This is a genomic window from Anaeromassilibacillus sp. D41t1_190614_C2, assembly GCF_015558525.1.
Lineage (GTDB): Bacteria > Bacillota > Clostridia > Oscillospirales > Acutalibacteraceae > Anaeromassilibacillus > Anaeromassilibacillus stercoravium.
In genome coordinates this window covers 57,672-115,342 of the sequence record NZ_JADMOD010000006.1, presented here as the reverse complement: position 1 = coordinate 115,342, position 57,671 = coordinate 57,672, and the positions used below count along the sequence as shown (strand labels likewise).

At 52.2% G+C, this 57,671-nt stretch carries 53 protein-coding genes and 2 pseudogenes (1 of these 55 only partly in view); 32 read left to right on the top strand and 23 right to left on the bottom strand.

Annotated elements, in window-relative coordinates:
* The 21 genes and pseudogenes from I2G69_RS06825 to I2G69_RS06730 all read left to right on the top strand — a co-directional run.
* On the top strand, positions 1–256 hold the 3' portion of the coding sequence (locus I2G69_RS06825; protein ID WP_195560488.1) for a head-tail connector protein. 56 nt of this gene lie to the left of the window's left edge; the window shows 256 of its 312 coding nt (coding positions 57–312); its start codon lies off the left edge, out of view; the stop codon is at positions 254–256.
* A gap of 3 nt (positions 257–259) precedes the next feature.
* Positions 260–595: a head-tail adaptor protein gene (locus I2G69_RS06820; RefSeq protein WP_195560487.1), complete on the top strand. Its 336-nt coding sequence runs from the start codon at positions 260–262 to the stop codon at positions 593–595.
* Positions 588–1,019 carry an HK97-gp10 family putative phage morphogenesis protein gene (locus I2G69_RS06815; RefSeq protein ID WP_195560486.1) on the top strand — a complete coding sequence of 144 codons (432 nt, stop codon included), beginning with the start codon at positions 588–590 and terminating at the stop codon, positions 1,017–1,019. The genes I2G69_RS06820 and I2G69_RS06815 overlap by 8 nt, the downstream gene beginning before the upstream one ends.
* The gene (locus I2G69_RS06810; RefSeq protein WP_195560485.1) at positions 1,016–1,357 is read left to right on the top strand and encodes a hypothetical protein; all 342 of its coding nucleotides are present in this window, start codon (positions 1,016–1,018) and stop codon (positions 1,355–1,357) included. The genes I2G69_RS06815 and I2G69_RS06810 overlap by 4 nt, the downstream gene beginning before the upstream one ends.
* A gap of 4 nt (positions 1,358–1,361) precedes the next feature.
* Entirely contained in the window at positions 1,362–1,955 is a 594-nt protein-coding gene (locus I2G69_RS06805) for a major tail protein (RefSeq protein ID WP_178354107.1), read from the top strand.
* Entirely contained in the window at positions 1,955–2,341 is a 387-nt protein-coding gene (locus I2G69_RS06800) for a hypothetical protein (protein ID WP_195560496.1), read from the top strand. Before I2G69_RS06805 ends, I2G69_RS06800 begins: the two co-directional genes overlap by 1 nt.
* Before the next feature lie 11 nt (positions 2,342–2,352).
* On the top strand, positions 2,353–2,529 hold the full coding sequence (locus I2G69_RS06795; protein WP_178354106.1) for a hypothetical protein: 177 nt from the start codon (positions 2,353–2,355) through the stop codon (positions 2,527–2,529).
* 33 nt (positions 2,530–2,562) lie between these two features.
* Positions 2,563–5,181, top strand: a complete 2,619-nt coding sequence (locus I2G69_RS06790) for a phage tail protein (protein WP_195560484.1) — start codon at positions 2,563–2,565, stop codon at positions 5,179–5,181.
* 12 nt (positions 5,182–5,193) lie between these two features.
* Positions 5,194–5,961, top strand: coding sequence for a distal tail protein Dit (locus I2G69_RS06785; RefSeq protein WP_195560483.1), 768 nt, complete (start codon positions 5,194–5,196; stop codon positions 5,959–5,961).
* 3 nt (positions 5,962–5,964) lie between these two features.
* Positions 5,965–8,487 (top strand): phage tail spike protein, encoded by a 2,523-nt coding sequence (locus I2G69_RS06780; protein WP_195560482.1) that lies wholly within the window; start codon positions 5,965–5,967, stop codon positions 8,485–8,487.
* 18 nt (positions 8,488–8,505) lie between these two features.
* Positions 8,506–8,700: a hypothetical protein gene (locus I2G69_RS06775; protein WP_087375901.1), complete on the top strand. Its 195-nt coding sequence runs from the start codon at positions 8,506–8,508 to the stop codon at positions 8,698–8,700.
* A 10-nt stretch (positions 8,701–8,710) separates the two neighbouring features.
* Entirely contained in the window at positions 8,711–9,289 is a 579-nt protein-coding gene (locus I2G69_RS06770; protein WP_195560481.1) for a hypothetical protein, read from the top strand.
* 29 nt (positions 9,290–9,318) lie between these two features.
* Positions 9,319–11,757: a glycosyl hydrolase family 18 protein gene (locus I2G69_RS06765; RefSeq protein ID WP_243254892.1), complete on the top strand. Its 2,439-nt coding sequence runs from the start codon at positions 9,319–9,321 to the stop codon at positions 11,755–11,757.
* A 62-nt stretch (positions 11,758–11,819) separates the two neighbouring features.
* Positions 11,820–12,248 carry a phage holin family protein gene (locus I2G69_RS06760; protein ID WP_195560480.1) on the top strand — a complete coding sequence of 143 codons (429 nt, stop codon included), beginning with the start codon at positions 11,820–11,822 and terminating at the stop codon, positions 12,246–12,248.
* Positions 12,245–12,679: pseudogene (locus I2G69_RS14210) on the top strand (SpoIID/LytB domain-containing protein); the annotation flags it as partial. The gene I2G69_RS06760 and the pseudogene I2G69_RS14210, both read left to right, overlap by 4 nt.
* 180 nt (positions 12,680–12,859) lie before the next feature.
* Positions 12,860–13,421: pseudogene (locus I2G69_RS14205) on the top strand (peptidoglycan recognition protein family protein); the annotation flags it as partial.
* 575 nt (positions 13,422–13,996) lie between these two features.
* On the top strand, positions 13,997–14,413 hold the full coding sequence (locus I2G69_RS06750) for a helix-turn-helix transcriptional regulator (RefSeq protein ID WP_195560478.1): 417 nt from the start codon (positions 13,997–13,999) through the stop codon (positions 14,411–14,413).
* Positions 14,394–14,555, top strand: coding sequence for an SHOCT domain-containing protein (locus tag I2G69_RS06745; protein ID WP_178097225.1), 162 nt, complete (start codon positions 14,394–14,396; stop codon positions 14,553–14,555). The genes I2G69_RS06750 and I2G69_RS06745 overlap by 20 nt, the downstream gene beginning before the upstream one ends.
* A gap of 61 nt (positions 14,556–14,616) precedes the next feature.
* Positions 14,617–15,963 (top strand): recombinase family protein, encoded by a 1,347-nt coding sequence (locus I2G69_RS06740; RefSeq protein ID WP_195560477.1) that lies wholly within the window; start codon positions 14,617–14,619, stop codon positions 15,961–15,963.
* A complete protein-coding gene (locus I2G69_RS06735; RefSeq protein ID WP_195560476.1) occupies positions 15,951–17,564 on the top strand; it encodes a recombinase family protein in 1,614 nt (537 codons plus the stop codon). Before I2G69_RS06740 ends, I2G69_RS06735 begins: the two co-directional genes overlap by 13 nt.
* A complete protein-coding gene (locus I2G69_RS06730) occupies positions 17,564–17,956 on the top strand; it encodes a recombinase family protein (RefSeq protein WP_195560475.1) in 393 nt (130 codons plus the stop codon). Before I2G69_RS06735 ends, I2G69_RS06730 begins: the two co-directional genes overlap by 1 nt.
* A gap of 49 nt (positions 17,957–18,005) precedes the next feature.
* On the opposite strand, the gene I2G69_RS06725 is transcribed toward I2G69_RS06730, so the two are convergent.
* Positions 18,006–18,311, bottom strand: a complete 306-nt coding sequence (locus tag I2G69_RS06725; RefSeq protein WP_195560474.1) for a helix-turn-helix domain-containing protein — start codon at positions 18,309–18,311, stop codon at positions 18,006–18,008.
* Between the two features lie 154 nt (positions 18,312–18,465).
* On the opposite strand from I2G69_RS06725, the gene I2G69_RS06720 reads away from it, so the two are divergent.
* Together I2G69_RS06720 and I2G69_RS06715 are read left to right on the top strand one after the other, a co-directional pair.
* Positions 18,466–18,720 (top strand): hypothetical protein, encoded by a 255-nt coding sequence (locus I2G69_RS06720; RefSeq protein ID WP_243254890.1) that lies wholly within the window; start codon positions 18,466–18,468, stop codon positions 18,718–18,720.
* A 561-nt stretch (positions 18,721–19,281) separates the two neighbouring features.
* The gene (locus I2G69_RS06715; RefSeq protein WP_087287490.1) at positions 19,282–20,985 is read left to right on the top strand and encodes a retron Ec67 family RNA-directed DNA polymerase/endonuclease; all 1,704 of its coding nucleotides are present in this window, start codon (positions 19,282–19,284) and stop codon (positions 20,983–20,985) included.
* 40 nt (positions 20,986–21,025) lie between these two features.
* Here I2G69_RS06715 and I2G69_RS06710 read toward each other — a convergent pair whose 3' ends face one another.
* The 14 genes from I2G69_RS06710 to I2G69_RS06645 form a co-directional block, all read right to left on the bottom strand.
* Positions 21,026–22,255, bottom strand: a complete 1,230-nt coding sequence (locus tag I2G69_RS06710) for a tyrosine-type recombinase/integrase (protein ID WP_087287487.1) — start codon at positions 22,253–22,255, stop codon at positions 21,026–21,028.
* A 119-nt stretch (positions 22,256–22,374) separates the two neighbouring features.
* Positions 22,375–22,593, bottom strand: a complete 219-nt coding sequence (locus I2G69_RS06705) for a helix-turn-helix domain-containing protein (RefSeq protein ID WP_087287484.1) — start codon at positions 22,591–22,593, stop codon at positions 22,375–22,377.
* Positions 22,594–22,662: 69 nt separating this feature from the next.
* A complete protein-coding gene (gene mobP3, locus I2G69_RS06700; protein WP_195560473.1) occupies positions 22,663–24,609 on the bottom strand; it encodes a MobP3 family relaxase in 1,947 nt (648 codons plus the stop codon).
* Complete coding sequence (locus I2G69_RS06695; protein WP_087287481.1) at positions 24,597–25,016, bottom strand: hypothetical protein; 420 nt, start codon at positions 25,014–25,016, stop codon at positions 24,597–24,599. Before I2G69_RS06695 ends, mobP3 begins: the two co-directional genes overlap by 13 nt.
* Positions 25,017–25,203: 187 nt before the next feature.
* Positions 25,204–25,749, bottom strand: a complete 546-nt coding sequence (locus I2G69_RS06690; protein WP_087287478.1) for a helix-turn-helix domain-containing protein — start codon at positions 25,747–25,749, stop codon at positions 25,204–25,206.
* Complete coding sequence (locus tag I2G69_RS06685; protein ID WP_087287476.1) at positions 25,746–25,925, bottom strand: DNA-binding protein; 180 nt, start codon at positions 25,923–25,925, stop codon at positions 25,746–25,748. The genes I2G69_RS06690 and I2G69_RS06685 overlap by 4 nt, the downstream gene beginning before the upstream one ends.
* Before the next feature lie 200 nt (positions 25,926–26,125).
* The gene (locus I2G69_RS06680) at positions 26,126–26,833 is read right to left on the bottom strand and encodes a hypothetical protein (RefSeq protein WP_087287473.1); all 708 of its coding nucleotides are present in this window, start codon (positions 26,831–26,833) and stop codon (positions 26,126–26,128) included.
* Positions 26,834–26,886: 53 nt separating this feature from the next.
* Entirely contained in the window at positions 26,887–30,030 is a 3,144-nt protein-coding gene (locus I2G69_RS06675; protein ID WP_087287470.1) for an SIR2 family protein, read from the bottom strand.
* An 89-nt stretch (positions 30,031–30,119) separates the two neighbouring features.
* Complete coding sequence (locus I2G69_RS06670) at positions 30,120–33,224, bottom strand: type I restriction endonuclease subunit R (RefSeq protein WP_195560472.1); 3,105 nt, start codon at positions 33,222–33,224, stop codon at positions 30,120–30,122.
* Between the two features lie 12 nt (positions 33,225–33,236).
* A complete protein-coding gene (locus I2G69_RS06665; protein WP_087287464.1) occupies positions 33,237–33,425 on the bottom strand; it encodes a hypothetical protein in 189 nt (62 codons plus the stop codon).
* The gene (locus I2G69_RS06660; protein ID WP_087287460.1) at positions 33,418–34,476 is read right to left on the bottom strand and encodes a hypothetical protein; all 1,059 of its coding nucleotides are present in this window, start codon (positions 34,474–34,476) and stop codon (positions 33,418–33,420) included. Before I2G69_RS06660 ends, I2G69_RS06665 begins: the two co-directional genes overlap by 8 nt.
* A gap of 121 nt (positions 34,477–34,597) precedes the next feature.
* Entirely contained in the window at positions 34,598–35,902 is a 1,305-nt protein-coding gene (locus I2G69_RS06655; protein ID WP_087287457.1) for a restriction endonuclease subunit S, read from the bottom strand.
* On the bottom strand, positions 35,895–37,673 hold the full coding sequence (locus tag I2G69_RS06650) for a type I restriction-modification system subunit M (protein WP_195560471.1): 1,779 nt from the start codon (positions 37,671–37,673) through the stop codon (positions 35,895–35,897). The genes I2G69_RS06655 and I2G69_RS06650 overlap by 8 nt, the downstream gene beginning before the upstream one ends.
* A gap of 89 nt (positions 37,674–37,762) precedes the next feature.
* The gene (locus I2G69_RS06645; protein WP_087287451.1) at positions 37,763–37,978 is read right to left on the bottom strand and encodes a helix-turn-helix domain-containing protein; all 216 of its coding nucleotides are present in this window, start codon (positions 37,976–37,978) and stop codon (positions 37,763–37,765) included.
* Between the two features lie 239 nt (positions 37,979–38,217).
* Here I2G69_RS06645 and I2G69_RS06640 point away from each other — a divergent pair, with 239 nt between their 5' ends.
* Both I2G69_RS06640 and I2G69_RS06635 read left to right on the top strand, forming a co-directional pair.
* Positions 38,218–38,688 (top strand): RNA polymerase sigma factor, encoded by a 471-nt coding sequence (locus I2G69_RS06640; protein ID WP_087287448.1) that lies wholly within the window; start codon positions 38,218–38,220, stop codon positions 38,686–38,688.
* Positions 38,688–39,347, top strand: a complete 660-nt coding sequence (locus tag I2G69_RS06635; protein ID WP_207740556.1) for an anti-sigma factor family protein — start codon at positions 38,688–38,690, stop codon at positions 39,345–39,347. Before I2G69_RS06640 ends, I2G69_RS06635 begins: the two co-directional genes overlap by 1 nt.
* A 56-nt stretch (positions 39,348–39,403) precedes the next feature.
* Here the strand turns inward: I2G69_RS06635 and I2G69_RS06630 are convergent, their stop codons facing one another.
* The 5 genes from I2G69_RS06630 to I2G69_RS06610 all read right to left on the bottom strand — a co-directional run bounded on the left by I2G69_RS06630 (position 39,404) and on the right by I2G69_RS06610 (position 46,254).
* Complete coding sequence (locus I2G69_RS06630) at positions 39,404–39,718, bottom strand: DUF6809 family protein (RefSeq protein ID WP_242823752.1); 315 nt, start codon at positions 39,716–39,718, stop codon at positions 39,404–39,406.
* A 54-nt stretch (positions 39,719–39,772) separates the two neighbouring features.
* Positions 39,773–40,741: a tyrosine-type recombinase/integrase gene (locus I2G69_RS06625; protein WP_006574959.1), complete on the bottom strand. Its 969-nt coding sequence runs from the start codon at positions 40,739–40,741 to the stop codon at positions 39,773–39,775.
* A complete protein-coding gene (locus tag I2G69_RS06620) occupies positions 40,738–41,448 on the bottom strand; it encodes a tyrosine-type recombinase/integrase (protein ID WP_087287444.1) in 711 nt (236 codons plus the stop codon). Before I2G69_RS06620 ends, I2G69_RS06625 begins: the two co-directional genes overlap by 4 nt.
* Positions 41,449–41,993: 545 nt before the next feature.
* Positions 41,994–44,924, bottom strand: a complete 2,931-nt coding sequence (locus I2G69_RS06615; protein ID WP_195560470.1) for a TOTE conflict system archaeo-eukaryotic primase domain-containing protein — start codon at positions 44,922–44,924, stop codon at positions 41,994–41,996.
* Positions 44,925–44,949: 25 nt separating this feature from the next.
* Positions 44,950–46,254, bottom strand: coding sequence for an RNA-binding domain-containing protein (locus I2G69_RS06610; RefSeq protein WP_195560469.1), 1,305 nt, complete (start codon positions 46,252–46,254; stop codon positions 44,950–44,952).
* A gap of 786 nt (positions 46,255–47,040) precedes the next feature.
* Here I2G69_RS06610 and I2G69_RS06605 point away from each other — a divergent pair.
* The 3 genes from I2G69_RS06605 to I2G69_RS06595 all read left to right on the top strand — a co-directional run bounded on the left by I2G69_RS06605 (position 47,041) and on the right by I2G69_RS06595 (position 50,295).
* Entirely contained in the window at positions 47,041–47,613 is a 573-nt protein-coding gene (locus I2G69_RS06605) for an SGNH/GDSL hydrolase family protein (protein ID WP_195560468.1), read from the top strand.
* Between the two features lies 1 nt (position 47,614).
* Positions 47,615–48,175, top strand: a complete 561-nt coding sequence (locus I2G69_RS06600) for a TetR/AcrR family transcriptional regulator (protein WP_195560467.1) — start codon at positions 47,615–47,617, stop codon at positions 48,173–48,175.
* Positions 48,176–48,324: 149 nt separating this feature from the next.
* Positions 48,325–50,295 (top strand): oleate hydratase, encoded by a 1,971-nt coding sequence (locus I2G69_RS06595; RefSeq protein ID WP_195560466.1) that lies wholly within the window; start codon positions 48,325–48,327, stop codon positions 50,293–50,295.
* A gap of 178 nt (positions 50,296–50,473) precedes the next feature.
* Here the strand turns inward: I2G69_RS06595 and I2G69_RS06590 are convergent, their stop codons facing one another.
* The 3 genes from I2G69_RS06590 to I2G69_RS06580 are packed head-to-tail and all read right to left on the bottom strand — an operon-like array spanning position 50,474 to position 53,564.
* Entirely contained in the window at positions 50,474–52,057 is a 1,584-nt protein-coding gene (locus tag I2G69_RS06590) for a tyrosine-type recombinase/integrase (protein WP_195560465.1), read from the bottom strand.
* Positions 52,050–53,258, bottom strand: coding sequence for a tyrosine-type recombinase/integrase (locus I2G69_RS06585; RefSeq protein WP_195560464.1), 1,209 nt, complete (start codon positions 53,256–53,258; stop codon positions 52,050–52,052). The genes I2G69_RS06590 and I2G69_RS06585 overlap by 8 nt, the downstream gene beginning before the upstream one ends.
* Positions 53,259–53,261: 3 nt before the next feature.
* Positions 53,262–53,564, bottom strand: a complete 303-nt coding sequence (locus I2G69_RS06580; protein WP_087397577.1) for a DUF6809 family protein — start codon at positions 53,562–53,564, stop codon at positions 53,262–53,264.
* 361 nt (positions 53,565–53,925) lie between these two features.
* Here I2G69_RS06580 and I2G69_RS06575 point away from each other — a divergent pair, with 361 nt between their 5' ends.
* The 4 genes from I2G69_RS06575 (at position 53,926) to I2G69_RS06560 (ending at position 57,618) form a co-directional block, all read left to right on the top strand.
* On the top strand, positions 53,926–54,351 hold the full coding sequence (locus I2G69_RS06575) for a hypothetical protein (RefSeq protein WP_195560463.1): 426 nt from the start codon (positions 53,926–53,928) through the stop codon (positions 54,349–54,351).
* Positions 54,352–54,582: 231 nt separating this feature from the next.
* Positions 54,583–55,287: a hypothetical protein gene (locus I2G69_RS06570; RefSeq protein WP_195560462.1), complete on the top strand. Its 705-nt coding sequence runs from the start codon at positions 54,583–54,585 to the stop codon at positions 55,285–55,287.
* On the top strand, positions 55,268–56,455 hold the full coding sequence (locus tag I2G69_RS06565) for an MBL fold metallo-hydrolase (RefSeq protein WP_195560461.1): 1,188 nt from the start codon (positions 55,268–55,270) through the stop codon (positions 56,453–56,455). The genes I2G69_RS06570 and I2G69_RS06565 overlap by 20 nt, the downstream gene beginning before the upstream one ends.
* Positions 56,452–57,618 (top strand): ADP-ribosylglycohydrolase family protein, encoded by a 1,167-nt coding sequence (locus I2G69_RS06560; RefSeq protein WP_195560460.1) that lies wholly within the window; start codon positions 56,452–56,454, stop codon positions 57,616–57,618. The genes I2G69_RS06565 and I2G69_RS06560 overlap by 4 nt, the downstream gene beginning before the upstream one ends.
* The last annotated feature ends 53 nt before the right edge of the window (positions 57,619–57,671 follow it).

The window sequence follows — 57,671 nt, the reverse complement described above, 5'->3', positions numbered from 1 at the left end:
CGACGAGCTGCTCCGGGGATATATCCGGGCAGCCGTTTCCTATGCGGAAAGTTACCAGCATATCCCCTCCGGGCATTATGCGGACAATCCCATGCCGCCCACCACAGAACAGGCTGTTATCATGCTGTCCTCCCATTTCTACGAAAGTCGGGATGGTTCCACAGGCGGCTTCTTCGCAGATAATGTACAGGCCGGGCAGCAGGTTTGGAATACGGTGAACCTACTGCTGCGGCTTGACCGGGATTGGCAGGTGTAGCCTATGTCTTACGGGAAAATGCGCACCCCGGTGCAGCTCCTTTCCACCGAGGCGGTAAAGGACGCAGAAGGTTTTGCCACACAGCAGGATAAAGTGCTGGCGGAGGTTCGCGCCTACCATGAAGCCCGCCATGGCAGCGAGCGGTGGGCCAACCGGGCGGCCTTTTCGGAGGCCACCGACCTGTTCCGCTTCCGGGCCATCCCCGGAGTGGAGGTTTCTACCAAGCTATTCCTGCTCTGCGAAGGCTGCCGGTATGACATTACCAGTGTGGAGGATGTAAAGGGGCGCGGGATGTATGTGGAGATTTTAGCGAAAAAGGTGGTGGCGGCAAATGGCTAAGGTACAGATTAAAATGCCGGAGGATTTCCTCTTAAAGCTCTCCCGGCTGGGGAATAAAACCGACGAGATCCTTCCAAAAGTGCTGGAAGCAGGCGGCGAGGTCGTTCTGGAAAAGGTGCGCTCTAACTTGCAGGCGGTCATTGGCCGCGATACCAAAGAGGAGTCCCGCTCTACCGGCGAGCTGGTGTCCGCCCTCGGCGTTTCCCCGGCCAAGATTGACCGGGAAGGCAATTACAACGTGAAGGTGGGTTTTGCCGAACCGCGCTCGGATGGCCGCAGCAACGCCATGATCGCCAACGTGCTGGAATACGGCAAGAGCGGCCAGCCTGCAAAGCCGTTCTTAAAGCCCGCCCGCACTGCTTCCCGCGCCCCTTGTATTGAGGCGATGAAGCGGACGTTTGAGCAGGAGGTGGAGAAAATTTGAGCCTGTTGGAGGATTTGAACACCTGCCTGCTGCCTTTGGGGATACCCATAGAAACCGGCGTTTTCAGCGATACCCCGCCGGACGAATATCTGGTGATTACACCTCTCGGGGACAGTTTTGGCCTCCATGGGGATAACGCCCCACTCTATGACATACAGGAGGCCCGGCTGTCCTATTTCAACAAGGGGAACTACACCAAACAGAAAAATGCGATGATCCGCGCCCTGCTGGGTGCGGATTTTGTTATCACGGATCGCCGGTATATCGGCCATGAGGACGACACCGGCTTTCACCATTACGCCATAGATGTGGCGAAACATTACGGAATGGAGGATTGAATACATGGCGACGATTGGCCTTGACAAGCTGTTTTACGCCCCGATCACCGAGGATGAAAACGGCGACGAAGAATACGGCACCCCTGTTATGCTGGCCAAGGCAATGACAGCGGAGCTTTCCATCGAGTTGAATGAAGCCACGCTGTATGCCGACGATGGCGCGGCGGAGATTGTAAAGGAATTTAAGAGCGGCACCCTTTCCCTCGGGGTGGATGATATTGGCGTGGCCGCTGCCGAGGCCCTTACCGGGGCCAAGATTGACGCAAACGGCGTTTTGATTTCTGCCAGCGAAAATGATGGCGCACCTGTGGCGGTGGGCTTTCGCGCCCGCAAGGCAAACGGCACTTACCGCTATTTCTGGCTTTACCGGGTGAAGTTTGCGGTGCCTTCCACCAACCTGACGACCAAAGGCGACAGCATCGAATTTTCCACCCCGACCATTGAGGGAACGGTGACGCGCCGCAATAAGCTGGATGGCAAGAACGAGCATCCTTGGAAGGCCGAGGTCAACGAGGATGATACTGCGGTGGAGGCTTCTGTTATCAGCGGCTGGTACACCGAGGTTTACGAGCCTGATTATACGGAGGATGTTGCATGATGGATCAGAATGAACGCTCCGCCGCTATTCAGATCGGTGGGGAAACCTACGAGCTGCTGCTGACTACCAAAGCCACCAAGGAGATCGCCAAGCGATACGGCGGGCTGGAAAACCTCGGCACCAAGCTGATAAAATCGGAAAATTTTGAGATGGCGCTGGATGAAATCATCTGGCTGATTGCCCTCATGGCAAATCAAAGCATTTTGATTTATAACCTGCGCCATAAGGACGAGCCGAAGCCCCTGCTCACTGAGGAGGAGGTCGAGCTTCTGACTTCGCCCTTAGAGCTGGCGACCTACAAGGACGCAATCATGGAGGCCATGTTCCGGGGTACGAAGCGGAACGTCGAGAGTGAGGCTGATCCAAAAAACGTGCCGGTCGGGTAAGCGACGAGGAGTTGTTTACCCGACTGATTTATTATGCAACGGTTCCCCTGCGGCGCACCGAGGAGGAAGCATGGCTGATGCCTTTCGGGTATTTGCTGGATTTGTGGGAGTGCCACAAGCAGTTTACCGGGATCAGCAAGCCCAAGCGAGAACTGTTCATTGACGATATTATCCCGGCTGGAATTTAAGACTGCCCTTGCCGGAGGAAGGAGGTGGTATCCGTGGCGGACAATTTTGGCTTGAAAATCGGTGTCGAAGGCGAAAAGGAATTTAAGAAGGCCCTGGCGGAAATCAACCAGACCTTTAAGGTGCTTGGCTCGGAAATGAACCTCGTGGCCTCTCAGTTTGATAAGCAGGATAAATCCGTGGAGGCCCTTTCCGCCCGGAACCGCGTCCTCAATCAAGAAATTGATACCCAGCGCCAGAAAATCAGCACATTGCAGCAGGCGCTGGAAAACGCCACAAACTCCTTCGGAGAGAATGACCGGCGCACAAAGCAATGGCAAACCCAGCTCAATAATGCGCAGGCTGCTCTCAATGACATGGAGCGGGAGCTTGCACAGAACGAGCGCGCTATCGACGAGTTGGGGGATGAATTGGAGCAATCCGGCAATCAGGCAGACGATTTCGGCAATGAGCTGGAAGGTGCGGCAGATGATGCGGACAATGCTTCTTCAAAATTTGATAAGGTCGGCTCCGTTGTCAAAGGCATGGGTGTGGCTATCGGTGCGGCGGTTGTGGCTGCGGGTGCTGCCCTTGCCGGTCTGACGAAAAGTTTTCTTGACCTTGCAGAGTCTACACGGGAATACCGGGAGGATCAGGCGAAGCTGGACGCGGCTTTTATCACAGCAGGCTTTACCACCGATCAGGCCGGTGAAGCCTACAAGTCCTTTTATTCCATTCTCGGCGAGGAAGATCGCAGCGTCGAAGCGGTCAACCATCTTGCACAGCTTTGCAGTACAGAGGAGGAGCTGACAAGATGGACGGATATTGCCGCTGGTGTATGGGCCACCTTTGGGGACAGCCTTCCCATTGAAGGTTTAACCGAGGCCGCAAATGAAACGGCAAAAACCGGACAGATCACCGGCCAGCTTGCGGATGCTCTGAACTGGGCGGGTCTTTCCGAAGATGCCTTTCAGGCTTCTTTGGATTCCTGTAACAGTGAGCAGGAACGGGCCGCTCTCATTACCGATACCTTAAACGGGCTTTATGCGGAAGCTGCGGAAAATTACAAAGCGCTTAACGGTGATGTAATGGCAGCCCAGCGTGCGCAGGCGGAATTGACAGATGCCTATGCAGAGCTGGGGGCCATTGCGGAACCGATTATGACAACGCTGAAATTCATGGCAACAGACGTACTGCAGGCCATGATCCCTTTTGTGGCCCTCATGGGGGAAGGGTTACAAGGCGTTTTAGAAGGGACAGCTGGATCGGCTGAAACCTTTGCCGAGGGCCTGAGCGGTCTGGTGGAAATGCTTCTGGAAAAAGTATCTGCTATTGTCCCCATGATCGGGCAGGCGGTGCTTGCCAGCCTTCCGGCCCTGCTATCTGCGGGCGTGGATATTGTGGTGGCGCTGGCAGATGGAATTGTTGCGGCTATGCCGCAGATTGCAAGCGCAGCTGTTACCATCATTCTGGAACTGACAAACGGCCTTTTGGCTTTGCTACCGCAGCTCATTGCGGCGGCTGCGCAGATGGTCGCTACACTGGCTCTTGGGATTGGCGAAGCCCTGCCTCAGCTTGTTCCAACCATCGTCCAGATCATTATGACGGTGGTGCAGACCTTGATTGCCAACCTTCCTTTGCTTTTGGAGGGCGCTTTGCAGCTTGTCATGGGTTTGGCCCAGGGCATTTTGAACGCCATCCCGGTTTTGATTGAGGCGCTTCCTGCGCTCATTGTTGCCATCGTGGAGTTTATCGTGGCCTCTATTCCGCAGATTATTGATGCCGGAATCCAGCTTCTGACCTCGCTGGTGGCGGCCCTGCCGGATATTATCACGGCGATTGTTGCGGCCATTCCACAGATTATCGAGGGGCTGGTGACAGCTATTGTCGGAAGTATCCCGCAGATTATCGACGCAGGTGTACGGCTGCTGGTGTCTCTCATTCAGAACCTTCCGACAATTATCACCACCATAGTCGGGGCAATCCCACAGATTATTTCCTCTCTGGTGAACGCCCTGATTAACAGTATTCCACAGATCATACAGGCGGGCGTTCAGCTATTCGTGTCGCTGATCCAGAACCTGCCTACCATTATTGTGGAAATCGTGAAGGCGGTGCCGCAGATTATCGCGGGGATCGTAAACGCCTTTACCTCATCCATAGGCCAAATCGTCAATGTCGGTAAGAACATCGTGCAGGGCCTTTGGTCTGGTATCCAGAGCCTTGCAGGCTGGATTTGGGACAAAGTTTCTGGCTGGATTTCCTCGATTTGGGATGGAATTTGCAGCTTCTTTGGCATCAATTCTCCCTCGAAAGAGATGGCATGGGTTGGTGAAATGCTGGTACAAGGTCTGGCTGGCTCCATCCAAGATAACGGAAAGCAGGCGGTTTCCGCCGCCGAGAAAATGTCCTCGGATATTGACGGGGTAATGAATAAGCTGGCGCAGGATATGCAGACTGCTATCCCCACGGACTACCAGCTTAACGCAAATGCAAATGCAAATGTAACGGGCGGTATGACCGGCGCAGCCTTTACGGCGGCTGGCGGCGGCCCGCTCGTTATGGTACAGCAGATGATTGTCCGCAGCGAGGACGACATCCGCAGGATTTCTCAGGAACTTTATAATCTCATGCAGGTCGGCTCCCGCGCACAGGGCCGGATCATCACAGCGTAAGGAGGTGGGCGCTTGGGCTTTCAATACAACGGAATTACTTCTCAATCCATGAGCGTCAAGGCCCATCTTACCGGCTGGCAGATGGTTCCTACCCTTCGGAGCAATACGGAAACTGTCCCCGGCAAGGCAGGCCTTGCAGACTTTGGGGCAGACAGCGGCGAGCGGTATATTGATGTGGCCTGCAATGTTTACCCGCAGAAAACCTTTGCCGATATGGTGGCGATTTTTGATCAGGTGGCGGCATGGCTCGACCCTACGGCTGGCACCAAACAGCTTGTACTGGATGATGTGCCAGACCGGTATTTTATGGCCCGCCTTTCCGACACGGTGGACTGTGAACGGCTCCTCCGGGCAGCCGGTTCCTTTACCCTCCGTTTTCTTTGCCCTGACCCTTATGGTTACGCACTGGATGATGAAACCTTTACCCTCTCCCAAACGGGGGAGCATGAGGTGGAGCGTGAAATTGGAAACACAGACTCCGAGCCGGTGTATTCTTTGCAAGGAACAATTTCCTCTGGCGCGATTGTACTCACGACCAATGGAGAAACCCTGCGGGTGATTGGCCCACTGGCTGCGGATGAAGTGCTGGTAATCGACACCGGAATGGTAACAGCAAAAGTGACGGACAGCGCGGGCAATACCCTGCGAAACGGCCTGCCCTGTTTGGAGGAGCTGAATTTCCCGATTCTGCGCCGGGGTATGAACGAGGTGGAAATTGCAGTTGAGGGCAGTGCCATTTTTACCGAGCTTCATATACAGGCAAAGAGCCGATGGAGGTAAGCAATGGCAGTAAAGACAACTTTAACTGTGCAGGAGGATTTCACCGGAGAATTTCCAGCCGCATGGGCGGCCTCCGGCCTCTGGCGCTTTAACGAATCCGAGCCGGACAGCAATGACCGGCTGATGGATTCTTCCGGCAATGGCCGGGACTTCAATATTATTAACTGGAACGGCACCACAGCTAATCTGCTGGAAGGCTGGCGTGGGCATTATTTTCGCTTAAATCTCAATAACCCCACTTCGGAGAGAACCTATCTTCATGTTGTGAACAACGGCTCCATCTTCTCCGAGCTGGGACAACGGATCGTTGTGGGTGGCTGGATGAACCCCACCATTTATTCTGTGGGTAATACCTTCTGCCCAATCTTTAACACCCGGCAGGGGCCGGGCCAGCCGATCCTGTACCTTTCGCTTTATTCCGGGCGGCCCCGCCTGATGCTTTATAATTCCTCCGGCTCCCTGATTTTGGACGAGTCGGTAACGCCTCCATTTTCTCTGGTCAACAACGGCTGGTATTTCCTCGCTGCTGTGATCGAACCGGAAGAATACAAAGCCTGCTATGTGGTAGGCGACCGCAGCACCGGTACAGTATGGATTTCAAACGAGCTGACGATTGAGGGTGAACTGAACCGTTCCTGCACCGCTGACCTCGTTATGGGGATGCACGCTGACACCTATTATTACGCAGGCGGCTTTGACGATTGGTTTCTGGATACGGATTCCTCTTTGACTGCCGAGGATCTGGCGGAATATTTTAAGGCCACCCTGTTTGCCAACGGTGGAGATATGTCCGGTGACGTGGATGCGCTCACCGAGCCGGGGAGCGTTACCCTTAGAAGCTCGGACGGAGCCTATCCGTCCAGCGGGCAGCTTATTACAAAAGCGGCGGCCTGCGCCCTTTCCGGTTCGGGCCGGGTATCGGTAAATAGTGAATACACAGCAGGCGTGACCTTCATTGAGCAGGTGGAAACCTCCACGTCGGATGATTTGGAGGAATGGTCGGCATGGCAGGCTATCGGCACCAGCGGTGAGCTGCAATCCCCGAACCGGCAGTATATTCGTTTCCGGGTAACGCTTGCCACAGATGATCCATCGCTTACCCCGAAGGTACTGGAAATCCAGCTCCACGATATACCGAAGGCTCCCTATGAAAAACTGGGCTTTGCCCGTCCTGTGGTGCTGGACGAAAATGGTGCATGGGAGGCGGTTCTGGAAAACGCCTTTGATATTGTTGTCACCAGCGAAGTCAACGGGGCTGATACGATGGAATTTTACCTGCCTTTCCATGATCCAAAGCGGGCCATGCTGGATAATGAAAAACAGGTGCAGATTGTCAATGATATTTACCGCATCCGCACCCTTACCGATACCAAGGACACGGATGGGCGGATCGTGACACAGGTTTATGCCGAAGCTGCTTTTTATGATCTTTCCTTTTCCGAGGAAAAAGAAACGGTGGACTTCAATGCGGATACGGCGGATGCACCAATGCGGCACGCACTGGAAGGCACCGGCTGGTCGGTAGGTACGGTCAACGTCACCACGCTGCGCACATGGCAGTGTACGGAGAAAAATGCCCTTTCCATCCTGCGGGCCACACAGAATATTCACGGAGGCGACCTGATTTTTGACTGCCCGAACCGGCTCGTCCACCTGCTGACCTTTGGAGGGAATGACAGCGGCGCTCTGTTTGCCTACCGGAAAAACCTCAAGAGCATTGAGCGAGTGGTCGATACCCGCAGCTTGGTAACAAGGCTCTATGCCTATGGCAAGGATGGAATGACCTTTGCCTCAATCAATGGAGGAAAGGACTATGTGGAGGATTTCACCTATACCAGCGAAGTGCGTATTTCCACGCTGGACTGCTCGAACTTCACCAATCCCTATCAGATGCTGGAATATACACAGATGCGGCTGGCACAGTACGCGCAGCCCCGCGTTTCCTATGTTCTCTCCGCAATGGACTTGTCGGCCCTGACCGGGTACGAGCATGAGGCATGGGCGCTGGGCGATATTGTAACGGTGGACGATAAAGACCTCAATCTATCGGTAAAAACCCGCGTGGTGCGCCGCCAGTACAATTTGCAGGAGCCGTGGAAAACTGTGCTGGAACTTTCCACTACCCTTCGGGAGCTGGGCGATTCTTCCGCACAATGGGATAAGGCCGCTGATGTGCTGGCCTCCACCGATGTGATTGACCGGCAGGAAGTTAAGGACTTGGTTCCCTTCAACCACCTGCGCAATTCCCGCGCCGACAGCGGCATGAATTACTGGACGAACTCCGGCTTTGAGGTAGATGCGGAAAACGGCGTTTCCGGTACGGCTTCCTTCAAGGCGGAGGGCGTTTTGGGAATGACAAAAAGCCTGACACAGACGGTCTACCCGGCCAGCCGCCGGAGCTATACCTTTTCAGCGCAGATTGCCTCGGAGGATTTGCAGAAAGGCCCCAGCGGGCAGGTCGGCATTGAAGTAACCTTTGAATATGAGGACGGTTCCACGGAAACGCGGTTCATCGACCTCTTTTAATATAGAAGGGAGCGGCCTATGGCTTCTTTTTCGCAAACTGCCACCGACCTGTCCCCTAAGGGGTACGGGCGGCTGCGTTCCATCACCATCCGGCTTTGTATTACGGATTGCACCGGCAAGGTGTACTTCACCGACATTATGGTGCAGGGCGGCTCCATTGCTACCGGCTGGGTGGGCCATCCCAGCGAAATTCAGTGGACGCTGGACGGGTAAGGAGGCTGGCATGGCGGAATTTACTCGATTTTCAGAAACAATTTTGACAAAGCAGGATCAGCGGGTGGTAAGCATTACCGTGAAGCCGATGATTTCTGATTGTACAGGCCGGATTTATTTCACCGACCTGATGGTTCAGGAAGGTGACCGGCTCACAGGCTATGTGATAAATACAGAAACGATTCTGCAAAAATACCGGGAGGATGGCTCCATTGTTCCTCCCCGTTTCTACAACGGCGTGGTACGCTCGGCGGAAACGGTGGTGCTATTCAACCTCGGCTCTGATACGGCGGGACTGGACTGCTATCTCTACCCGGTGCAGGACATGGCGGCGGGCAGCGTTTCTGTGGCCTTGGGCGCGGGCGCACACAAGGCGGCTTTCCCTGCTGCGGTAAGCGCCGGGGATGAACTGGCCCTTCTGGCTTCTTCCCGGAAATGCCTGCTCAATGGAAGCCCCACGGAAAAGCGCGGCTTCTTTCAGTACACGGCTGCCGGGGACAGCAAGCATCCGGTGACATTAGAGGAGCATAAATCCGCTCGGTTGCTGTTTGAATTTCAGGAAATGCAGGAAGGCGGTGATCGGTTTTGAGCCGGGACTATCTAAAAGGAAGGCGGTGCATGGTCTGGTCGTTCATGCAGAACGCCCGGATGTACGAGGCCCTGCGGGACTATGGCGACCGGCTGGATACGGTGGGAATTTTCACCTTCGAGGTAGACGCTACCGGCACCCTTTCGGAAACCGGCACCAGCATTTCTTCCATGATGACTTACATCAACAAGTGGCCGCATATTCACTGGATGCTGACCGTGATGAACCACGGCACTGCCAGTATTTTCACGGCCCTGCGCAATAACACAAATGGGGCTAAAGATAAGTTTTTAACCGAGCTGGTGCGCATTATGGAGAAATACCCGTGGTGCGCCGGGGTGGATATTGATCTGGAGCGCGGCGGCGGGTATGAAAACCGGGAGGCAGCAAATGCCTTATTTCAGGCTATTTACCAGACGGTCAAAGCCTATGATTCCTCCAAACTCGTCAACATCTGCCTGCCCGGTATGACCGGCGTTCAGGGCAGTGTGGGCGGTGAAAACTGGTGCGTTTATGCTGACCTCAACCCGTACTGTGACACGGCCTCCATTATGTCTTATGGCATGGCGTGGGCAGGCAGTGCCCCTGGCCCAGTTTCCCCCCGGAGTTGGTTAGAGGGCATCTATAACTACGCGGTTACGGCCATGGCCCCGGAGAAGATTTTTATGGGCCTGCCGGGCTACGGTTGGAACTGGCAGATATACGACACCCCGGAGAACCTTGGCGAAACCTACCGGGGGATTTCCAACACCTACTATGCCGCCAAGCTCTGGATGACCGGAGGCTATAACTTCACCGGCGATGCGCCGCCCCAGCCCATGATCCCCATTGTGGCATATTGGGACGATGTGGATATGGTGCCGTGGGCGCTTCCGCAGGTATATGATTACATGGAAGGATGGGATGCGGCCTCGGTGGTTTCGCCCCTGCAGCAGGAAGTCTATAACCGCAGGCGCTATCTGACCTGTTACGGGAAAGAACAAAAGACTTCCTTCGGGACGATCTACATTGACCGTGGCGGAGGCACTCCGGATTCCTATACCGGGATCGCCAGCATTTCCGACTACATGACAGTGCTGGGGGAAGGCGCGACAGCAACCTTCAACTTTACGATTGAGCAAGCAGGAACCTATGACATTGCGGTGCGGCTTGCTTTTCCTTTTTGGGATAAAAACGCGCTGAATGTGTCGGTGGATGGAAGCTCCAAGACCTTTTCAGAAAGCCGCTTGTGGTGGCCGTATTGGCGGCGCACCTGCTGGCTTTCTTTTGCTTCCGGCAGGAGCCTTTCCGCAGGCAATCATACGCTGGTAATCAGCGGCGGCGTTCCCGGCGTTCAGTTTTATGGTTTCCGGGTATGCAGCAGCTTTTCCGAGGAACCGTCTGCCGGAGAGGCGGCGTTCACCCTCTCACCCCGGCAGTTTCTGGATGTGAACGGCCAGCCCGCCACACCCGACAAAGGCTTTAAGCTCACCTGTGAAATGCTCCGGCGAAAACCGGATTCGGCGCTGGTTTGGTATGAGGACTTCCGGGATGATACTCCTCTGCCGGACAGCTATTGGACGACGCTCTCCGGGGAATGGTCTGTGTGGCGGGAAAGCTACACCACCGAGAACCGGCCTTATTCCTTGCTGGAAGGCTCCGGCAAACTGGCGTGGAAATATGAGGGCTTCTCCGACCTGCATATCCGGGCGCGAGTGGGTTTTCCACAGAATGGCGGCGGACGGGCCGGGGTATTCCTTGGAAACCTGTTCTGCTGCTTAAACTACGATACCCAGCGGGTGGAGCTATACCAGGGCTCCACGCTTTTGGGGAGTTATGCCACCAGCTTTTCCAAGACCCCGGATGCGCAGCTCCACAGCAATCCATCTGTCTATACCATTGAGATGCGAAAGCGCGGGAACAGAGTCCGGGTGTATTCCGGCTCCAGCTATACCCTGCGATTTACCGCAACGGTGAACGCCACCGCTGGCTATGCGGGCATACAGGCGGACAATGAGATCGTCTGCGACCTGCTGCGGGCCGGGGATGCCTGGGCTTATGAACCTTATGAGTGTTTTGACGTGGTGTATCCGGACGGGGTGCGCACCAGCTTCGGGCGGATTGCCCGCTCCGATGTAACGTGGGACGAGGAATTTCAGATTTTCTCAGTGAACAGCGATGTGGATGAAGGCTCCACCCGCAGCGAGGATATTTCCCTCGACTATGATTTCTTTCATTCCCACCTGCTGGAAATCTCCTGCGGGAATGACTACACAGCCAAGGTGATCCCACGGGATATAAACGTCTGGACTGCCCGGCTGTTCTTGGGCGATGCAGATGGTTTTTCTATTCTGTACTATCAGGACGTGGATTCGCTGGTATATTGGGCCAACGAGGCTGCTTACCGGTGGGGCCTGCGCGGCATTGCAATCTGGTCTTTAGGACAGGAGGATATGCGGCTGTGGGAGGTCATGCCGAAGCAAATATAAAACCGGAACGGGCGCTTTGTCGTATGGCGGGCGCTCGTTTCCTATGTAAAAGGAGGATTTTTATGAAGACTGTATGGAATTGGATTCAGGTGGCGCTTGCCGCTATCGGCGGCGGGCTGGGCTGGTTCTTCGGAGAGATGGACGGTTTCTTTTATGCGCTTATTGCCTTTGTGGTGATCGACTACCTTACCGGGGTGATGTGCGCCATCATCGACAAGACCCTTTCCAGCAATGTGGGCTTTAAGGGGATTTTCCGCAAGGTGCTGATTTTCGTCATGGTCGGCATCGGCCATGTGATCGACACGCAGCTTATCGGGAGCGGTGATGCGCTGCGTACTGCGGTGATTTTCTTCTACATTTCCAACGAAGGCGTGAGCCTGCTGGAAAATGCGGGCCACATCGGCCTGCCCATCCCGGAGAAGCTCAAAGAGGTACTGGCGCAGCTCCATAATCGCACCGAGGACGACAAGGATACGGAGGGCAAGGAATGAAGATCTTCGTAAAACTGACCCGCGCCGAGAATACCGCCCTCCTTGGCGCGGGGCCTGTGGAGCTGGATTTGGAGGAATACCTCTGCGGGGTGGTGCCTTCCGAGATTTATGAAAGCTCCCACATGGAGGCGCTCAAAGCGCAGGCAGTAGCCGCCCGCACCTTTGCGGTCAAGCGGGCCATGGCGGGGACGGTGGTAGACGACACCACCAGCTTTCAGGCATACCGCGCCCCTCTGGCAGAGTCCAGCCCCCGCAGCAGGCAGGCCGTGGTGGAAACCGCCGGGCAGGTGCTTACCTATGGTGGCGAAGTCATTGACTGCTTTTATTCGGCCTCAAACGGCGGCACCTGCAAACGCAGCGGAGAGGTTTGGAGCCGGGACTATCCCTACTATGTGAACAAGCCTGATCCGTGGGACACGGCGGCCCGCACAGAGAAATCCACCAATCCCAGCCATGGCGTGGGGCTTTCCCAAGTGGGCTGTATGTGGGCCGCAAAACAGGGTGTCCCTTACAACGAGATACTGGCCTTTTATTACAGCGGCGCTGCTTTGGTGCATGAATACGGCACCGGCAGCGTCGTTGGCTTTGAAGAAGAAACAGGAGGTTTCGCTATGAATCTGCATACACTGATTTTCACGAATAACGCCTGCTACAAGGCAGGCCGCAAGATTACCCCCAAGGGCATTATGGTGCATAGCACCGGGGCCAACAACCCGTGGCTGAAACGCTATGTCGGCCCGGATGATGGGCTGCTGGGAAAGAACCAGTACAACAATCACTGGAACCAGCCCATGGATCGGGAGGTCTGCGTTCACGCTTTTATCGGCAAGCTGGCGGATGGGACGATTGCCACTTACCAGACGCTTCCTTGGAATCACCGGGGCTGGCATTGCGGCTCCGGTTCCAAGGGCTCCGGCAATAATACCCACATCTCTTTTGAAATTTGCGAGGATGGCCTGACGGATTCCGCCTATTTCAACAAGGTTTACAATGAGGCGGTGGAGCTTTGCGCTTACCTCTGCAAGCAGTACGGCCTGACCGAGAAAAATATCATCTGCCACAGCGAGGGCCATGCGCAGGGCATTGCCTCCAATCACGGGGATGTCATGCACTGGTTCCCGAAGCATGGGAAGAACATGGACACATTCCGCGCAGCGGTGAAGGCCAAGCTGACCGGTTCTTCTTCCGGCAATACCGGAGGTTCTGCGGGCAGCGGCACCCTCTACCGGGTGAGAAAGTCTTGGAGCGATGCTTCCTCCCAGCTCGGAGCCTTTGCGGTTTTGGATAATGCCAAAGAGCTGGCGGACAAGAATCCCGGCTATGCGGTCTTTGACGAAGCTGGGAAGAAGGTTTATCCCTCTGCCTCTGGAAGCACCGGCAGCAGCACCCTTTACCGGGTGCGCAAGAGCTGGGCGGATGCCGCTTCTCAAAAGGGCGCTTTCAATGTGCTGGACAATGCGAAACGCTGTGCGGACGAAAATCCCGGATACTCTGTTTTTGACGAGGCTGGAAAGGTTGTATATGCGGGCAGCGCAGCCGCTTCTACTTACACGGTGCAGAAGGGCGACAGCTTGTGGGCCATTGCAGAAAAGCACCTCGGAAACGGCACCCGGTACAATGAGATCAAGAAACTGAACGGCCTGACCTCCGACGTAATTTATGCGGGGCAGGTCTTGAAACTTCCCAACAGGTAAGCATGGTGGGCGGCCCTCCGGGGCCGCTCTTTTCTTTCAGAAGGAGGCGATCCCATGACAGACGCACAAAAAGAGCAGGTGCGCTATCTGCGCTGCGAAGGGCTCGGTTATGGAGCGATTGCCACCCGGTTAGGTATTTCTGAGAATACGGTCAAGAGCTTTTGCCGCCGCAACAACCTCACCGGAGTGGCTTCCAAAGAGCCGGTGGTGGTATGCCGGAACTGTGGCAGGCCGCTTCCTCAATACCCCAAGAGAAAACAGAGAAAATTTTGCTCCGAGGCTTGCCGCCGCGCATGGTGGAAGCTGCACCCGGAGCTTATCCATAAAGCCGCCTTCTATCCGGCTACCTGCGCCCATTGCGGGCAGGAATTTCAGAGCTATGGGAACCGGAAACGGAAGTATTGTTCCCACGCCTGCTACATAGCGGCGCGGTTCCAGAAAGGAGGCACCCATGACGAAGGAACAGTTTGACCGGGAGAAAAAGTATCAGGCGGCCCTCGCGGTGGCCCGTGAAATGTTGCAAAAAGGCATCATAAACGAGGCGGATTTTCTGCGCATTGAGGCCAGACTGGCGGCAAAATTCCGGCCTGTTTTGGGCGGTATTTTCTGCTGAAAAGCCTTTCTTTTCAGGGTGGCTTCCTATAACATCAGTGTCCTGAAAGGAGGGCGTATTTATGGAACGCATTATTCAAAAAGTTACCCCGCCCGCGCGAAAAAAAGCGCCAAAGCTAAAGCGCGTGGCGGCCTATGCGCGGGTATCCAGCGGCAGAGAGGCTCCGCTTCATTCCCTCTCCGCGCAGATCAGCCAGTACAGCGGCATGATCCAGAAAACGCCCGGCTGGCAGTACGCAGGTGTGTATGCCGACGAGGCGCTGACCGGCACGAAAGACAGCCGTGGAGAATTTCAGCGGCTTCTGGCCGATTGCAGGGCCGGAAAAATCGACATGATAATTACAAAGTCGGTTTCCCGTTTTGCCCGCAATACTGTGACAACGCTTCGCACCATCCGGGAGCTTCGGCTCATGGGGGTGGACGTTTTCTTTGAAGAACAGAATATCCACACCATGGGCGAGGATGGCGAGCTTCTGCTTACCCTCCTCGCTGCTTATGCAGAGGAGGAGGCCCGCTCAGTATCTGAAAACCAGAAGTGGCGTATCAAATCCAACTATGAGCAGGGCCTGCCTTGGAGTATCACCATGTATGGTTACAGGCAGGTCAACGGGCGGTTGGAAATCGTACCGGAAGAAGCCGAGATCATACGGCTGGCCGCCGACCTCTATCTGGAAGGTTACGGGCGGTATAAGCTGGAAGATGCCTTTGCCGCCGTGAATATCAAAGGCAGGCATGGTGCCAACATGGGAGGGAACTCCATTGTTGACCTGATTTGCAACGAGAAAATCGTTGGGGATATGCTGCTGCAAAAGACTTTTGTGGTAGACCCCATCACAAAAGAGGTTCGCAAGAACAACGGCGAAAAACCGCAGTATTTTGTAGAGGGCAGCCATGAAGGGATTCTTGACCGGGAAACTTATGAGAAGGTTTTAGCGGAACGCGCTCGCCGGGCCTCCGCCTATAAACCGCGCTCCGGGAGTTATGAGCGGAACCGCTTTCCGTTTTCCAGCAAAGTGCGCTGTGGAAAATGCGGAAAATGCTTTACCCGGAAAACGGTGGCTCCAAAGACTCCGTATGAAAAGCAGGTCTGGATTTGTCGCACCTTCAACCAGAAAGGCAAGGCGCACTGCGATGCCAAGCAGATCCCAGAGGAAATTTTGAAACGGGTGAGCGCCGAGGCCATGGGCCTGCCGGAATTTGACGCAGCGGCCTTTGCGGCCAAGGTGGAAGAAATTCAGGTGCCAGAGAATGGCGTGCTGGTCTTTGTTTTCTATGACGGGCATACCGTAACAAAGACTTGGGATAACCCTTCCCGCCGCCATAGCTGGAACCCGGAGAACCGCCAGCGGGCGCGTGAACTGGCGCTCCGGCAGGCCGCAGAAAGGAGGCTTGCCAAATGCCAGCAGTAACAGCGGCGCGGGTAACGGTCATCCCTGCAAAGAAAGACCGGCTTCCCATCAATGTACTGAGCAACGAGGCCCGCAAGCTGCGGGTGGCAGCCTATGCCCGTGTATCCACCAACAACGAGGAGCAGCTTACCAGCTATGAGGCGCAGGTGGACTATTATACCCGGTACATTCAATCTAAGGACGAGTGGCAGTTTGTAGAGGTTTATACCGACGAGGGCATTTCTGCCACCAACACCAAAAAGCGCGACGGCTTCAACCGCATGGTGGCCGATGCGCTGGCGGGTAAAATTGACCTGATTATCACGAAATCTATCAGCCGGTTTGCCCGCAATACGGTGGATACCTTAACCACAGTGCGCAAGCTCAAAGAAAAGGGCATTGAAGTTTTCTTTGAAAAAGAGAACATCCGCACCTTGGACGGAAAAGGCGAGCTGCTTATTACCATCATGTCCTCGCTGGCGCAGGAAGAAAGCCGCTCCATTTCTGAGAACGTCACATGGGGCCAGCGCAAGCGTTTTGCAGACGGAAAGGTAAGTCTTCCTTACCGGCGCTTCCTCGGCTATGAAAAAGGCCCGGACGGGCTGCCGGTCATTGTAGAGTCCGAAGCGGTGATTATCCGGCTGATTTACCGCCTTTTCCTCTATGGTAAATCCCCCTCGGCCATCGCTACCTACCTCACCGACGAGGGTATTCCCACGCCGGGCGGTAAAAAGGTGTGGCGGGCCAAGGTGGTGGAGAGCATCCTTACCAACGAAAAGTACAAAGGCGACGCGCTCTTGCAGAAGAAATTCACGGTGGATTTCCTCACCAAAAAGCAAAAGGTCAACGAAGGCGAGGTGCCGCAGTATTATGTGACGAACAGCCATCCGGCCATTATCGAACCGGAGCTTTTCGACCTCGTACAATACGAGCTGAAAACCCGCAAGACGGATGGGCGTTTTACGAGCTGCCTGCATCCATTTTCCGGGCGCATTATCTGCGGCGAGTGTGGCGGCATTTATGGCAGCAAGGTCTGGCACTCCAACACGGAAAACCGGAGCCTTGTATGGCAGTGTAATGAAAAATACCGGGGCCAGCATTGCTCCACGCCCCATCTTGCAGAAGGTGAAATCAAAGCCGCATTTCTGGCCGCCTTCAATATCGTGCTGGGGAACCGGGACGAGATTATGGAGGCATACGAGGAAGTAATCGCGGCGCTGACCGATACGGCAGACTTGGATGCAGAACAGGAAACCTTGGAAAATGAAAGCGAGGTTGTACTGGGGCTTATTCAGAAAATCATTTCTGAAAATGCGCAGACCGCCATGGATCAGGAAGAATACAACCGCCGGTATGATGCTTACTCCGAGCGGTTTGAAGCCGCCCGGAAACGGCTGGCGGAAATCGCAGAGCTTCGGCAGGAACGCAATGCCAAAAAGACAAGAATCCGGCTGTTCATGGAAAACATGAACAACCATCAGGAACTGGTGCAATCCTTTGACGAGGAGCTTTGGTATTCCACGGTGGACTATGTGACGGTTTACGAAGATAAAAGGCTGGTGTTCACCTTCCGCGACGGGCGGCAGGTTGAAATCACGGCAGAATTATGGAGGGCAGCATAATGGAGAAGGAAGCAAGGAAAACAATGCGGGTGGCGATCTATTGCCGCCTCGCCCGCGCGGATCAAAACGATACCTTGTTAGAGGTGCAGAAGGAACGGCTGCGCATATATGCCAAAGAGCGCGGCTATGATATTGTGGCGGAAATCGCCGAGATCGGCAGCGGCCTTTCCCTGAACCGCCCCGGCATCCGGGAAATGGCCGGGCTGGCCCACCGCCACATGATAGACGCGGTTTTAGTCAGCGATATTTCCCGCCTTTGCCGGGATTGCGGACAGACGCTGCGGTTAGAAGGAAAGCTCAAAAAGCAAGGGGTTTCCATTGAGAGCATAAAGGGCAACCCGCTCCCGGAATACCGGCGGGCCAGAATTGCGCTGGGCTGTATAATGAAATAAGGCAAAGAGAAAACCGCAGGTTCCGGCCTGCGGTCTTTTTCTTTGCCCTCTACTGTAAAGTACCTATAAATTCAAGCAGCAGGGCTTTTTGCTTCTCGGTGAGTGTACTCCATTTTGCAAAAAGCTCGCGCTGTTCATCCGTTATTTCCACAGCTTCTCCGCCTTCCGCGAAAAACTGTGCTAAGGTTATTCCAAACGCACGACAAATCACTTCCAGCGTGGGAAGCGTCGGCGCATTATTCCTTTTGAAAACATTGGTTATTGTGGAGTGAGATAGGTTTGCCTCTTTTGCCAGCCTGTAATCCGTCCAGCCGCGCTCCTCCATGAGCTGCTTGATCCGCTTCTGTGCGTCCATTCCATCACCTGCCCATCTGTATCTATTCTAATTCCCAAATGGGTGGTATAATAGTCACAATCAGTGGCTACCATATTTCCCAAGTGGGGCATAGAGTAGTTTATATCATGGGCCGAACATGGAGATACTACTCATACAGACAGGAGGCTTTACATTGCAAGAGAATAAAAAAGATTTCTTCGCCATGCTGGCGGAGCGGGATCATACGACCGTGGAAAAGGTCAAAGAGAAAATCTCAAAGCGGATATGGAAGGGTCTGCATGACCCTGATCCGGAGCGCCGGGCGCAATGGGAACGGATACCATGCGCCGGGGATGTGCCTACCCCGGAGGAATGGCTGCGCTATTCTGTGGAACGGCTGAGAGAAGATGGCCGAGAGGATTTACTGCGGCACTACCTCATAGATTAGGGTGTGCATTTCAAAGGCGAAGAAATACAAGATATAGATATGCAGGCAGAAAAATAGCGGGAATAAACACCTCATGTTGTGTTTTCCCGCTTTTTATTTCCGCCGTACTGTATGAAATGTTGTCCCTTTAGACACCTTCCTTAGAAAAGCCGCCTATTTAGGCGGTTTTTCTGCGTTTTTTGTTCTACTTTTGCAGTTTTGATGACTGCTGTTCAGCGGTGATTCAAGGGACAGAAAAGCGGCGGGAGCATGAGCGAAGATAGCCGACGAAACCGCCAAATCCCTAACCTATCCCTAACGAGGATATACTGAGAACCTCTACGCAGATGGAAGATGTTTGGATTGAAAATATAATCGAAAGAAAGTATAATGTGTTAGCAGGCTGAGTGCCTGTAACGAGCGTGTGGCAAGATTTTGTACTTGTGTTTCGCAAGTGTTGACCAAACTGGGTGGTGCTTTAGCGTATTGCCCTTTCCCGTTATGATGTTAACATGTTCATCATGTTGACTAATCCGTCCGCATAATGAGTTGCCACACGCTCTCCCTTTTGGGAGGTACCCTATGAAAAAGTTTTGCGATATCCAATCAAGAAATGAGTTAGCAGATTATTTAGGTATTTCCCATAAAAAGCTAACACATATTCTTTATATTAAAAAGCCAGATAATTATTATACTACTTTTGAGATTCCAAAACGCAACGGTGAATCCCGTACTATTTGTGCCCCGTCCGGTCATCTGAAGGCTCTACAAGTAAAACTCGCAAATATGTTGTGGTGCTATCAGAAAAGCATTTGGGAAGAAAAGGGTGTAAAACCCAATATCTCTCATGCATTTGAAAAAGAGAAAAGCATTATTACAAATGCGAAAATTCATCGAAACAAACGTTTTGTTCTTAATTTGGACTTGGAAAACTTTTTTGATAGCTTCCATTTTGGCCGTGTTCAAGGCTATTTTGAGAAGAATAACAATTTTAAACTCCCATACGATGTTTCTGTTATTCTCGCGCAATTGACGTGCTATCAAGGGCGCTTGCCCCAGGGTGCGCCCAGTTCCCCAATCATTACAAATTTGATCTGCCAGACCATGGATATCTATCTGTTAAGAGTTGCCAAGAAATATAAACTGGACTATACCAGATATGCTGATGACTTAACTTTCTCTACCAACGACAGACACTTTGTTGAAAATCAGGAGAAATTCTTAGCAGAAGCTATCGCTGCAATAAAACGAGCTGGTTTCTCTATTAATGAAAAGAAAACCCGTCTTCAATTTAGAGATTCACGCCAGGAAGTCACGGGCCTGATTGTAAACAAGAAGCTAAATGTTAATCACGCCTATGTGCGTAAAACAAGAGCAATGGCACATCAGCTCTACTCTACAGGTGAATACCTTATCGATGGCGTGCCAGGAACAATTAAGCAACTGGAAGGGCGCTTTTCCTTTATTGACCATCTGGATCATCATAATAACATTCTTGATCCACAAGAGATTAAGCATGACGCTTTTCATCTTAATGGTCGTGAGAGACAGTATCAGGCTTTTATTTTTTATAAGTACCTTTATGCTCACACTGTACCTGTCATTGTGACAGAAGGCAAAACCGATATTCGATATATAAAGGCTGCGTTAAAGAGCCTTTACACTAAATATCCTCGGCTCATACAAAAAGATGCGGAAGGCAATTTCATCTATAATTTTTCGTTCTTCAAAAGGACAAAAAGATGGAAGTATTTTTTCGGAATCAGTTTGGATGGTGCCGATGCTATGAAAATCCTGTATCATTATCATGCTGGCAACGGGAAAAAAATTCCTGCTTATCACAGCTATTTCCGTCAGTTGAGTGGTCTTGAACAGCATAATCCTGTCATACTTCTATATGACAATGAATCCAAGAGTGAACGGCCATTAAAAAAATTCTTGGGTGAGGGCGTACATGCCACCGCAGAGCAGAAGGCTACGCTTAAATCCGACCTGCATATACGTCTGATCCCGGACAGCAAGTTATTTCTGGTCACGCCTCCTCTCGTAGGTAGTAAAGAAGAGTGCGAAATTGAAGATTTGTTTTCTGACGAGTTGCTAAGCCTCAATTTAGATGGAAAAACCTTCTGTCGCAAAGATAAATTTGATGATAGCAAATACTTTGGCAAAGAAATCTTTTCCCAATATGTTTATGAAAACTACCAGACGATTGACTTCTCAAGATTCATTCCGCTACTTGATGTAATTGATACGATAATTGCAGAAGCAGAATCCCCGAAAAAATAAAAGTGCGCCGGCAGAGTTATTACGCTCTGCCGGCGTATTCTTATCCCACCCTCTCGAACGGTATCACCTTGCACCGGCTCTCCTCCGGAGGTTCGGGAGGCTCCGGTTCCGGCTCGGCCGTGGCCGTTTCCATGAAGCCGCCGATTTTCTCCGCTGCACCTCTTTGCATATCATTGGTGATATGCGTATAGGTGTCGAGGGTAAATCCGGCGCTGTAGTGGCCCAGCATGCTGGACAGCGTCTTCACATCCACGCCGCTGGAGAGGGCCATGGTGGCGAAGGTGTGGCGCAGATCATGGAAGCGCACATGTTCCTCGATGCCAGCCTTCGCCAGTAGCTTGCGGTTGATTCTGGACACCGCATCTGGACTCCAGTAGCCGCCGGTGCGGGGAGACGGGAACAGGATGGGATTGTCGGGGTGCCGTTCATGTTCCCGCACCAGCAAGGACACGGCCTGCTGGGACAACGCTACCTTGCGTACGGAGTTCTTGGTTTTCGGCTCTGTCACCACCAGCTCCCCGTCGATGCGGGTGACCTGCTTACTTACCGATAGTATCCTGTCTTTCACATTCAGGTCATCCCACCGGAGTGCCAGCAGTTCTCCACGCCGCAGACCGCTGGATAATTCCAGGAAGAACATGGGCAGGACGCCGTACTTCTCCGCCTCGCTGAGATATACCCCCAGCTTCTCCGGCGGGATGATGGCCATCTCCTTTTTCTCCTTGGGCGGGATGCGGCAGTTGTCGCAGGGGTTGTAGGGAATGATCCGCTCCTTGACCGCCTGCTTCAGCGCTGAGGAGAGTACCATGTGGATGCGCCGCACTGTGCTTCCAGCCAGGGACGTGTCGGTCTTTTTCTCGAATCGCTGCACCCGCCCCTTGGTCTTGGAGTCGTTGTACATCTTCTGGATCTGGATGGCGGTGAGCCGTTTGAGTTTTACTCCTCCGATGGCCGGTACGATGTGGTTTTCGATCATGTTCTCATAGGTCTTTGCGGTGTTGGGGCGGATCACTGGCTTGCTGTAGGTTTCAAACCACAGCCTGCACCACTCCGCTACTGTGTAGTCCTCGTTGTGGTTCACCGGGATGCCCCGATTGTCCCGGATGGCCTTTGCCAGCTTTTCCTTGCACTCGGCCTGCGTCCTGGCAGACACGCTTTTCTGAATGGCGCGGCCGGTGTTGGGGTCGATGCCCTGAGTGTATCGGCCCTCCCAGCGGCCGTTGGGCTTCTTTCGAATGCTGCCCTCGCCGTTTGCTCGTTTCTTTGCCATTGTTCATCCCTCCTTTACGACTCGCTAAGCGCCTCGCTTCGCTCGGTTGCTCGCATGCATTGCGCCTGCGGGCGCTTATTGCAACACAAACAAATACCACAGAATCTTTGAAATAGCCACTAAAATATTTCCGTCTTTTGGGCCGCCTGTTCGTCGATCCACGCCATGAACTTATCACGGGGGACGATGATCCGGCTGCCCAGGGTGATGGTAGGGAAATCCTGCCGGTGGGCAACCTCGTAGGCGTGGGCCAGCCCGATGCCCAGCACATCAGCCACATCCTGCACGGTCAGCATCAGGGGCAGTTCGTTGAACGAGCTGTACTTAGATCGTTTCATCGGATTCCTTTCTACCCTTCTCGCGGAAGGGGTTTTATTCTTTGTTTTGCGGCTCATATTCTGCGCCGCTTACATGGTCATTTCAGGCCACTGCTCCTCATGGTCATCCGGTTTGTGGCCCATAGCAATCTTCTTCTCCTGGATCTTCCGCCTGAGTTTTCGATCCACCTGCTGACCTACTGGGGCGGCGGACGGCACGGAGTTGTCCTCAAAGATCCGGCTCATGTGATAGAGCAGCCGAGAGATCGCCAGCATCACAGAGGGCGGGCGGAGATTGTTTCGCTGCTCCAGGAAGAACTGAGCATACTGATTTCCTTGGGCAGCGGAACGGCTGAACCACATCATTGCCTGGGCCTGATCCCATGGTAGACCCTGTCCCGTCAGGTGCAGCTTGCCCATCATGTACTGGGCGTACTGGTTTCCCGCCTCTGCTGATTTGGTGAACCAATCCGCCGCTCTTGTGGTGTCCTTGTTGACAGCGTTTCCCTCCAGATACTCTTTGCCCAGACGGTAAGCGGCAAAGTGGCTTCCATTTTCCGCAGCCTGTCTCAGCCAGCGGATGCCCTCGTCCGGGTCCCGCACTTCCCAATCGTCAGAGAGGAACAGTTTGCCAAGGGCATACTGTGCTTCAGGCAGGCCCTGTTTCGCTGCCTGAGTGAGCCAGTGTTTGGCCTTGCGGTTGTCAGGGATCAGCAAAGGGCCGTCCCGGTAGAGTTGTCCCATTCGGTATTGCGCATAGGCGTCGCCTCGCTCCGCCACCTGCTCCAGCTTCTCCACTGCCCGGTCACGGTAGTCCAGAGAAATGTCCTCGTTCCGAATGATTCGCCACAGTTCCCGGCAGGCATTGGACTCACGACGCGCCGGTTCCGGCTCGCCGTGCTCAGCCAAGTCATCATCCTCGAAGGAGATCTCACCCAGACGGATGTGCTCTGCCTCCTGGATGACAGCGTTTTTGATCTGCCGGAACTCTTTCTCCTGGGACAGCTTTTTTCGTTCTCTGGGTTTGTCGTGGTAGTAACTCTCTACCTCACACTGGAGCCTGCACCACCGGTCGTAGCACTCACGCACTACCGGCAGCTCCTCCAGTTTGTCCACTACCTCATCCACGGTTTTCTTCACGGACTTGGGAAGGTAGCCGTAGGATTTTTTGCCTTTGACCGTTTCCAGTTGTCCGGCCAGCTGCTCCATCTTCTGCTCAATCTCAGGAGCCGTACAGATGCTTTGCACCATCTCCTGGGTGAGCTGCCGGATTACACGGCGGGCCTTCCGCACCAGCTCATCCCTCGACTGTGACTTCTGTTCGTAGGTGTGGAGCATCTCCTGTTTGAAGATCTGATTGGTGAGCGCAGATTTGATGTTGCGGATACCATCCCGCGTAAGATATGCCTCACCTGGTACGGTCGACCACGCCATCATGTGAACATGGGGATGCTTCCCTTCGTCGTGGAAGGCGGCGTACCAGCGGAAGTGGTTCGGTTGAATATTCATAGCGGCAGCGACTTCATTGCGATTTGCTCGGAGCAGGTTTCGCCATGCTTTGGCATTGTCATATCCAAGACGCACAGCGTCCTCACGCTTCAGTGAGAGGATATGCGTCCACACATTGCCGTTGTACTGATCCAGTTCCTGCATGGCCTGCTCCAAGTCCACAGCATCTTCATCACCAAATAGCCCGTGGTCACCAAGCCGTTCCGCACGAGGCCGAGTAGCGACGTACTTCATGTAGCCGTCTGACTGCTGCACTTGAAACCAGTTCTCCTCCAGTGCTCGGGTAATAAAGACAGAGGCATTGGCCTTGGTGGGCTTGTCTTTGTAATCGGAATATTCACCCAGCTCCTTGGCCTCCGGGAAATCCTTTGTCAGTTTGGTGATGAGCTGATCCTGCTTTCGAGTGGGCGGACGGTCATCCGGGAGGATCTCTACCCGTTCCCGCGTGCCGATGTACCGCAGATAGCCGCTGACCGAACTACCGTCTCCGCACTTGAGATAAGGGCTTTTCACGATCAATCCTGCCACTCATCGTCCTCCTCCCAAGCATCACGCACCCGTTGCTCCAGCGAGATGCGGCCATTGGTTTTCCGCACATTTTGAACGCTCTCCGCCCGCCGTCGGCGCAGATCTTCGTTGCTGAACTGATACGCGTCGGCGAGGATACCGGCCACCATGTCCTGCTCCACCGCTTGCCGGAAGGCGATGGAGGATAGCCGCTCCTCCAGCTGTCCCATCCTTCCGTCCAGGTAGGACTTGATGGATGTGGGGAGAAACAGTCCGGCGTTGTTGGCGCTGAGGTAGTCCAGATAAAAGTCCACCGCCCGCTCAATGAAGGCGGTGATGCTCCGGCTCCCGTCCTCCTGATATCGGCGCTCCAGGATAGTCTTTTTCTCCGGTGAGAGGTAGAGGGGGAATTTCTCTTTTTTGCTCATAATGTTCTCCTTTCCGAGGGTTGACCCCTGTTTTTTCCTTGTGGCAGTAGGCTTTGGGGGATTGTGACCGCAGAGATGATGTCACAGCCCGGATTTTGACCCCATTTCCAATCCCCGCAAAAGCCCCCGCAACTGCCCGCACTGCGGGCAGAGGTGCTTCTGACGGGGGCGCTTGCGACCCCGTCGTTTATCCTGCTTTTTCTTTCGTCCTTGAGATTTCCTCCGAAAGCGGGCCAAATTGGGCCTCTAACCCCGGATCGGCACTGGGACTCGCTTCCGCTCCGAAAGGCGCACACAGGGCGTTCTGGGGGCTTTCACGGGCCAATTCTGCCAGGCGTGCCATTGCCCTTTGACGGGCGGCATCCTCCTCCAGCTGCCGGAACTGCCGCTCGTAGAATAATTCGACTGCCGCCTGGATCGGACGGATGGTGTAGAGCAGATTCCCGTTGAGGGGCCTGCCGTCTTTGCTCCGCACCATCGTCGGCTCGGTGCGGATGAGACCTTTCTCCTCCAGACTGCGCACATACTTGCTTACGGTATTCTCGCTCATACCCAGCGCTTTGCCGATGGTCTTGTAGCTGGGGTAGCACTGGTAGGTTTCTCTGTCCTCGATGCTCAGCAGATAACAGTAGATGGAGATCTCCGGGTAACTGAGACCGATGTGAAAAACTTCGTTGGGAACCTTGAAATAGTTTTTGTCGGGATCTCGTTTGGGCCACTGTTGGAACTTCATATAGCACCTCCCGTATGCTCCTCCATACACTGAATGCACTTTTCTTTCGGCACCACCATACAGTTGCTCACGCGCAGCACCGTGAGGTCCGGTTGGTACATCAGTTCATACCCACTGGACGACGATGTACCCAGTACCTTCGCTTTGTTGTAGTTCTTGTAGGCAGATTCTCTCATGTTGACCATCTCCTTTTCAAAACTCCCTCTACTTCTTTAGCCGCAAACATTTGCATGTGACATAGGTTTGACATAACCTTTGGATGGTGTTCGAGTTGTCTCTCTACTTGTATTGGGGAAAATATATCCCACTGACATACATTTGACAGAAAAACGGAGCGCCTGCTTTGTCGCAGACGCTCCGTTTGAGGTTGGATTATTTACTTTTGTGCTGGTTTCAGCAGCCGGCATGTTCCCTCCGCCTCGTCCCGCTCTTTCAGCAGAGAGGCCAGAGCAGAGAAGAATTTCTTTTGCTGATAGTCCACGCTGCCACGGTTCAGCTGATGGGCTTCCGCGTACTTGCGAATGGACAGGCCATCCACGAACCGCTCCCGGAAATAATCCTGGTATGCAGCCAGCACCGTTTTCATGGCATTGTCCAGAAACTGCAGGTCCTCTTTCAGCTTGGCGAAGTCACTTTTGGTGATAGCAACGAATCTCTTTTCCCTCACGCAGAGGCGATGTTTGTTCCGGTCGAAGTTGTAGTGCTCACAGAGATCTTTTGCGTATGCGTAGTAGGTAAGAGATTGCTGATAATCTCGGGAGTCATAAGATTCATCCAGTTGCCAATTTTTTCGTTTACGTACCGGTCCCCGAAATCCCTCTTCCTCCAGCCGCTCTATGGCTTCCCCTGAGATCTTCATATTGAGCAGTAGCTTATACTTGGCCCTCCGGTCACCATTCACTTCCACGAAGGCGCAGAAGGACTTTTTGCTGGAGGTGTAGTATCTGGGAACAGCCGCAAAGGGGTAGGTGGTCCAGATGACACTCTCCTCGCCGGTGTCAGCGTCGGTGGCCAGAGAGACAACATAAACCACCTTGCCGTCATACCGCCGGTAGTACCCGGCGCGGATTTTTCTTTCTGCCATTTGGTCACCCTCACATTTGTTTTTCTGTCCTCAGTATATACGGGGCTGGGATCTCACATAAAATAGCGATAATCGTAAAGTGTTCCCTCAAATTGAGATAGTAACCATCCAATTCGCGCAATTTCGTTCGAGGATTCTATCGTACATGGAAGTTTCGAATACAACCCAAAGCTGTTCCAATTCATTTTGGACAATCCAAGAATTTCTGTTGCGATTTGTGCCATATCTCCAGAACCATAATGCTTAACTACTTTTAACGGCAATGGAACACTTTTGCCTCCTTGAAAATATTTTCTGTTCGGTGATATTACAGATGGTGCGATGCCATGGGTGAATAGATACATCGTATTATTATCAATCGGGAAACACATACCCCTTCGTACTGGATATCCATCCACACGAGTACAAGATTCATTTAATGCAAAGCACTTCAAATTGTCTTCATATATTATCTCAAGAAGTTCAATATTCTTAACCCCCGCAGATGATAGGCTTTCTACTAATCCTTTAACTTCATCTCTCCGAAATGGAGTGCGTTTATGAACGACAACCCGTTTCGGTAACTCGGAGAAAGATTTGTAGAACAGCTCTTTGATGTTGAGACCAATCCTATACGCTTCTTCTTCGGATAAGTACGGATTTTTCTTCCTATCAAACGAATAATCGTGAATTTTGGAAAGCTTATACTTCATTCCTCGTCCATCAGAAGAGTATATATGACTGCAACCAACCACCACATTACTTCCCGTGGGTGCATTCATAACACTGTATCCAATTCCAGCAAATGCTGTATCCGCTTGAATTCCATTTATCACCCATGGTATCCGACCGGACTTGACATACAACGCCAAAGAAAGAGCCCACATAATTTGACAATGCAAGTCACTCTCAATCGTTTTCTCCCGAACAAATTGCGTTGCCACCTGCTTTTGTGCAGCATACGCCTTGATATAATCATGTAGATCATATTTTACGGTTCCATCGGTATATGAGGTAAATATCTCATAGTCCCTCGGAATATAAATCAGTATGACGTCAACAGAATCTGCACTGAGCTGGTCAATTTTCCTGATTATTGCATTGCCAAACTCAACAGCGGCTTTATGAATATCCTGCTCATTTGAAGCGTTAATTTGCTTCCATTTACCACTGTTTGGCTCCGGCAAATCGAGTCCCGTTTTGAAGGCCTGATAGAAGCCTGGGAAGGTAATTAGATAATCAGTATTATGTTTTGCTTGTGATCGATAATTTAATTCAGAAATGAACTGTGCAAACCTCCGCTCATGTTTATCGGGGCAAATTACTCCTACTGAAATCGCAGAATGTAGGATACCACCATCCATAGCATAATCTACAGGCGCATTAGAAATCAACCCACGCATTGGGTGGAAATCCTCCGCTATCCCATGTGTAGAGGCACTACAAAAAAGAAGAGTAGGATCTTTGTACTCTGTTCCAGAAAAAACAATCCGTTTTGGAACAGCGGCAGGCAGTTGTATCGAGTTACGCTTGCCACTGCTCACACCAATCAGCGCACTGTAATTTACAACCGCAAAAGAAAATCTTACTGTATTTCTTCCAGGATAATTGGCAGAAAACTTTGTGTTACCTATTATTTTTTTACTCCATTTTACAACGTACTCATTTGCATTTAGGTTTGGACGGCCATTATTTACTCGTGCATTAAACCAGTCGGCAAATTGCTTCCGTTCTTCGCTGCTCAGTGTTACATCGTCAGCATACATATAACTCGGAACAAGTGTAAGATAGCTGTATTTATAATCAAAAAGTAATGCAAGCTTAACCCCTGAATAAGCCGTGACCGTTCTGGCTCCGATGCGATATTTCAATACCTCTTTTGTATCCCAAATTTTATCCTTTGAGTGACCCAGTCCATGACTTACTGCAAGAATACGGACAAGTGTTTTCAACAACAACTCACGAAATGTACTATTTCCAGCGATTGACGCTCTGCTTAACGGGCATAATTCAATATTGGTTTTTAGCTTGCCTTTGCATACCTCCTCAATAACAGATTTCGATCCCCATGCATACACCAAGTTCTTGTAGGGTACCGCCATAACATTTTCTTTACCCAAAGCTTTGCAAAAATCCCATGGTTTTTCGTCGGAAGCGAGCAAAACCTCAAACTGATAACACTGATTTGGGAATGCGATTGGGAAGGCGTTGGTGCTCACCACTTTATTTACTGCTCCGTTAAGCTGTATAAATCCACTGTGTTGTGGCTCAAGCGTAATGGACAGCTTCTTTTTGATGTTGTCCACCTTTTCCAAAAACTCTTTGTTTTCGCTCATACAGTGGCGCGCTATGGCGTAGAATGTGCTATCAAAGCCTTCTGTTGGAATGTAGAAGGCTGCTCTGCCATATTGATTTGCCGTTCTGATTAATGTTTTTACTTCTGAGGGAATATTAGATCCATAACCACACCAAAAGAGTTTACCTGCTCCCCTCGTGGAATAGACTTGCGTCAACGCGTCCATAAGAGATTGATCTCGTCCGCTATATCCTACAACAATTAAGTCGCGGTTAGTTAACTCGTGCAGTAATGCCTTTACTAATTCACCATCTTGAGTGTCAAGTTCTTGCTTTGTGTTTTTCAATGCCCCATATTTATAGTCGCCATGCAAAGCGATGCACAGAAGTTCTTTGTCAACATCACCACGGTATATTCTTTCAGAGGTAGCCGCTGTGATTTCAACCGGAACAAGCGGGCTATATTGGTGGGCACACTTTAGAGTCAAGCCATCAAAGTTTGTTGTCCATACGCTTTTTATTATATTTTCTAACGCAAGTAAGGAGATTAGATGATAGCCCAAGCTGGGGTCATGGTTTGCCACCAAATGCTGAAAGTATTTCCGCCGATCATCTGCGATAGGATATGCTTTTTCGGCAAAATACGAGTACTCCTCCGCGCTATTCTCAGCCGGATAAATATTTTGTGCATCAATCCACCGCTGAATCACCCTGCGTACAGCTTCGGATTTCGAGTTATCAAAGTTTCCTATTGATCCAGGGTTCTTCGATAAATAGATTTCTCGTTTCCAATCCCAAATGCAATCTGTTGCTGATGGAATTCCTGACTCAATAGATGCACCCGCACCAAGTAGTAAAGAATGAGGAGTATCTATATTTTGTTTTATTGACCTCAAAAATTCATCCAATTGAAGTATTTCCATATATGCCCCTCATTTCTTTTCTGTGAAAACCATTCTATATTCCATTAACAGCAACAGAAAACGCTTCAGAGGAAAATTGACACATTGTACTATTCCTTTCTCAACGCCTTGTACAATTCTGCAGCCATAGCATCCTGGACCTTCTGATAAAAGTCAGGGTCATTAAACAACTTTGCAAAAGAATCATTGTTGTCCAAAAAGCACTGTGTCACGATGTCGCGAAATTTATCTGGGAAAAGAGAACGCACGAACATTTCGGTGCTATTGTCCTTGGCATATTTTCTAAACTTTTTGACCTCTGAGTCCTTCATGAACATCTGATAGATGCCTTCGATAATAACTCGGTCGGCATCAGTAAAGTTGCCGCTGAAGCGTTCATTTACCTTGTCAATGATACTTTGGAGAGTATCTTTCTTTTTATTTAGCACCTTTGGAGCGGTACTACCTCCGGGCACAAATGCGGGTGGCTTTTCATTCAGGACAATTGCTCCGCGGAAAGTTTCCGTGAGAGAAGCATACTCCAGCTTACTTTTATCCTCGATGTCAACAAATTCATCACCGCTTGTTTTGGGAAGAAGTTTTATCAAATGCAGCGTATATTGATATTCATTGAACAGATCCCTGTCATGGAGCCGCACCAGCTGGGTAACAAAAGCATACGCTTTGTTGAACTTACGCACATAGTCTCGGAGGGTATAGCGATCATCCTCACTTAAATCCATATATCGAGCGATCACAGGCCGGAACATACCTGCCAGTCTACCAAGCGCGGCAGCATCCTGATTTTTATCCGTCTGAGCTGCCATAATTTTGTTGAAAGTCTCCACATCCTCGAAATTGTAGAGCATAAAGTCCCGAATCTTATTGCGGAGGTCATATACTCGGTTCAAATCAGTGATACCTTCAAGCATTGTGGTCTCATAGTACGGCAGGAAAGCACCTTTGATATCCTCCTCAGTGTTCTCAAAATCCAGGACAAATGTACTGTTCTTTCCAAAAGTAGTACGATTGAGGCGAGAGAGTGTCTGAACCGCGGTCACATCACGCAGTTTCTTATCCACATACATAGTGTGTAGCAGCGGCTCATCAAAGCCGGTCTGATACTTATTTGCGACTACCAAGATATTGTACTGGCTACTATGGAACACCTTACGGAATTTCTTGTCGGTCGTTATGTACTTGCCGTTTTCGTCCAGATTCATAGTAGCCTCAGTGAAAGGTTTCTCGCTTGGATAGTCGTCCAAGGTTACTTCACCGGAGAATGCAATCATCACATCACTGCCTACGCATTGCTCTGCATGGTCAGTGAGATATTTCTTTATGGCAAGATAATATCGGACTGCGTTTGCTCGGCTATCTGCAACGACCATAGCTTTGCCCTTACCGTTAATCTGATAACGGCAGTTTTCCAGGAAATTGGTCATAATCATTTCCGTCTTCTGGGCAATAGTATAGCCATGTTGCTTGTAATACTTGAACAGTGCACGGGATGCCTGTCCCTCAATGAGTTCTGGATTATCCTCAGAGACACGAATCAACTTAAATGCCTCTTTAACTGTAGTATAGTTCGCCAGCACATCCAAAATGTATCCTTCTTCAATGGCTTGGCGCATGGAATACACATGGAACGGAGCCTTTATGAGTTCCCCCTCTGGGGTTGTTCCTACCACAGTACCGAAGGATTCCAATGTTTGTGCCTTAGGAGTGGCTGTGAAGGCAAAGAAGGACTGATTATCGTGTCTGCCCTGACCGATGACTGCATTGATATACTCGTCAGTCAGATCCACTTCTTCCTCTTCAATTCCGGCTTCTTCTGCATATTCTTTGACCGCAACACCGATGTCGATCAGACTGCGGCGCAGGGATTTTGCGCTTTCACCATTCTGCCCCTGGTGGGCCTCATCAATGATGATTGCAAACTTGCGCCCACGGAACTTCTCGATATCCTTCTTTGCAAAAAGAAATTTTTGGATAGTACAGATGATGATTCTCTTTTTATCATTAATCGCTTCCGCAAGACTGCGGGAATTCTTTTTATCGTCAATCGCCTCTACCAAGCCTACCTGATGTTCAAAGCTATTGATGGTATCCTGCAACTGGCTGTCCAGTACCACGCGGTTGGTGACCACAATAACAGAATCGAACAAACCGTTGTTTTCCGCATCATGGATAGAAGCAAGACGATAAGCAATCCACGCAATGGAATTGGATTTGCCGGAGCCTGCGGAGTGCTGGATCAGATAGTTTGTGCCAACGCCGTTTTGCCGCACATCAGCCATAATCTTACGCACCACATCGTATTGATGATAACGAGGAAAAATCATCTTTTCCTTGGTGACTGTTTTGCTGATACCGTTCTTGACCACTTCTTCTTTTTCTTTTACAAAGGAAATGAAACGGTGGATCAGATCCATTAGACTGTCTCGTTGCAGCACTTCTTCCCACAGATAACTGGTGGCATAGCCCTTAGGGTTTGTGGGATTACCCGCACCACCATTTACACCTGCACCGTTGGAGCCCCGGTTGAATGGCAGAAAGTGAGTACTGCTGTCCGTAAGCTGAGTAGTCATCCATACTTCATACAGGTCAACGGCAAAGTAGGCCAGAAAGCGGTGGTTTAAGCGAAACGCAAACTCTTTGGAATTGCGGTCATTCTTATATTGATTAATGGCACAAATGTAATCCTGACCAGTGAGCTGGTTCTTTAATTCCAGCGCCACAATAGGGATGCCGTTAACGGAAAGTACCATATCAATAGTGTTAGTGTTAGCCGTGGAATAGCGGAATTGGCGGGTGCATCCGAGGATATTGGCTTCATATCGCTCGGTAGCAATAGGGTTCAGTTCAGACTCCGGTTTGAAAAAGCAGACTTTCAGTTTGCAGCCCATATCCTCGATGCCGTTTCGCAGTACATACAGCAGACCTTGATTTGAGATGGTAGTCTCCAAACGGTGATACAATTTGTCCTCAGCATTAGTGCCATAATATTTGGTGTACTTGGCCCATTCCTTGGGCTGGGTCTTTGCTATAAATTCACAGAGCACATCCATGTAGATGCACCTGGAAATATCATGCTGTCGAGTATGTACCCAGTTGCCTTCAGTATCTTGCCCACAAAACTGGATATAGCCACCTTCGGGTGAAATAAGGAAGGATTCGATATCTCGCTCAAACCGTTTTTCACTTTTGTCCATAATATACGCCCCTTATATCTTTATGACCCGGCCTGTAAATTTGAGGGCACTCTTTCCGATGGCTTTTAGATTATCCTTATTTTTAACAAAAAGCGCGATAGACGCGGCCAATCCAACCCCACACTTCAGATACTTTGCGCCCTGTTCCATACCCTTGTAATCTTTACTATCCAGTTTCTGCTTTTTAAACTGTTTATCCATTTCCCAACGCCTCCAACAATTTCTCTCCGCTGACCTCAATGGCCATATAATCATAACGCCTTGCCTTCTCAAGGCATGCAACCCGTTCTGTGTCAATATACCTGGCAGGGTGTGAATAGAACATATCTGTCAATGCCTTATGCTGATAGCGTATGGTTTCCACTTTGCTGAAATCGATAGACTGAATAGCATCTTCACTCAATAGAAAAGTTTGTTCTGCTGTCTCCAAATTTCCGCACATGGCATAAGAGGCTGCAAGTAACTTGGTTGCCTGCAAATACAAATCATAATAGTCCTGCATTTCCTGAACCGCTCGGCTTTTTTCTGCCAAATAGCCACTATGGGCAACCTCGCGCATGAATCGGATTAGCCCTGATTTGGGCAGTGGTTCAAATTCGCCAGCGCGGCGTTCAAGAGTCTTTTTAATCTGCGCCTGAGCGATAAGGAGATTCTGTCTGCTGGAGTTGATCTGCCGGTTACGTTCTTCACCTTCTGGCATAGACATTGCCAGGATTAAGCCGTTTTTACCAGCTTCCAGCAGACCGATGCGATCATCCATCTGGCCGTGCTTTATTTGCTCGACCACACGATATGTGCGCTCTACCATTTCGGTTAGCCTTGCCATCTGCTGTTGCATCAGGATATTATGATGACTATTGGCTAATTCTTGTATCGGATTACCTTGAACGATTGCCTGCTCCGCAATAGGAAGAGGTGTCACAACCTGCTTCTTTCCGTTTTCGGCGATCTTCATCAGGCTGGGCCACTTTTTGCCGGTCTTCATGTTTTCCATGATAAACATCTCGCCAGATTCATAGGCTGCTTGGAACTCGGCAGGAATCTGAACCACATACTGTGTTCCAGCTTTGATCTCGGCCAGAATTTCACCCATATTTACGCATTGAATAACTTGGCCCAAAATGGCTTGGAAGTCAAAGCCTTTGCTTTCTTGGGTAATGTATAGGCACTTTCCCTCTTCCGGGACGGGCATCGCATCCTGCGGTATTTCAACTGGCATGCTACCTGCTTTGTCGGGAATCAATTCATCCATTAGGATACCTCCATGAGATATTATTGTGGTCATAATATACCTTGTTTTTTTCGCGCCAGAGTTAACCTTAGGAGCTCTTTGAAGGCATCCTGGAGTTTCTTCGTATTTATCCCCAGGGAGCTTATACAGTTACCTCTTTCTTTCCAGTAACATACTCATAAATCAGAGAACGCTTATACTGTTCCAACTTTTCAATTTTGTCTTGCTTGATGGAAATCAGACGATCCACAGCTGCAAATTTCTTGGCAAAGAAACAGAGTATTTTTTCTTGTTCCTTTAACGGCGGTACAGGGAACCTTATATTCAAGAAATCCTTGGGATAACACCGAAGGCGAGAAACTCTAATGCCAGTCGACAATGAAGCGTATTCTTGAACCAGCATGGGTGCCCTCAAAAGAATGTCTAAATACTCAGGTACATATTCGCTGGATTTTTGTCTATACACATTGTAAGAAGGGCTGATCACCCCACGATATTTAGAAACACCAATCGCTCCAGCCCATAACCACATTGTATTTGCGGCAATATCTCCAATTTCGCATATCTTATATCCTTCTAAAGTGAGGGCCTCAAACATATTTACATTCTTCTGCGATCTCGGAGTAATACCTGTATATTGTGATACGGTCAGTAATTCTTCGCTTCCATCAATGGATCTTGCTTCGGTTTCTTGGAACAGTGCCTTTCCTCTTTTTACTTCCCAATGCGCTGGAATATCCCCAATCCATGCAACACCGCTGTCTTTCATTGGCACCGTTGGGTCAAGTCCCTTCGTGACGACCTCGGCAATCACACTTTGCTTGTATTGCTTCAATTTTTCAATTTGGGCTTCTCCGTTGGCAATGAGATCATTAATTTGACAGCATTTCAAATCAAGGATGGATACAATTTTTTGCTGTTCACTTGTAGGTGGCAGCAAGATTGAAACGCTTTTAAGCATTGTCTGCGTCACACTATAAACCTTGATTCCAAATGCCCTTGCACGGAGTTGGCTTCTCCAACAATCTGAGCGGCAAAGATAGGCCAAATACTTCCTCTCCATGTCAATTGTTGGCCGCACAATAATAGTGTGATATCCTGCAAAAACGCATTCCGAAGTATCAAGGTAGACGGCATTTCCGATTCCCTCATAATCTTCAGAGGTATCTGCAAATAATAAATCGCCATATTTCCCTATTGATGATGGGTTGCTGCTTAAATAGGACGGCGAAACAAAACGAATTAAGTTATCACTAAGATGTGTTCCACTATTCAGCTTGGAGTGGATTTGCCCATAGCTAACAACTGGTATCCCTGTTTCGGACAAATCAGCTTTTGTAATAGACAACCCTTTCCTGTACTCTGCTACCATTTTAAGGGGAATGATAGCCCAGTCCTTTGGGATATTATCAATCCATGCAACACCACTGTCCTTCATTTCACGCATTTCCAAACAACTCCTTCATCAGAATTGTTTCTTCTGCCTCCAGAGCCTTAATCTCCTCGAAAATGGAATCAGAGGATGCTGGTGCCTCAAACTTATAGAACAGGCGGGTAAAGGGTACCTCATAGCCAATTTTATCCTTTGCCGGGTCGATGTAGGCCAGAGGGTTATACGGCAGAACATTCTTTTTCATGTATTCTTCGCTATCTTCGGACAAGGGGATGATTTCCGTATCGGATGCTCCCTTGACTGGTTGTTTCTTGCCTTTCTTCAGGATGGGCTTGCCGTCCTTGTCTGCCTGGGCGGTCTCCACCGTTACCTTTGTGAAACCGAAGAAACTATTTTCAAATACTTTGGACTCTACTACAAGATCGTCTTCTTTATAAATTTCATTTTCAAAACCCTCATAAGCTCTAAGGATAAGATCAATGCAAACATCATCCAGATCAACTCGTTTAGACCCAATGTTCTTGCGGCGCTTCACGAAACATTTGCTGGCGTCGATGAGTTGTACCTTTCCTCTGCGGTACACATCTTTGCCTTTGGTAAGTACCCAAATATAGGTTGTAATTCCAGTATTGTAAAACAGATCGGTTGGCAACTGAATGATAGTATCCACCAGGTCACCTTCAATTACAAACCGGCGGATTTCAGATGCGCCGGAACCCGCATCACCGGTAAATAGAGAAGACCCATTCTGAATGATTGCCATTCTGCCGGAGCCCTCCTTCAGCTTCTTTACTCCATTGAGCAAGAAGAGCATCTGTCCATCGGAGATGGCAGGCAGTCCCGGACCAAACCGGCCGTCATAGCCGCGCTTGGCCTCCGCCTCCACCTGAACTTTTTCACGTTTCCAGTCAATGCCGAACGGAGGATTGGAGATGATATAGTCAAACTCATAACCGCTAAAGGCATCATCGCTCAATGTGTCACCGTACTTCATTCCGGATGCATTGCCGCCCTTGATGAGCATATCCGCCTTTGCAATAGCGTAGGTTTCGGGGTTGAACTCCTGTCCGAAGCAGGTTAGCACGGCCTCCTCGCTAATAGAATGAAGTCGCTCAGTCAGGCACCCCAACATCTGAGATGTGCCCATGGCCATATCATATGCCGTCTTAGTACAGCCCTCCTCCATAATTTGCGTCTTTTCTGGGGCAACCAGGAGCTCCGTCATCAGATAAATAATATCCCGACTGGTAAAGTGGGCTCCGGCTTGCTCATCATAAGATTCAGAAAATTTTCGAATTAGTTCTTCAAAAATGTAGCCCATGTCGGCGGAGGTAATCTTCTCCGGGGACATGTCAGCCTTTGCTGAGTTGAACTCCTGAAGCGTCACGAATAGAACGCCACCTTTGACCATTAGCTTTACAGTATTCGCAAAGTCAAAGTTGTCGATGATATCTTTGATATTGGAGGAAAAGCCCTGCAAATATGCTTCAAAATTGATCTCCACATTATCCGGGTCAGCAATCAACTTTGCAAAATCATAATTGCTGGTATTGTAGAAGTCAAAGCCAGAGATGCGACACAGGATGCCATCACGGGCAGCACCTTCAACATGCTGTGCATCCAGTTTCTCTGCCATTTCTACAACGGAAGCTTTGATTGGCCTCAGGGCATCATCAAAACGCTTCAGCACCGTCATAGGCAGAATGACCTTACCGTATTCATGGGGTTTAAATAGTCCTACTAAGTGGGTAGCAATTTCCCAAATCAGATTCGCTTTTGCCTGTATATTTGCATTTGTCTGCTGTTGCAGTTTATTCATTGACATATTTTTACCTCCGGGATTGTTTGGAAAAGATACTAATTCCTCATAATAGCAGTCTACAGATTTGTCTGTCCTTAAAAACGGACTTATAGTCAATCGTCATTTTTCTCCTTCACCAGCTCGATAATATCGCAAAAATCACAGTCCAGTGCTTTGCAGATCTTAGTGAGGATCTCCGTGCTGACATGCTCATTCTTGCCCAGTTTGGCAAGAGCAGTGGTAGAAATACCTGTAGCCAGGCGCAGATCCTTCTTTTTCATATTCTTATCAATCAAGAGTTTCCACAGTTTATTGTAGCAAACGGTCATAATAACACCTCATGTGCTGGGTTTATACTTATATGGAATAATTTTAGCAAAGGCGGAGCGCTTTGTCTATTAAAAATCCATTTTTCAGATTTTTGCTTTTATTTTCAGACACTTGTTTCAAATCAAACACAGCTTCTAAATAACTTTTGGAGATACCATGTGCTCTGGGTCAATTCATAAAAATTCTGTAACAACCCGCATTGATGTGCGTCATATAGGCAGAAAGCGAGGTGGTGTGGATGGATTTTGACCAACTGTACAAGGAGCAGTTCCCCGTGGTGTACCGCTATCTGACAGGACTCTGTGGGAACCAAGCGTTGGCAGAAGAATTGACCCAGGAGACCTTCTGTCGTGCCATTGAACACAGTGCCTCCTTTCAAGGAAAATGCAGGCTGTCCGTATGGCTGTGCCAAATCGGAAAGAACTGTTGGCTTTCCTACTTGAGAAAGGCAAAACGGCAGGCCGGAGATGAGGCCCTGGAGCAGATGCCTTCCCCTCAGAATGTAGAAGAGGATCTGCTCATCCAGGAAAACGCTCGCCAGATCCATCAGCGACTCCATGCTCTGCCAGAGCCATATCGGGAAGTATTTACCCTGCGGGTCTTTGCAGAACTACCCTATACTCAGATCGGCGAATTGTTCGGCAAATCTGAAAACTGGGCCAGAGTGACTTATTATCGTGCGAAACAGAAAATCAAGGAGGGATTATAATGAAATGTGATATCATCCGCGACCTGCTGCCCCTGTACTGCGACGGGCTGTGCAGCGAGGCCAGCAAGCAGGAGATCGAAGCCCATGTGGCACAATGCCAGGAATGCCGCGCCTGTTTGGCGGAAATGAAGGAGGATGCTCCCGTCCCCTCGCTCTCTCAGGAGTCGGAAACGGAAGCCCGTGTTCTTCAGGGAGTGAAGAAGAAGTTTTCCCGTGGGCGTCGGCGGGCGGTCCTGATCGCCGTGGCGGTCATGCTGATCTTCTCCATTGTTTTGGCGGGTGCGGCCGATGTTCCGCAGCCGATATCCTATACGGACGGTCTGGTGACGGCAGAGCTTGCGGTGGATGAGGTGATCGACCTCTACTATCACGGCGGAAGCTACGATTCTTTCCACGGCTTCAGCCGGGAGGTGAACGGACGGAATGCTGTTTTCCTCTATTTTGACCGCACCCTTCGCTCAGATGTGATGCCGGATCGTGAGGGACATTTGTGCATCGGCAACGGTCTGCTGACCGACTTTGAGACAGCTACCTATCAAGTAGATCGGCAGGTGGATGCGGTCTACTATTTGGTGGGAGATTATCTGGAACTCCCCGGTCTGGCGCAGGCCGAATTTGAGCAGGCTGTGGCGGATGCGGTCCTTCTGTGGGAACGCTGAACCAAGCCTACAAGCAGAATGCCTGGGCAGCTTTTCGAGGGCTGCCCAGGCTCATTTTATATTTCGTCTTCCCATACACAACGAGCGCCCGTTCTCCTGGTCCGATAGGAGAATGAGCGCTCGTTTTCGTCATTTTGCAGTTCTATTGAGAGCCTCCACGCCAGTTCAAAGCCAGCAATAAAACTGTCGAGGGAGGTCTGTTCTATGATCAAGTTCTGGGCATCAATGATTCGTAGCACCAGCTTGCGTTCCGGCTTTGCCAGCGCCTCGATCAATGCTTTGTGGCACTCCTCCACTTCGTTCTCCTGTTCGTCAAGCTCCGGGCGGACATAAAAGTAATCATACAGCTCTTTGAGCAGTTTGTTTTCCATCGTCATCATCTCCTTGTGACCCAAACATATACCACACCTTCCGCAGAATATCCATCAGAATTTCAAAAGATTATCCAGAATATTTGCCGCTTTCCTAAGATCTTCCGTGGATGCTTCATTGGGCTTGCTTTCGCTTTTGGCGGCAGTATGGGCCAGGTATGGTGCATAGTTCTGCCGCGTCATTGCGATCCTGAAGTGGCCCAGCATCTGAGAAACCTCTTTCGTGTCCATTCCGTTTTTCAGCGACAGGACGGCGCAGGTGTGCCGGAGATCCGCAAACCGGATGTGATCCAGCCCGGCCTCTTGGATGATCTCATTGTGCAGCCGGCGCACCATCTGGGGTGAGTAGGGCTTCTGGGTGGCCGGGTGCATGAACATGAGCGGACTTCTCGAGTGTTTGGCATGTTCCAAGCGCAGGAGCTTAACGACTTCCTCCGTTAGACTGACGGTTCTGGTATCATTTCCGTATTCCACCAGCTCCCGCCGTTCCACTGAGCGTTTCTCGGTGATAGTCAGCGTCCGCGCTTTTACATCCAGGTCGCTCCATTTTAGGGCAATCAGTTCGCCTTGCCGAAGTCCCACCGTCAGCGCCAGCAAGAACATGGGGAGGTGGCCCAACCGCTCCGCTGCGTCCAGATAGTCCTCCACTTCTGCGGGCGTCAGCACATTGGCGCTGACCTTCTTGGGCTTTGGGTGGTGAAATGCTCGGGCGGGGTTGTCCGCTATCAGCCCATCTCGGATCGCCTGATCCAGACATTGCTGGAGCAGCCGGTGGATGTGCCGCATGGTATGCTCCCCCAGCCCTGGGTATTCAGGGCTTTCCGGACGGTGACCGCCAAAGCGTTTTCGCTCCTCCAGGAAATCTCCGACTTGCTCTACAGTCAATTCAGAGAGCTGGATCTCCCCAAGTCCGGGGAGAATGTGGTTCTTGAAGAGGTAGCCATGAGCTGCGTATGTGGTCGGACGGCTCTGGTTCTTGTCGTAGACCTCCTGCCAGCGGAGAATATAGTCTTTCAGCGTCATATCCCCACCTCCATGCACTGACGCTGCAGGTTCCGGAAGGCCACCCACGGAAGCCCTGCTTGTTTTAGAATCCGCTTGTGCAGATAGTAAAACTCGTGGAGCTGGTACGGCGCTCCGGTCTTGGGGTTGAGAAACACATGGCGGCCGGTTTCCGGTATCCGTTCCAGAAGATGCTCCGCCCTGCTGTTGAGGGTCAGCAGGCGCTGTCCCTTGAGTATGTACCGGCAGCGGACATGAAAATCGGCCCACGACAAGGTGATGAGTTCACATTGTCGCAGGCCGCTGGATAGTCCTGTGTAGATGAGAGGGAGTGCGCCCAGTTGTTCCGCTGCGTTCAGGTACCGCTGGAGCTGCCCCAGGCGCAAGGGAGCAGTTTTATACGCTTCTGCTTGTGGCTCCTGACAAAGCCGCACCGGGTTGTAGGGGATACGCTGGTCGCGGGCCGCTTCGTCCATGCAGCGCCGCAGGAGCAGATGGACGCACCAGACGCTTCTTGTGCTCAGTCCCTGGTTCCGCAGGCTATCATAGAAACTGGTGACGGTGCCTTCTGATAGCTCCGCCAGCCGGATATCCCCGATTCCGGGGAGGATGTGGCGGTAGATCAGGTTGCGGTATCCGCCCACAGTGCTGCCGCTCCATCTGACCTGATTCTCGTAAAACCAGCGGTCGCACCACCGGCCTACCGTGAGGTTAGTTTCTTTCTGCATATCGTCGCCTCCTTTTGGCAAACGAACAATACCACAGAAAGAGAGAAATAGCCACTACTTTATTGCCCCGTGTATGCCTTTGTTGTCTTTTGCGCGGCGGCATGGTAAAATGAGTTAACTTTACTGGCTGCTTGCAAAGAGTGCTTTATTCTTTGTTTATGCGGCGCAGTTTCTGCGCCTCTGCTCTGAGGTGATTGGCCTGTCATCGCCCCTCAAATCTGGCGGAACATCTTTTAATACACAGAATCTAATCCCACACAAATCCCAAAAGACGAAAGGGTTTCTTGAAACAAGCAGGGCAAAAGAGTGTTAAAGAGGAACTGCCCAAGCAGAGGAAAGGGCCAAAGAGGGCGGTAGAGTACCAGCTGAAGGTTCAGACACACATTTGGGACCGCATTCCCAGACATTCGAACCCCACACGCCGGACCAAACACTGCCAAACAGGGTTAAAGAGCATTGAAAAGCAGCAGAAAGCAGCGGTTTTTCTCTACCCCTTTTCTCCATTTCGTGTAATCCCAAATGCGGAAATATCCCGAAGACGACCCCTACATAGAAACATCTTCCATGACAAGCTGTTCGCTTTCTGCATGACCAGAAAGTGCCAGGAACTCACCGGCAATGTCTGGATTTTTGAACCGAAGCACATCCGTATCTTTTCTGCCAAACGCAAGAAAATCCACGCCGCCATACCACACAACGCTTTCATCAACGACGGCATACCGCTGATTCAGTTCTTTGTGCGTATGGACCACAATACCTGTCTGCCTCATCATCTTGATCGCTTCACACACACTTTCTTGATTTGATAGTTCTCTGCTATCTGCCGTTCTGGTATGGATCGCAATTTCGACACCGGAAGCAACCGCCTTCTGTAAAGAGGGAAGAAGTTTCACGATTCTGCCTTTTTGCAGATAAGGACTGACGATAACCACGCTGCGGGCGGCATCATCCAGGTCCTGCTCAAAGGGAAGCATAGATGAGTATCCGTCGTAAATCACGCTGACAGACTGATCCGCTGCACCGAATTTGACCTGATATCCCAGTTCCGCATAGCCCTTCAGGCGTTTATGATACATCCGCTCCAGGGTGGGAACATGGATATCCACATAATCATAGATGCGAGCTTCCTGCTTTCCTTCATAATTTCTATGGAGACGTCCGGCATACTGTGCCAATGTACCTTTCCACGATATGGGCATCGCCAGAAGCAAGGTGTCCAGCCGCGGAGAGTCAAATCCCTCTCCAATATACTTTCCGGTGGCAACGACCACCACGTCCTCATCGTCAGACACATTCTGCAATGCTGCCAGCTTTTCGCGCTTATCCTTTTGCTTCTCACTACCAATAAGCAGAAAGACATTTTTCACTTGATCCGACAGACAACCAGCAAGCAATACAGCGTGTTCCTTCCGCTCCGTCAGCAGAATCGGTGTACGCCCCTCCTGTATCAACTTCAAAGTGTCTGACACCAACAGTTCGTTCCTGTTTTGATTTTCAATTACTCCGACGTACATATCCTGAATCCCATTGGCATTTGGTAGCCTCATGCGTGTAAATCTGGGAATTACAATGTGAGAAAAGCTTCGCTTTTCTGCCTGACTTTTGGCGTCCACCAAATACCGGACAGGGCCGCACTGCATAAAGATGATGGGATGATGACCGTCCTTGCGGACAGGAGTAGCAGACAAACCGTAAACATATTTGGCTTCAACTGCTTTCAGCACGGTTTCGAAGGTGAATGCGGCCACATGATGGCACTCATCTACAATGACCATTCCGTACTCTGTCACAAAAGACTTTACCGTCTTTTCTTCTCCCTCAAGCAGGGACTGCATGGTGGCAATATCGACAATCCCACTGCGGGAATTCTTTCCGCTGCCGATTTGGCCAATGAGGTACTGTTTTTTCTTCCTGCCGCGCTTTTTTGGAAGTTCCGGCAGAACCTCATGAACATTCAGAAATTGTTCCAGCGAGGATTTCCACTGTTCCAGCAATGCGCTGGACTGCACCAATACCAGAGTATTGACTTTGCGCTGTCCAATCAGATAGGCGCCAATCACAGTTTTTCCAAACGCAGTAGTTGCTGAGAGAACGCCCATGTCTGCGGCAAGCAGGGCCTGGGCAGCAGGTTCCTGTTCTGGGCGCAGCACCCCATTGAATTCCACATCAATGGAACGTCCCAGTGATCTGTGATCTTCCAGAATGACAGGGATTTCATATTGATCAAATAACCCCAGAATCTCATCCATGCAACCACGGGGAAGGCCGATGTATTCCTCATCTTCATAGCCGCAGTCCAGAACACGAGGAACGCCATAAACGGAAATGCGCATGGCTTGCTTGGAGCGAAATTCCGGATTTGGAAACGCCGCAAGTCTCTTGAGCGTATTCAATGCCCTTTGAGAGAAGTCTTTTTTCTCAATATAGATCAGATTGGAACTATACAGGCTTACCTGCAGCGGAAAATCTCTGTGTGTCAGTTTTGTCTGGGTTCGCTTGCGCTTCCATGGCACTTGCTTATCCCCAGCATCTTCCAGTTCTCCCATGTCGCCATGATGACATAGTTTCCCCAGACATTCTTCCAACTGTTCCGGTGTAATTTTGGGCAGGGAGGACAGAAACGCCCACTGATCGGGATAAGGCTCAAAGTGATCATCCACAAACAGAGAATTTCCGTCTTTCTGCGCCTGGCCTTGAAATGGCAGGGCAATCAAATTCCCAAAACCGCCCTTCGGCACAATATCCTGAGACGGGAACAACCGGTCATAGGATGAAAAGGATAGCTCATGTCTGCACGACATGGTTCGGGTCAGCAAACCGGTCCCCAAGCGCCTGGCATCGGCGGCAGAAACAGGCTCCGAAAAGAAAAACCAGATATGTGCGCCGTTTCCGGAACGGGAGCGTTCCACTGCTGGTACAAGTCCTGCTTCTTTGCAGGATTTGCAAAATGCAGTCACATCAAGCTTCCAGTTTTCTTCATCAAAATCCGCAGCCAACAGCCAGGTCCTGTTGTCCTCCAGCATCGGATAGATTGCCGCCACATCTCTGCACAAAGCATCACGGCCCATCAAATGCGCCTTGACCACATCGGCCGTGAGTGGCCGAAACTCACGGTTGGGGCACTCTACGCACCTGTATTTCTTTTTATCACACAGGCCATGCACCCATTCATTTTTACAGACTGGGGTGTAACCGGTTTTCCCGGTGGTCGTGCTGTGATATCGGCGTGCATATACATCTTCCCGCCCTTTGAAAACAGAGAGGAAATACTCGATTTTCTCCTGTGAGGAGCTGTGTGCGTGAACCGGAGCAGACTGCACATCCGTTAGCGCACAGCTGCGCCACAGCGGCTCGGAGCATACTGCTCTTTTGCCGTTTTCATCTTCACAGAGAAGCAGCGCCCGCCCTCCATCCAGAGACGGGACGATTTCAAGAAGCGCATACTCCCGGCCACTGATAATCGCTTTTCGATTCATACACAGCCCCCCTCCACACCAGCAGTTACTTCCGTCTATACTTTGTTTTCCTGCCGTTTCCATCCTGATAAATCAGGCCCTCGGCGACCATTTGTTTCAGAATTCGGTTGGCTGTGGCCTGGCTTACATCCAGAAGCTGATCCACATCACTGCGCACGATATGACCATTGGAACCAATGAAATCCAAGATCCGTTTCTCTTCACTTTTGAGCGTACCAACCGGTGTCTGTGTATGATTTGTGCCGGCGTTCCTGTTTGGCAGCGTGATTTTGAATGCGTTGCTCGATACCTCGATTTTTGGCTTCAATTCCGTCTCCGTGTAGGCGTTCATAATTTTAGGCATACCGGTGCCGTATGCCTCAATCAACTGCAGACGATAAAATATAGCTGCCAGCTTGGGGTTTCGGCAAACCGAGAGTCCCAGCATGATGTCGTCCAGTTCAATGCCGGAGGGCAGTCCACCTACAGAGACAAATTCGATCCTGTCGGCATATACACTGACCAGGGTGCTTGCACGGAAAGAATAGTCTCTATGGATCAGCGAGTTCAGCAGCGCTTCCCGCAGGGCATCTTCCGGATAATCCCGTGTGTCGATTCGGTATAGCCCATCAAAAGTTGCCTTTGTCTGGTTACGCAGATCCAGATAGCTGTACAACTCCTCCATTTGCTGAAACAGCGAACCGCCAAATTCTCTTCTGTCCTGAAAGCTTCCTTTATCTTCCCCAGAGAAGGTTGCCGCCTTGATGGTGCTGGGACACTGATCGGACAGGAGGAGCGCCACATTGGAGTAGATACCATCCGCAGAAATCATTCCAAGAGTCTGCATTTTTGCAGTATCAAATGGGATGTTCTGCTTTTCAAATTGCTTCTCTGCCGCTTCAAAGCTGAGGTTCTGTTCCAGCGAACGCATGGATTCGAAGCTGTCACCATCGGTTTCTTTGATCATTCTTCGGATCGCAGTATCTGTAGCCGGGTCAGAAGATGTGCCGTTTCTGACATAGACCCCACTGGGTTTCAACCCCTTACTGCCCAGATAATAGGGCCGGTCGGTCCCTTTTTGAATGGTCACAGCAATGATATCCTTGTCGCCGACATGTTGGGTTTCGTAGCCCACAAACATTGTCACATCAGGCTTGATGGAATCTCGAATCATATTGTTCAGCTGCAAAATGACTTGGTCGGCGTTTTTGACTCCCACAACACTTCCATCGTCGCTGACACCAATATACAGCGTACCGCCTTTTGTATTGGCAAAGGCAATGACTTCTTTGCAGATATCTCCCACGACCTCTGCTTTCAGTTCAACAACTTCACTCTCAACAAATGCCATACACAGCGCCTCCTTTTCTTAGTTGTCATTATAATCATTCTTGTCATTCTTGTCAATTTGTATTCATCTGACAAGAAAATTATTCCGTGTTGTCAAAGCCCACGGCCCAGAGTATTTCTTTGTTTATGCGGCGCATTTCCTGCGCCTCTGCTCTGAGATGAACCGTCCTGTCATCGCCCCCTAAAACCGGACGGAACATCTTAATATACAGAATCCAATCCCACACAAATCCCAAAAGACGAAAGATTTTCTTGAAACAAGCAGGGCAAAAGAGTTCTAAAGAGGAACTGGCGGAGCAACGGAAAGCGTCAAAGAGGGCGGCAGAGTGCTGTTTGAAAGTTCTGACACACGTTTGGGAGCAAGATGCCGGGAGTTCGAGTCTCCCCACTCGGACCAAAAACCGCCTCAAAACTGATGTTTTGAGGCGGTTTTTGTAACTTTTTCGACAATAATTTGTTTGGCGTTCTGCATAAATAAGGCCTCAAATGTGGTCAACTCACTTTCGCGGATTTGTTTTGGATTTTCGTTGTAAATATAGTTTCTTGTCCGTCTCCGCCACAATTCGTTCCGAAAGGAGGCAAAAGCAAACTGCACAATTTTTGAAACATGTGGTCATGACCACCCATTCACGATCAGTTCACGCGGCCGTAGCCTTATCTTTTTATCTTTGTATCTTGCGTCGCAAAATCTGATAGGCCCATCGCGCTTCCTGGCCTTGTTCCTCTCGGCGGGGCCGTGTATAATGGCAGTTGGAAGCAGTGAAATAAACGAGTAAGGAGCAGTGCCATGCGCATTCTCATGCTGGGCAACAGTTTTATCTTTACCAATAATATGCCCCAGATGCTGGCCAACCTGACCGGGGCGGAGGTGGTCCACCACACCCGGGGCGGGGCGCGGCTGTCGGAACAGCTGAACCCCAGCACCAGGCTGGGCAGTCAGACCCAGGCGGCGCTCCAAAAGGAGAAGTGGGACTATGTGGTGCTCCAGGAGATGAGCCACGGCCCCATCACCGCCCCCAAGAGCTTCTTTTCCAGCGTGGAGCAGCTTTGCCGGCAGATTCGGGCAAACGGGGCAGTCCCCATTTTGTTCGCCACCTGGACCTACCAGAAGGGCGGGGCCAAGCTGACGGACAAGGGCTGGGACTACGACGAGATGGCCCAAAAGCTGTCCGAGGCCTACCACAAAGCGGCACTGGAAAATAACGCCCTGATCGCCGATGTGGGCCGACGGTTTTACGAGTGGTCCGATCCCCAGGACCTCTATGCTGCCGATGGCGTTCATCCCAGTGAGCTGGGCTCTCATATTGCGGCGGAGACCATTGCGGCAGTGATCCAGCAGCACGAAAAGGAGGCGCAGTAATATGCCAAACACCACAAAGCAGGCTCTGGAGGAATCCCTGAAGCATATGCTGCTGAAAAAGCCCCTGGACAAGATTACCATCCGGGACATCACCGAGGACTGCGGCATCAGCCGCATGGCCTTCTACTACCACTTCCAGGACATCTACGACCTGGTGGAGTGGGCCTGCATCGAGGACGCGTCCAAGGCCCTCCAGGGGAAGAAGACCTACGAGACCTGGCAGGAGGGGCTTTTGCAGATCTTTGAGGCGGTGCTGGAAAACAAGCCCTTCATCCTCAACGCCTACCGCTGTATCAGCCGGGAGCAGATGGAGCGGTTCCTCTACCAGCTGACCTATGGCCTGATCCGGGGCGTGGTGGAAGAGCAGAGCCGGGGGACGGCCATCTCTGAGGAGGATAAGTCCTTTATTGCGGAATTTTACAAGTACAGTTTTGTAGGGGTTATGCTGGACTGGATTCGCCAAGGAATGACCGACGATCCCCAGGTGTTGACGGGAAAGATCAGCGCCGCCATGCGGGGCAGTATCGCCAACGCCATCCGAAATTTTTCGGAAACAGAATAAGAGCCGCTTTACAATCCGGGCCCGATGATTAGTTTTTGATCATCGGGCCCGGATTGTAAATAGAAGAAATGCTTTGCAGGGAGTAAAATCAAGCCATCAAAATGAATCCGGCCCGCAGAAGCGGCAGGATCGGAAAGGCGGTATCTGACATGAATAAGAAATTGGGAGCACTGACTGCAGCGGCGGCTGTAGCTGGAGCGGGCGCGGCGGTAGTCCTGGCAAAGAAGGGGGCGGGCGGCCAAAAGGCGGTGGAGAAGTCCGGGCCTGAAACCTGCGCTTCGGCCTCCTATCGGAATACGGAGCTGGGGAAACATGAGAAAAACCGCAAGGGCATCTATTATACCAACGGCAACTATGAGGCCTTTGCCCGGCCGGAGAAGCCGGAGGGCGTGGAGAACAAGAGCGCCTACATTGTGGGCAGCGGCCTGGCGGCCCTGGCGGCGGCCTGCTTCCTGGTGCGGGACGGGCAGATGCCCGGGGACCACATCCACATCCTGGAGGCCATGGACGTGGCCGGCGGTGCCTGCGACGGCATCTTCGACCCCAGCCGGGGCTATGTGATGCGGGGCGGCCGGGAGATGGAGGACCACTTCGAGTGTCTGTGGGACCTGTTCCGCTCCATCCCCTCCCTGGAGAAGCCGGGGGCCTCGGTGCTGGACGAGTTTTACTGGCTCAACAAGCACGACCCCAACTACTCCCTGTGCCGGGCCACGGTGGACCGGGGCCGGGATGCCCGCACCGAAGGGAAATTCAACCTGAGCCAGAAGGGCTGCATGGAGATCATGAAGCTCTTTATGACCCCGGACGAGGACCTGTACGACAAGACCATCGAGGACGTCTTTGACGACGAGGTGTTCTCCTCCACCTTCTGGCTGTACTGGCGGACCATGTTTGCCTTTGAGAACTGGCACAGCGCCCTGGAGATGAAGCTCTACTTCCAGCGCTTCATCCACCACATCGCGGGACTCCCCGACTTCAGCGCCTTGAAATTTACCCGGTACAACCAGTACGAGTCCCTGATCCTGCCCATGCAGAAGTACCTGGAGGAGGCCGGGGTGGACTTCCGCTTCGGCACCGAGGTCACCAACGTGATCTTCGACATCCGGGACGGCAGAAAGACGGCCACCGCCATCGAGTGCCGGGTCAACGGCGCGGAGCAGGGCATCGTCCTCACGGAGAACGACCTGGTGTTTGTCACCAACGGCTCCTGCACCGAGGGGACCATCTACGGTGACCAGGACCACGCCCCCAACGGGGACGCGGAGGTGCGCACCAGCGGCTGCTGGAATCTGTGGAAGAACATTGCCAGGCAGGACCCCGCCTTTGGACGGCCGGAGAAGTTCTGCTCCGACATCTCCAAGACCAACTGGGAGTCGGCCACCATCACCACTTTGGACGACAAGATCCTCCCCTATATCACCAACATCTGCAAGCGGGACCCCCGCACCGGGAAGGTGGTCACCGGTGGTATCGTCAGCTGTCAGGACTCCAAGTGGCTGCTGAGCTGGACCATCAACCGCCAGGGGCAGTTTAAGGAGCAGGAGCCGGAGAAGGTGTGCGTCTGGGTGTACGGCCTCTTTACCGACGTGCCCGGCGACTATGTGAAAAAGCCCATGAAGGACTGTACCGGGAAGGAGATCACCCAGGAGTGGCTCTACCACATCGGCGTGCCGGTGGAGCAGATCCCGGACCTGGCCGCCCACAGCGCCGTGTGCGTGCCCACTATGATGCCCTACATCACCGCCTTTTTCATGCCCCGGACCAGGGGGGACCGGCCCGATGTGATCCCCGACGGCTGCGTGAACTTCGCCTTCCTGGGCCAGTTTGCCGACACCCCCCGGGACACCGTTTTCACCACCGAGTACTCCGTGCGCACCGCCATGGAGGCCGTCTACGGCCTGCTGGGGGTGGACCGGGGGGTGCCCGAGGTGTGGGGCAGCGTGTACGACATCCGGGAGCTGCTGCACAGCACCGTCTGCCTGATGGACGGCAGGTCCCCGCTGGAGGTTTCGCTGCCCGGTCCTCTGGAGCTGCTGAAAAAGCCTCTGCTGAAAGCAATCCGGGGTACTGTCATCGAGAAAGTCTTGCGGGATCAGGACGTGCTCCGGGACGGCATGTGACCGTTGCTTTTTGCCCTTCTGCGTCCTGAAAACCGAGGAGACGACCGTTACCCAGAATACTTTCATCCCTAACCGGGGACTCCTTCTCAAAGATTATCGCCCGTCATGAGATTGAAAACATTGATATAATGACAAATGAAAGAGGATCGTATCGAGTTATGATACGATCCTCCTCTATTCAGATTTCCCGCCCCAGCATCCCCCTGATCATCTCATACCACTTGGCCGCCGTATGCCGGGTCACCCCGGCGCCTCTGGCGATGGCCCGGTAGCTGACCACATCGGGGTGGAACTTCATGTACATCCAGATCTTCTTCTGGGTTTTTGTGAGCTTGTCTGGCGGGGTGATACCCCGCATCTGGTCCCGTAGGGCCTGCCGCTCCGTATTCATCTGCTGGATCAGCACCTTTAGCTTCGCCTCGCACTCCTCCCGAGCGTGGGCGTAGACGCATTTGGAGTGCTTGGTGCCGTCCGGCCAGGTGGGGGAGTAGCGCCCCTCAAACAGGTGGTCATTGATCTGAGAGATGCACCCGGTGCCGGGCTTCCGGGTCTTTCTCAGCACCGGCTGGAAGTCTGTGGCCGAGTTTTGCTCTGTCTGCGCGGATTCCTCCTGTACCTCGTCGTTGCCCAGCCCCCGGTCGATCTTCGCCGCGGCCTCGCTCTGCATGTCCCCGGTGACGTGGGTATAGATGTCCAGGGTAGTGGCGGCCGACACATGACCCAGCATGGCGGAGAGGGTCTTCACATCCATGCCGTTTTCCAGGGACAGGGTGGCAAACGTATGGCGCAAATCATGAAATCTGATTTTCTTACACCCGGCCCGCTCCAGAATGATCTGGAGCCGCCGGCGCACCGCGCCCGGCGTCATGGGCACGTCCTCTTTGACCGGCGAGGGGAACATCCACCGGGAGTCCACCGTCTCCTGATACTGCCGCAGCACCTCCACCACGCCTGGCGGCAGAACCAGCCTGCGGATGGAGGCGCGGGTCTTTGGGACGCTCACCTGGAGCTGTCCCTTCACCTCATAGACCTGCTTGTTCACGGTCAGGGCCCCAGTCTTGAAATCCAGATCGTCCCACTGGAGAGCCAGTAGCTCTCCTCGGCGCAGGCCGGTGCATAAGTCCAGAAGGAACAACTCAAAGTATCCCTCCGCCTGGGCCTGGATGAGGAACCGCTGGAGCTCCTCCCGGCCCAGCACCTGCATCTCCCGGCCCCGCTTGGGCGGTAGCTTGCAGCCCACCGCCGGGTTGGTGCGGATCAGATCCTCCTGCACGGCCTTCTCCAGAGCGGACCGGCAGGCGGCGTGGAGACCGCGCACCATGGAGTCGGACAGCCCTTTGCCGAACTGCTCCGTGCGGATGAGCCGTCCACCCGTTTTCATCCGGGCATAGAACTGCTGGAGGTCCTTCTGGGCCAGCTGGTTCAGGGGAATCTTCCCCAGTTCCGGGATGATGTGCTGATAGATTTTCGCCTCGTAGTTGGCCTGGGTGGTGGGGCGGATCTGTGGTTTCACATAGTTCTGATACCAGAAGTCCAGCCACTCCCCGAAGGGCATCTCCGGCCGGACCTTCTCCGTCCTGGAGCCGGTCACCGTCTCCCGAAGCTGCTTCAGTTTCTCCTGGCACTCCCGCTTTGTTTTGGCCAGGACATTCTTTGTCCTGGGCAGGCCCTTCTCGTCGTAGCCGATGACCACCCGGCCCTCCCAGCGGACGTCCTTCCGCTGGCGGACGGAGCCCTCGCCCTTTTTACGCCGCTTACCCATGGCGGGCACCTCCCTCCGGCCTGTCTCTTTGCCACGGTTTCAGGTCTTCCCCCAGGAGATCTTCCAGGAAACCGCCCACGATGTGGCTGGCCTCCTGCTGCATGTCCGGCGTCACGTGGGTGTAGGTGTCCAGGGTGAAGCTGGCGTTGGTGTGGCCCAGGATACCGGACAGGGTCTTGGCGTCCACGCCGCTGGTGAGGGCGTGGGTGGCAAAAGTGTGCCTTAAATCGTGGAATCGGATCGCAGGCAGCCCCGCCTCTCTTAAGATTCGCTTCATCCAGTAGTAGGCGGCACTGGGGCGTACCGGCTTCTCCGGAGCCAGAGGTTCCGGGAAAATCCACTGACTGACGGCGTGCTTTTTCCGCTCCTTCAGCCGCTGGACGGTGCTGGGCGGCAGACGAATGGTCCGCCGGCCCTGGCTGGTCTTCGTCTCGCCGATCTCCAGCTCTCCGGCCTTGGGGACATTTACCGACCGAAGGACCCTCAGCGTTCCGGCCTTCTCATCGAAGTCCTGCCACATGAGACCGCAGATCTCGCCCCGCCGCAGGCCGGTGGTCAGCTCCGTGTAGAAGAAGTCACGCCAGATCTCGCTGCGGTCTACCGCTGCCAGGAAGATGTCCATCTGCTCCTTTGTGAGGATCTGTTTGGGACGATGGTTGGCCTTGGGCACCACGGCCCCGTCGGTAGGGTTCCGGGCGACCACATGGGCCGCCTCCGCGTCCTTCAGGCACCGGTGGAGCATGGCGTGGATGCGGAGCACCATGGTGTCCGACAACTCGTGCCCGTATTCCGGGTGCTCGCGGACACGGCCCTCGTGTTTCAGTTTTCGGTACAGCTTTTGGATGTCCATGCGGGTCACCCGGGAGACAATCTTGTTTCCCAGATAGGGCTTGATGTAGCACCGGATGAACTGCTCATAACTCCGCAGGGTGTTGGGCCGCAGGGTGGCGGTGCCGTAGTCCTCCATCCACCGGTCCAGCCACTCGCCCAGGGTCATGCGGCTGTCTTCGGTGAGCTCCACGTCCTGAAAGGCATCCAGGTCCCGGTGGAGCTTGTCCAGCAGTTCTTTCTGGGTCTTTGCCAGGACATACCGAAAGATGGGCTCGCCGTTTTGTTTGTGGCCCACCACGATGCGGCCCTCCCACCGGCCATCCTCCCGTTTTCGGACCATGCCGTCGCCGGACGGCCTGCGTTTTGCCATAGGCTATTCCTCCTTATTTGGGTCGAGCAGACTGCCGTCGTCCTCGTCCAGGGCCTCCAGGATCATGCGGACTCCCAGGCGGAAACCCAGGATGAAGTTCTCCAGGGCCATGGTGCTGCCGATCTCATTCTCCGCGTTGATGAGCCGGAGCAGCAATGTTTTTTCCTTGTCCTCCAGCAGAGCGGTGAGTTTCTCCTCGCACTCCGCCGACTGTTCCATAGCTTTTTTCAGGGCAGTCCCCGATTTGACGATTTGATCGTTGGGGGTGATGTTTCCAAAGTATAGATTTTCCAGTGTGTCTCTCATGTGTGCCGCCTCCTTTGTCAGCAACACACAATACCCGAACTTCCTCCAAATAGCCACCCCCAACCGCAACTATTTTCAGAAAATTAACCAAAGAAGCCCCCTCTACCCCCTGACAATTCAGGACTTTCCGGCGCATTCCTGTCCGATTTACACCACACTTACACCAAAATCAACCACACGGAGCCCTGACAAAAGCCCCAGGTCGACCGGTACCGCCGGTCAGACCTGGGGCATGTTTTGCTTATTTGGCTGTTGGAGTGTTTATCAAGTAGGATTATGATCGGACATTCGTAAATTTTCCTTGACTGTGTCTCACCTTTTCATTATAATTTATACATCAGTTAATTTGATTGGTGTATATATGACTTTTTCTGTTTACCTGATCGCGGAACAGGTGGAGACCCGTTTTCCCGACTGTTACCGCCATTTCAAAGAATTCCAGGAATCCCCGGACTACCGCCCCTATTGGGATAAATGTATGGAGGCAGTGCGGGATCGGGAACTGCTCTCACACATCATCTTCTGCAACGATTTGCTGCGTATCCCGCCGGTCAAGACCTTTCTGTTATACTACGAGCAAGATTTTATCCGCATCACTGGTCGGGAGGATGCCGCTCTGGAGCCCTTTGTAAAAAAGGCCATCGGTGCCTTCTGGGGCATGGTGTTCAAGTTTGTCCTTGGCTACCGAGAGCAGGAAAGCGTGTCCATTTCTCTGAATCAACGATTTTTCGTGCGGACAGCCACCTGTTTTCAAAATCCGGCTCAGCCGGTAAGATTGGAGGGATAGTATGGCAATCCTTACCCCAGCCCAAAGCCGCCAGTGCGCCACCTGCGCCTTTTGGGGCGGCTCTCGAAGGACTCAGGGGAAAAGTGTGGCCTATTTGGGAAGTGGCGTTTGTCGGAGTCCGAAAGCCTTGAAAAAAGGACAAGCCATGCCGGGAAGTTTTTCCGGGCACTGTCCGCAGTATACTCACTGGACGGGAAAACTGGATTTCAGCAGGAAATAGGGGGTATTCTAATGTGGAGCACAAAAAATGAGGTTTTACAGACACTTCACGATATAAAACAGAATGGGATGCAGCGGCTGTATCGAGAGGATGTGGTCACGCAAAAGGACATAATTATCCCGGATTCCGGCGAACTGCGTACGGAAATCGTGGCGGAGTTTCTTCTGTCTTATCCGGAATCGTTTGAGACGATTCACCGCATCACCAGAAGAAAGTCTTATGTAACATCCACCCATAACGGAGTATTTCGAAATACGGCATCCAACCGAGTAGAAGAACACATCGCCTATGAGCTGCGGAATATTCAACACTTCCCGGACAGTCTGGGTGAGGTGCTGGATTATCAGATTCCACTCAACTCTGTGAGAGGAGACGGTGCCGGTGCCATTGACTTAATCTCAGATGATGGATCTACTCTCTACCTTCTAGAACTAAAACGGTGGGATGCAAAAGATACTCTGTTGCGTTGTGTACTGGAAATCCTGACCTACTGGCTACTTGTCGACCGAGACAAGTTGGTGAGGGATTTTCTGGGCAGCCGAGCAATCCGCATTGTGGTACCGGCGCTCCTGATCTTCAGTGAAAGCCAGCAGCACCAAGAGCTGGATGCTCACAGGCCACACCTTGCCGCCCTGATGGACGCTTGTGATGTACGGGTCTTTCTCCTGGAACGAACACGGGACGGATACAACTGCCGTGAATACAAAAGGGTTTAACATCACGGTCCTCCGCGGCTCGAACCAGATCGGCGGCAATCTGATCCAGGTAGTCTGCGGCGGCACGAAGATCCTGCTGGATGCCGGGGAGACGCTGGAGGGGGATGCGGACATCCCACCCCAGGCCGCCTGGCTGACGAGAAGCGGCGGCTGTGACGCTGTCTTCCTCACTCACACCCACCGGGATCACATGGGGCTGGCGGAACAGGCCCACCCGAGTATCCCCCTCTATCTGGGCCGCCGGGCCTGGAAGGTACTGCGGGCTGCCAATGACTATCTGGGCCGAAAAACGCTGAACCCGGCCGGATTTCTGGAACATGGGAAGCCAATCCGGGTGGGGGCACTGACCGTTACGCCTTACCTGTGCGACCACTCCGCCTTTGACAGCTATATGCTCCTGGTGGAGGGGGATGGGCAGTTCCTGCTGTACACCGGGGACTTCCGGGGCCACGGACGCAAGTCCTTTTCCTCTCTTTTGCGGCGGCTGCCGGAGCAGGTGGATTTTCTGGTGTGTGAGGGAACCAACCTCTCCCGCCAAGGTCAGGAGGTCTGGAGTGAGAAAGAATTAGAAAATCGCGCGGTAGCTTGGATGAACCGCTGCCAGGGACCAGTCTTTGTCTTGCAGGCTGCCACAAATCTGGATCGGCTGGTGACCTTTTATCGGGCGGCAAAGCGGAGCAGCCGCATCTTTCTGGAGGATCTGTATCAGGCGGAAGTAGCTGCCGCCGCCGGGCCCAGCATCCCCCAGCCGGGCCAATTTTCCAACGTGCGGGTATTTCTGCCATCCAGTGCGTCGGCGGAGAGCGCACGTTATCAGCGGCTTTGCGGCTATGGAAGCGCCAGGATCGGACGAGCCCACATCCCGGCGGGCAGCGTGATCTGTATCCGGCCCTCCATGCGGAAGTGGATGGAAAACCTTGGGCAGCGTCTCCCCCTCGCAGACAGCGTACTGTTTTATTCTCTGTGGAGCGGCTATCGGGAGAAGCCGGAGATGTCCGAGTTCCTGTCCTGGTGCCGGGAAATGGGGATCAAAGAGGTGACGCTCCACAGCAGCGGACACGCCACGCCGGAAGAGATCCGGCAGCTGCTGGATCGGGTTCATCCAAAGGAAATCATTGCCGTTCACACCCTTTGTCCGGATTGGTTTGAGAAGGAGGGTACCACATGAAATACTTGGATCGATACCGCGGCTGTCTGCTGGGCGGCGCGGCGGGGGACGCCCTGGGCTATCCGGTAGAGTTTCTCTCTTTGACAGATATTCGGGAGCAGTATGGGTCCGCCGGTATTACAAGCTATACCCTGCAAAACGATATGGCGCAGATCTCTGATGACACCCAGATGACCCTCTTCACCGCCAACGGCCTGTTATTCTCAGAAACCCGTCAGAGGATCGGCGCACCGGGCGGCGGCTCTGTCACAGGCGCGGTGGCCGCCTGTTATCGGGACTGGCTGAAAACCCAGCGGGAGCCCGTTTGTCCGGGATCGCACGATCACACCGCATGGCTCATGAACGTCCCGGAGCTGTATCAGCGCCGGGCTCCGGGCAATACCTGCCTGGATGCGATTGCCCAGGGAGCCAAGGGGACGATGGAACGGCCCATCAACCGGAGCAAGGGATGCGGCGGCATCATGCGGGTGGCGCCGGCTGGGCTCTGGCTGACGAAGCCGGACGGCGCCGGACGGTTGGCCGCCCAGCTGGCCGCGCTCACCCACGGCCATGAACTGGGGTACATCCCCGCCGGGGTTCTGGGCTACTGCGTCAGTTCCCTGGCCCACGGGGAGACGGATTCTATCCTGGATGCAGTACAGGGCGGTCTGGAGTGGGCGGGTCGGGAGTTTGCTGGAGCGCAGCATCTCTTGGAACTGCTCGATCTGGTACAGAAGGCCATTTGCCTGTCCGGAAAGGACATGGAGGATGCCGACGCGATCCAGGAATTGGGTGAGGGCTGGGTGGCGGAGGAGACCCTGGCCATTGCCGTTTACTGTGCTTTGAAACATGAAAATGACTTCGACCGGGCCCTGATTGCGGCGGTGAATCACGACGGAGACAGCGACTCCACCGGAGCGGTGACAGGGAACCTGCTGGGGCCACGGCTTGGTCTTACAGGTATTCCGTCTAAATACCTGGAGCATCTGGAATTGAGATCTGTGCTTCTGGAACTGGCGGATGATCTGTGCCAGGGTATTCCTCCCTCTTATGGAAAACGGCTCCCGCCGCTGGTTCGTACATCGGGAGCACCGGTATCAGAACCGGAACCGGGAATCCCAGAGCTGGCCCTCTGGGACGCTAAGTATAATACCGCAACTTACATACCGAAAAATATAGACTGAAGTATTTTCTATTGGGAAATGCCACAGAGCGTTTGGCTTGCTGAAAGTGAGCC

Excerpts from the sequence above, each read along its gene's own strand:
- I2G69_RS06820 (WP_195560487.1), top strand. The coding sequence starts at position 260 with ATGTCTTACGGGAAAATGCGCACCCCGGTGCAGCTCCTTTCCACCGAG.
- I2G69_RS06815 (WP_195560486.1), top strand. The coding sequence starts at position 588 with ATGGCTAAGGTACAGATTAAAATGCCGGAGGATTTCCTCTTAAAGCTC.
- I2G69_RS06805 (WP_178354107.1), top strand. The coding sequence starts at position 1,362 with ATGGCGACGATTGGCCTTGACAAGCTGTTTTACGCCCCGATCACCGAG.
- I2G69_RS06800 (WP_195560496.1), top strand. The coding sequence starts at position 1,955 with ATGGATCAGAATGAACGCTCCGCCGCTATTCAGATCGGTGGGGAAACC.
- I2G69_RS06780 (WP_195560482.1), top strand. The coding sequence starts at position 5,965 with ATGGCAGTAAAGACAACTTTAACTGTGCAGGAGGATTTCACCGGAGAA.
- I2G69_RS06775 (WP_087375901.1), top strand. The coding sequence starts at position 8,506 with ATGGCTTCTTTTTCGCAAACTGCCACCGACCTGTCCCCTAAGGGGTAC.
- I2G69_RS06770 (WP_195560481.1), top strand. The coding sequence starts at position 8,711 with ATGGCGGAATTTACTCGATTTTCAGAAACAATTTTGACAAAGCAGGAT.
- I2G69_RS06765 (WP_243254892.1), top strand. The coding sequence starts at position 9,319 with ATGGTCTGGTCGTTCATGCAGAACGCCCGGATGTACGAGGCCCTGCGG.
- I2G69_RS06760 (WP_195560480.1), top strand. The coding sequence starts at position 11,820 with ATGAAGACTGTATGGAATTGGATTCAGGTGGCGCTTGCCGCTATCGGC.
- I2G69_RS06750 (WP_195560478.1), top strand. The coding sequence starts at position 13,997 with ATGACAGACGCACAAAAAGAGCAGGTGCGCTATCTGCGCTGCGAAGGG.
- I2G69_RS06745 (WP_178097225.1), top strand. The coding sequence starts at position 14,394 with ATGACGAAGGAACAGTTTGACCGGGAGAAAAAGTATCAGGCGGCCCTC.
- I2G69_RS06740 (WP_195560477.1), top strand. The coding sequence starts at position 14,617 with ATGGAACGCATTATTCAAAAAGTTACCCCGCCCGCGCGAAAAAAAGCG.
- I2G69_RS06735 (WP_195560476.1), top strand. The coding sequence starts at position 15,951 with ATGCCAGCAGTAACAGCGGCGCGGGTAACGGTCATCCCTGCAAAGAAA.
- I2G69_RS06730 (WP_195560475.1), top strand. The coding sequence starts at position 17,564 with ATGGAGAAGGAAGCAAGGAAAACAATGCGGGTGGCGATCTATTGCCGC.
- I2G69_RS06725 (WP_195560474.1), bottom strand. The coding sequence starts at position 18,311 with ATGGACGCACAGAAGCGGATCAAGCAGCTCATGGAGGAGCGCGGCTGG.
- I2G69_RS06715 (WP_087287490.1), top strand. The coding sequence starts at position 19,282 with ATGAAAAAGTTTTGCGATATCCAATCAAGAAATGAGTTAGCAGATTAT.
- I2G69_RS06710 (WP_087287487.1), bottom strand. The coding sequence starts at position 22,255 with ATGGCAAAGAAACGAGCAAACGGCGAGGGCAGCATTCGAAAGAAGCCC.
- I2G69_RS06705 (WP_087287484.1), bottom strand. The coding sequence starts at position 22,593 with ATGAAACGATCTAAGTACAGCTCGTTCAACGAACTGCCCCTGATGCTG.
- I2G69_RS06695 (WP_087287481.1), bottom strand. The coding sequence starts at position 25,016 with ATGAGCAAAAAAGAGAAATTCCCCCTCTACCTCTCACCGGAGAAAAAG.
- I2G69_RS06690 (WP_087287478.1), bottom strand. The coding sequence starts at position 25,749 with ATGAAGTTCCAACAGTGGCCCAAACGAGATCCCGACAAAAACTATTTC.
- I2G69_RS06685 (WP_087287476.1), bottom strand. The coding sequence starts at position 25,925 with ATGAGAGAATCTGCCTACAAGAACTACAACAAAGCGAAGGTACTGGGT.
- I2G69_RS06680 (WP_087287473.1), bottom strand. The coding sequence starts at position 26,833 with ATGGCAGAAAGAAAAATCCGCGCCGGGTACTACCGGCGGTATGACGGC.
- I2G69_RS06675 (WP_087287470.1), bottom strand. The coding sequence starts at position 30,030 with ATGGAAATACTTCAATTGGATGAATTTTTGAGGTCAATAAAACAAAAT.
- I2G69_RS06670 (WP_195560472.1), bottom strand. The coding sequence starts at position 33,224 with ATGGACAAAAGTGAAAAACGGTTTGAGCGAGATATCGAATCCTTCCTT.
- I2G69_RS06665 (WP_087287464.1), bottom strand. The coding sequence starts at position 33,425 with ATGGATAAACAGTTTAAAAAGCAGAAACTGGATAGTAAAGATTACAAG.
- I2G69_RS06660 (WP_087287460.1), bottom strand. The coding sequence starts at position 34,476 with ATGGATGAATTGATTCCCGACAAAGCAGGTAGCATGCCAGTTGAAATA.
- I2G69_RS06655 (WP_087287457.1), bottom strand. The coding sequence starts at position 35,902 with ATGCGTGAAATGAAGGACAGTGGTGTTGCATGGATTGATAATATCCCA.
- I2G69_RS06650 (WP_195560471.1), bottom strand. The coding sequence starts at position 37,673 with ATGTCAATGAATAAACTGCAACAGCAGACAAATGCAAATATACAGGCA.
- I2G69_RS06645 (WP_087287451.1), bottom strand. The coding sequence starts at position 37,978 with ATGACCGTTTGCTACAATAAACTGTGGAAACTCTTGATTGATAAGAAT.
- I2G69_RS06640 (WP_087287448.1), top strand. The coding sequence starts at position 38,218 with ATGGATTTTGACCAACTGTACAAGGAGCAGTTCCCCGTGGTGTACCGC.
- I2G69_RS06635 (WP_207740556.1), top strand. The coding sequence starts at position 38,688 with ATGAAATGTGATATCATCCGCGACCTGCTGCCCCTGTACTGCGACGGG.
- I2G69_RS06630 (WP_242823752.1), bottom strand. The coding sequence starts at position 39,718 with ATGGAAAACAAACTGCTCAAAGAGCTGTATGATTACTTTTATGTCCGC.
- I2G69_RS06625 (WP_006574959.1), bottom strand. The coding sequence starts at position 40,741 with ATGACGCTGAAAGACTATATTCTCCGCTGGCAGGAGGTCTACGACAAG.
- I2G69_RS06620 (WP_087287444.1), bottom strand. The coding sequence starts at position 41,448 with ATGCAGAAAGAAACTAACCTCACGGTAGGCCGGTGGTGCGACCGCTGG.
- I2G69_RS06615 (WP_195560470.1), bottom strand. The coding sequence starts at position 44,924 with ATGAATCGAAAAGCGATTATCAGTGGCCGGGAGTATGCGCTTCTTGAA.
- I2G69_RS06610 (WP_195560469.1), bottom strand. The coding sequence starts at position 46,254 with ATGGCATTTGTTGAGAGTGAAGTTGTTGAACTGAAAGCAGAGGTCGTG.
- I2G69_RS06605 (WP_195560468.1), top strand. The coding sequence starts at position 47,041 with ATGCGCATTCTCATGCTGGGCAACAGTTTTATCTTTACCAATAATATG.
- I2G69_RS06600 (WP_195560467.1), top strand. The coding sequence starts at position 47,615 with ATGCCAAACACCACAAAGCAGGCTCTGGAGGAATCCCTGAAGCATATG.
- I2G69_RS06595 (WP_195560466.1), top strand. The coding sequence starts at position 48,325 with ATGAATAAGAAATTGGGAGCACTGACTGCAGCGGCGGCTGTAGCTGGA.
- I2G69_RS06590 (WP_195560465.1), bottom strand. The coding sequence starts at position 52,057 with ATGGGTAAGCGGCGTAAAAAGGGCGAGGGCTCCGTCCGCCAGCGGAAG.
- I2G69_RS06585 (WP_195560464.1), bottom strand. The coding sequence starts at position 53,258 with ATGGCAAAACGCAGGCCGTCCGGCGACGGCATGGTCCGAAAACGGGAG.
- I2G69_RS06580 (WP_087397577.1), bottom strand. The coding sequence starts at position 53,564 with ATGAGAGACACACTGGAAAATCTATACTTTGGAAACATCACCCCCAAC.
- I2G69_RS06575 (WP_195560463.1), top strand. The coding sequence starts at position 53,926 with ATGACTTTTTCTGTTTACCTGATCGCGGAACAGGTGGAGACCCGTTTT.
- I2G69_RS06570 (WP_195560462.1), top strand. The coding sequence starts at position 54,583 with ATGTGGAGCACAAAAAATGAGGTTTTACAGACACTTCACGATATAAAA.
- I2G69_RS06560 (WP_195560460.1), top strand. The coding sequence starts at position 56,452 with ATGAAATACTTGGATCGATACCGCGGCTGTCTGCTGGGCGGCGCGGCG.